Genomic DNA, 56,459 nt, shown 5'->3' with positions numbered 1-56,459 from the left:
GGTGACCGGCTTTGTGATGTTGCCACTGCTGGCAACGGTACTCGGTGGCTTTAAGAGCATTGGCGAGTTGCAAACCAACCCCTTAGGACTGCCCCAGAGCTGGGAGTTTCAGCACTACGCCTCCATCTTGCTGGATAAACAGCTGTGGGTGGCGATGAAGAACAGCCTGATTATGAGCTTGACTACCCTGGCGCTGACCTTGTTGGGCGGCGCGATGGCGGCCTTTACCTTCTCGCATATTCGCTTTGTGGGTAAGCGTTACATCTACTCCTACTTTATGTTGGGCATGATGTTCCCCTTTGCCACCGGCATCTTGCCGCTGTTTATCAAGATCAAAGACATGGGGCTGCTGGATAGCTACATGGGGGTGATTGTGCCGCAGGTGGCCTTTGGTTTGGCGATGGCGATCTTGCTGTTCCGCTCCTTCTTCGAGCAGTTGCCCGCCGAGTTGTTTGATGCCGCGGCGGTGGATGGCTGCGGCTACTCACGCTTCTTCTTCGAGATTGTATTGCCGCTCTCGACCCCGATTCTGGCCACGGTAGGTGTGTTCGTGCTGGTGACCAGCTGGAACAACTACTTGTTGCCGCTGGTGGTGATTAACAACCCCGATCTCTACCCATGGACCTTGGGCATTATGCAATTCCAGGGTGAGCATGCCATCGCTTGGAACAAGGTGCTGGCCTATGTCTCTGTGTCGGTGGTGCCCTCGGTGATGTTCTTTGTAGTCGCCCAGAAATACATTATCGCCGGCCTGACCGGTGGTGCAGTAAAAGGTTAGGAAAACACTATGGCTAAAGTTGAATTTCATCAGGTACATAAAAAGTACGACCAAACCGCCCACATCGTTAAGGGCATCGACCTTACCATCGATGAAGGGGAGTTTGTGGTGTTGCTCGGCCCCTCCGGCTGTGGCAAGTCGACTACATTGCGGATGATTGCCGGGCTGGAATCGATCAGCGATGGGCAAATCACCATCGGCGATCGGGTAGTTAACGACCTTGAGCCCAAAGAGCGCGATATCGCGATGGTGTTTCAGTCCTATGCGCTCTACCCCCACCTCAGCGTGGAGCAGAACATTGGCTTTGGCCTGCGTATCTCCGGCGAAGACAAAGCGACCATCCGTCGCAAGGTGGCCGATGTGGCAGAAATCCTTGAGCTAACCCCATTACTGGGGCGCAAGCCGGCGGCGCTATCCGGTGGTCAACGCCAGCGGGTTGCCATGGGGCGGGCGATGGTCAGAACGCCCAGTGTATTCCTGTTCGATGAGCCGCTCTCCAACCTCGATGCCAAGCTACGCGGCTCGATGCGCAGCGAGATCCGCCAGATGCACGAGCGGATGAAGCGCACCACCGTCTATGTAACCCACGATCAGGTGGAGGCGATGACCTTGGCCGACAAGGTGATCATTATGAATCAGGGGCATATCGCCCAGATTGGCAGCCCGCGCGAGGTCTTCGCCCACCCTAACAGTAAGTTTGTGGCCAGCTTTATTGGCTCGCCCACCATGAACTTTATCGATGTGCAGATCGCCATTGCCGATAGCGGACAGCTAAGTGTGCAGCTGGGCGATACCCAAGTCCCTATCGTTGGTGACTACCGTGGCCAAGCCGGCGCGGTGAGTTTGGGGATCCGCCCCGGCGATGTCTATATCGATGAACAATCTGGCCCCTTCGACGCCGAGCTGCTTAGCTACGAGCTGCTGGGGGCCAGTGCACTTTGCTGCTTCTCCTTACAGGGGCAGCAGATAAACGCCGAGATTGATGCGGCGATCCCAGTGAAGGTTGGCCAGCGCTGTCGCTTGGCCTTCGATCTGGAAAAGATCCACCTCTTTGATACCCACACAGAAAAAGCTGTGTTCACCCCACAAATAACAATATGAAGTGAGACAAGCTATGAACTACAAGAACCTACTGACTACCGCTGGCCTGACGATGGCGTTTGCCCTCTCGGCATCTGCGTCTGCCAAAGAAAGTGTTACCTTTATGAACAACGTCCCTGAGCTGGTGATTAACAAGGCCTGGGACGATCAAATCGTACGCTTTGAGCAAGCCAATCCTGATATTGAGGTAAGAAAGCTGTTCGTGGCCAGCGAGGCCTTCAAGCAGAAGGTGCAAACCATGCTGCTGTCTAATGATATCCCAGAGATCATCACCAGCTGGGGTGGCCAAGACTACCGTGACCGCGCCCAAAAAGGCCTGCTCACCGACTTAGAAGAGTATCTGCCAACGCTCACCAGTGAGATGCCTGAAGCAGCACTAAATGCCTATCGGGTGGATGGTCGCTTGTACGGTATTCCTGCCTACTCCAAGCCCACCATGCTCTATTACAACAAGCAGTTGCTTGAGCAAGCCGGTGTGGACCCTAAACAGTTGGAAACTTGGGATGGCTTCCTGGCTGCCATCGATCAGCTACACGAGGCCGGCATTACCCCAATGGCGCTGGCGGGCGTGGAAGGTTGGCCTGCCCACTTCTACTTTAGCTATCTGGCGATGCGCATCGGCGGGCCAGATGTGTTTAAGAATGCGCTGGATGAAGGCTTTGAAGATCCGGCCTTTTTGGAAGCGGCCAATCAGCTACTCGCACTGGCCGAGAAGAAGCCCTGGCAGCGCGGCTATATGAGCAGCAACATTGACCAAGCCTATGCGCTGTTTGGTAACGGCGAGGCCGCCATGCAGCTACAAGGTGAATGGCAATACAAGCTGCAGCAAGACTCCTCTCGCGATGGCAAAGGCATTGGCGTCGAGAATGTCGGTTTGGCTCGCTTCCCGGCGGTAGAGGGCGGCAGCGGTCAGCTTACCGACATCATCTCGGGCATTGATGGCTATGCCTTTACCCGCTCTGCGACGCCGACAACGGCAAAGTTTGTGGATTTCTGGCTAAATGAGCAGAACCTTACCCAGATGGCCGAGCAGGCGATGATGTTGCCGGTAACCCCGGGTGCGGTCAGCGGTATTCAGGAGCCAGTGATGCGACAAATGGCGCAGATGGTATCTGAGAGCAGCTACGTGCATGGCTTTGTTGACCAAGTGACCGGTGCCCACTTAGGCGGTGCGATTAACGATGTCTCCAGTGAGTTGGTGGCTGGCAGCATTAGTGCTGAGCAAGCAGTGGCAGCACTGCAAGAGGCCTGGGAGTTTAGATAATACCAATCTACATAAGTAACTGACCGTTCTTGCTGGTTAAAATCATTGATTACAGCGTCAACGCTTTTGTAATTAGTCCACTAGTTACGGCAAGCGTCTCCTCGTCCTCAATGATTTTCCCTGCGCAATATCTGGCCATTAACTTATCCAAATTGGTATAAGTCTCTAACCTTTGGGGCGGGATGCCGCCCCAACACTTAGGCAGGAGTAGTGCCATTGCCCCATTTGTACCGACGTGGCTTTATCCACGTTATCGGGAATGCCAAGCGCCAGCTGGCCTCCAAGCAGCTACACGAGATTGGCTACTTTCCCAATAAGCCGTTTACCCTTTCCTATACCTGCAAAACCATCAACTTCTCGTTCTTGCTCTCGGGTGAGGGGAGCTATCAGGTTAATGGTCAGGATGTGGCGGTTACCGGGCCCTGCGTGCTGGTTCAGCTGCCGGGTGAAGACTATGTCTATGGCCCCAACCAGCGTGGCCGCTGGGAGGAGTTTTATCTTATCTATCACCCCGATGCACTGCAGCGCCTGCGGGACAACCAGATTATTGTCGATGGCCAGTTTAGCTGGCCGATCAACAACATCTTCGCCATCGAAGAGGCGATCAACGCCATGGTCAAAGCGGTAGAACTTAACCTGCCCACCGACGTGATTGATCAGCATTGTGAGATGCTATTGGTGCTATCGAAGATGCCTAAGGAGCTGGACCATCAAGACAAGGCGGTTGCGGCCATTAACGCGATTGCCGCTGCGATTAAACACAACTGCCAGAGTAACTACAGCTTTCAGGAGATTGCCAAAGAGCTGGGCATGTCCTACTCCTCGTTTCGTCGCTACTGGGTGGATATCTTTGGCGTTAGCCCGAAGAACTTTCAGATGGATCAGCGGATGGTGCGAGCGGCTAATCTGATCATCAGCACCAATAGCTCGATCGCCCAAGTCGCCGAGAGTGTTGGCTACGACGACCAAGCCTATTTCTCCACCTTGTTTAAAAAGCGCTACAAGATGAGCCCGGCCCAATACCGTAAGCAGCATGTGGTGACCATTCCTGCTGAGTATCTGGGGCCTTCGACCAGTTGTGAGCAGGAGGCGGGGATTGTGCGCAGTGGCATTGTTGGTAGCTTAGGCGTGCCTGAGGCGAGCTAATAAAAAAGGGCGCTGAGAGCGCCCCTACACATCAACAATTTGCTGGATTAGGCTTCGATCACCGATTTAAGGTAAGCGGCCAACTCTTTGTAGTTCTTACCCGGCTTCTCGGCTTTTTTCTCTTTGCTGGCTTGGCGCACTAGCTGACGCATCCACTGGCGGTCCAGTTCTGGGTGGTCTTCAATCAGTTGGTTGATACCGGCGTCACCTTCTTCTAACAAGCGATCGCGCAGCTTTTCCATGCGCTGTTGGGCTTGGGCAGCATACAGATGGCGGTTGCGGATCTTCTCGATGCCGGCGCGGATAGCGTCGGTGTCGGATTCGCGCATCAGCTTGCCGATGTAGTTAAAGTGGCGGCGCAGGCCTTCGCGCTCTCGTTTGGCCTGCAGGCGCTTGGCCAGCATTAGTGCGTCGAGCAGTTCTTCGCTCATGTCGATGGTGTCGAGTTGCTGCTTGGAGAGGTTAGTTAACTCTTTGCCTAAGTCTTTTAGCTCTTCCGCTTCGCGCTTGATCTGTGACTTACTGACCCACTCGTCGTCGTCAAAGACTTCGTTTTCACTCATTTATGTATAAACCTGAAATAAAAAGCGATATTTGGCTCTATCTTAGCAGATCAGGCTTACCGGGGCTTGAGTTGATTTGGTATGCTAAGAAATCGACTTAGTGACAAGCAGATTATGACCTCTCAACAACAAGTGAGCGCGGAGCTCGAGCAGTTAAAGCAAGCAGTGGAGCTTGCTATCACGGAAGCCAAACGTCTCGGCGCTGATCAAAGCGAAGTTTCCATCTCGAAACAGACCGGTATCAGTATCGCCACCCGCGAGTTGGAAGTAGAAACCCTGGAGTTTAACCACGACGGTGCGCTGGGGATTGCGGTATATAACAATGGCCGCAAAGGCAGTGCCTCGACCTCGGATCTGAGCGCCGATGCCATTCGCAGCACGGTGAAGGCGGCGGTAGATATCTCCGCTTATACCTCCCAAGACCCGGCCGCCGGGATTGCCGATAAGGACCTGCTGGCGACCGATATTCCTGACTTGTCGCTGTTCCATCCGCACTCCCTTGAACCCGAGCCGTTGATTGAGATCGCCAAGCAGTGTGAATCCATTGCGCTGGCAGAAAAGGGCATTAAGGCCAGCGATGGTGCCAGCGTGAATAGCCATTTTGGTATCAAGGTCTACGGCAACAGCCATGGCTTTATCCACGGCTATCCGAGTAGCCGCCACAGCATCAGCTGTATGCTTATTGCCGGCGAGGAAGAGATGCAGCGCGACTATGCCTACACCGTGGCGCGCGACTTTGCCGACTTAGAGTCGGTGGAGTGGGTGGCCAAACAAGCCAGTGAGAAGACCCTGTCACGTATTGGCAGCCGTAAGATCCCTACCTGCGAAGTGCCGGTGGTGTATGACCGCGATGTGGCCAGTGGCCTGCTAGGGCATCTAGTTAGCGCCATCAGTGGCGGCAGCTTGTATCGCCGCTCTTCGTTCTTACTAGACGCGCTCGGTCAGCCGATCTTTCCAGACTGGTTCTCCATCTATGAAGATCCTTACCTGCTAAAAGCCCTGTCGAGCACCCCATTCGATAGCGAAGGGGTAGCTCCTAAAGCCCAACACGTGATTGAGAAGGGCTGCCTGCAGACCTATCTGCTCACCAGTTACTCGGCGCGTAAGCTTGGTCTGCGCAGTACCGGTCATGCTGGTGGTATTCACAACTGGCACATCTCGAACTCGGGCATCAGCCGCGCTGACTTGCTTAAGAAAATGGGTACTGGATTATTGGTGACCGAGCTGATGGGTCAAGGCGTGAACGTGGTAACCGGTGATTACTCGCGCGGTGCGGCCGGTTACTGGGTGGAGAATGGCGAGATCGCTTTCCCGGTACACGAAATCACCGTGGCGGGTAACCTAAAAGATATGTTTGCCAACGTTGTGGCAGTGGCCGACGATGCCAAGCCACAAAGCTCGATCCGTTGTGGCTCGCTATTGTTGGAGTCGATGAAGATCGCCGGTAGCTAACCGGCTTTCTCTCTCGGGCTTAGCGCAGCAATAGCGTTGCCATTCCCAGAAAGGTGAACAGCCCCATCACATCGGTGACGGTGGTGAGTGCCATCCCGCCCGCCAAGGCGGGATCAATATTGTAACGCTTCATGGTGATGGGGATCAGCACTCCGGCGAGTCCGGCGATGGCCATATTGGCGAACATTGCGGTGCTGATAATCAGCCCCAGCATCAAGCTGCCCTTCCATAGCGATACCACCAAGCCAATCGCCAACGCCCAGATCACCCCATTGAGCATACCGATGGCGGCCTCTTTGCCAATCAGCCAGCGGGTGTTGCCCTGACCGATATGCCCCACCGCCATACCGCGGATCACCAGCGCCAGGGTTTGGTTACCCGCAATACCTCCCATGCTGGGGACAATGGTCATCAGTACCGCCAAGGTCGCCAATGCCTCCAAGGTGTTTTCAAACATATTGGAGATCGAGGCGGCAATCAGCGCTGTGCACAGATTGACCGCCAGCCATACGGTGCGGCGCTGGGTACTCTTTAATACCGGGGCGAAGGTGTCTTCATCGTCGTCCATCCCGGCCATCCCCATCATGCTGTGCTCGGCATCTTCGCGGATCACATCGACCACATCATCGATGGTGATACGGCCAAGTAGCTTGCCCTCTTCGTCGACTACCGGGGCGGATATCCAGTCGTGGCGCTCGAACAAGGCAGCTACTTCGCCATCGTCCATAGCCACGGGGATTGTTTCGGCGCTGCGGTCCATAATATCGCCCACCTCACGCTGCGGGTCGACGGTGAGCAGCACCGCCAGCGGTACATCGCCGATTAAACGGTCTTGTTTGTCCACCACGTACAGGGCGTCGGTGGCCTCGGGCAGCTCGCCGCGCAGCCGCAGGTAGCGCAGCACCACATCCACGCTGACATCGGGGCGTAGGGTGATGGTATCGGTGTTCATGATGCTGCCGGCGGTGTCTTCCGGGTAGGCGAGGGCAGCCTCAACCCGGTGGCGATCTTGGGCGGTCATCTGCTCTAGCACCGCTTGGTAGTCATCCTCTGGCAAGCCGCGCAGGACGTAGGCCAGGTCATCGGTGTCCATGCCTTCGGTGACTTCGGCGACCTGTTCGGGCTCGAGCAGCTGCAGCACGCCTTCCATCACATCTTCGTTGAGCTCTTCAAGGATTTCACCTTGCTGCTCGGGCTTGGTGAGTTGCCATAGCAGCTTACGCTCGGCGGGGGGGCTGGCTTCCAGCACCAGGGCGATGTCTACCGGAGGGAGCTCGCGAAGGACCACTTTGGCTTCGGTGATTTGGCCATCATCCAACGCGTCATGAAGCTCTTTAATACGTTGATGCTGTTGGCTTTGCAGCTCCATCTCTTCTGGCATAGTGTCGCTTCCCTGTTACCTCAATGCAGTTTAAAGAATAAGCAAGGTTCAGCGATTTAGGGAGCTATCTGGCGGATATTATTGGAGAAAGGGGAGTAGATATGAATGAGAGAACGCGGGTTAATCTTCTTCAAACTTATCTTCGATAAGCTGCTGCACCGCATCCATCGCCTGCTCGGCATCTTTGCCTTCAGCGACTACGGTGAGGGTGCTGCCTTGGGCGCTGGCGAGCACCAGCAAGCCCATCACACTGTCGGCGCTGGCGCGTTTCTCGCCATCAATGATGGTGAGTTCGGCGTCATAGCGGGCATTTAACTCAACCAGCTTGATGGCTGGGCGGGCGTGGATGCCGAGTTTATTCCTAACGGTAAGTTGGCGACTGAGCTTCACTTGCTCTCCAAACTGCGATGACGGCGCTGTACTTTACGTTGCCCCTTAAAGCGAGCACCGAGCTGCTCGGCCACATACACACTGCGGTGCTGGCCGCCGGTACAGCCGATGGCGACGGTGAGGTAGGCGCGGTTATTAGCCTCTAAGTGGGGCAGCCAGGTTTCGATAAAGCGGTGGATATGGTCGATAAACTCTTCCACCACTGGTTGCTGCTGTAGGTAGTCGCGCACTGGCTTGTCGAGCCCGGTTAGCGGCTTGAGCTCTTTCACCCAATGTGGGTTCGGCAAGAAGCGGGCATCGAACATGTAGTCGGCATCGTTGGGCACGCCGTTCTTAAAGCCGAAGCTCTCGAACACGATAATCAGCTGCTGCCGTTCTTCGCCGGTGACTCGGGCGCGCAGCAGGTTGCTCAGGTCGTGGATCGATAAGCTGGAGGTGTCGATGCGCAAATCAGCATTGCGCGAGATCGGGGATAGCAGCTCGGTTTCTGCTTCGATTGCTTCAGAGAGTGAGTAATCACTTAGGCTGAGAGGGTGGAGCCGGCGAGTCTCGCTGTAGCGGCGCACTAACACATCATCCTGCGCATCCAAGAAGATACTGGTGAGCTTAGCGCCTTTGCCTGCTTGTGAGAGCAGCAGGCTGATGGGGGCTGGGTCGTCTGGAAGATTACGCACATCGACGCTGATCCCAACCTTCTTGTAGTTCTTACCAAGGGTTTTAATCAGATCGCCCCACAGCTCTACTGGTACGTTGTCTACGCAGTAGTATCCGAGATCTTCCAGTACTCTTAGCGCCACCGATTTCCCAGAACCGGAGCGGCCGCTAACAATGATAAGCTCCATGCTTAAACGCCTTTGACTATGCCACCATGATATCGTAGAGCTCGCTGTCGCTGTCTGCCGAGCGAAGCTGCTTACAGATCGATTTGTCGTTTAGTTTCTCAGCAATTTGTGACAGGGTGTTGAGATGTTGCTGGCATTGGTCCTCCGGGACCAACAGCGCAAAAATCAGGTCGACCGGCTGGTTATCGATGGCATCGAAGGCGATGGGTGGATCGCAGTGAAGAAAGACGGCGGTGGCTTGATGCTGCTTATCGATACGGCCATGGGGTATGGCAATGCCTTGGCCTATTCCGGTGGTGCCCATGCGTTCACGTGACAGCAAGCTTTCAAAGATTTCCTTCGACGGCATTTCCAATTGCTTGGCGGCCAACTCGCTAATGATTTCCAGGGCGCGTTTCTTTGATGAACATTGGACTGCACCCTGAGTGCAGTCCAAGCTTAAGACTTTATCCAGTTGCATAACTAGTGTCTGGTTAACTTCTCTTTGTGCTTAATGACTTGCCTATCCAGCTTGTCAATTAAGGAGTCGATAGCTGCGTACATGTCTTGATGCTCTGAGGTAGCAAATACCTCACCACCATTTAGGTGTATGGTGGCTTCAGCGATTTGGCTCAGTTTCTCAACATTTAAAATCACATGCACATTGTTGATTTGATCGAACCGCCTTTCCAACTTAGCAAACTTACTGTGGACGTAGTCACGTAGATGTTCGGTAACTTCGATGTGGTGTCCGGTGAGATTAATTTGCATAGTATCGTCCCCTTGCTTAGGCCCCTAGATGAGGCTCTTCCGTTGGTTGGAAGGTGGGATGCCGAGCGATTCACGGTATTTTGCGATAGTTCGGCGTGCCACCTTGATCCCTTGTTCGGCTAGGATGTCGGCTATTTTACTGTCGCTCAATGGCTTGGCGGTGTTTTCGGCCGCTACCAGTTTCTTAATCAGTGCCCGAATTGCGGTAGACGAGCATTCGCCGCCGCCTTCGGTCGCCACGTGGCTGGAGAAGAAGTATTTCAACTCAAAGATGCCGCGTGGGGTATGCATATATTTCTGGGTGGTCACTCGGGAGATGGTTGATTCGTGCATCTCCACTGCCTCTGCTACATCGTTCAGTACCATCGGCTTCATCGCCTCTTCGCCATACTCGAAGAAGGCTTGCTGATGGTGGACGATGCAGTTGGCCACTTTCAGCAGGGTTTCGTTGCGGCTTTCAATGCTCTTGATAAACCACTTGGCTTCCTGCAGATGGCTGCGGATAAACTGGCTGTCACCAGCGTTGGTGGCAGTTTTGCTCATCGCCGCATAATGGCTGTTCACTTTCAGGCGCGGCACTGCGTCCGGATTGAGTTCCACCACCCAACGGCCCTGTTTTTTCACCACCGATACATCGGGAATGATGTACTGCGCTTGATTAGGCTCGATGGCGTTGCCGGGGCGAGGCTCCAGGCTGTGGATCAGGCGCATGATTTCGCGCAGCTGATCTTCTTTGAGCTTGGTCTTGCGCGCCAGTAGGCGGAAGTCGCGGTTGGCCAGCACGTCCATATGGTTGCTGATCACATCTTTGGCTTCAGCTAGCCATGGCGTGCAGGGCTCGAACTGATTCAGTTGGATCAGCAGGCACTCTTGCAAAGAGCGCGATGCCACGCCGAGAGGGTCGAAATGCTGGATACGTTTGAGTACTGCTTCGACTTCTTCCAGCTCAATCTGGTTGTCGTCTTCGAGGCCCCGGTTTAGGCCTTCCAGCAGCTGCTCGCAGCTCTGGGTCAGGTAACCGGAATCGTCGATGCCGTCGATAATCGCCAAGGCAATCGCTTGGTCGACATCGGAAAAAGGCGTCAGGCGCATCTGCCACAGCATGTGGTCTTGCAAAGAGTCGACGGTTTCGCCTTGGTAGAGGGTGTCGTTGTCGTCACTGACCGGGCTGGCTGCAGGGGCTGAACTGGCGGAGTAGATCTCATCCCAGGTGGAGTCCACTGGGAGATCATCGGAAACTGTATCTTGGTTGATCGCTTCACTGGCTTCAATCTGACTGTTGTCCAGATTGTCTTCGCTTCTTCTGCTTCAAGTAGGGGATTACTTTCCAGCGCCTCTTGGATTTCCTGTTGAAGATCCAGAGTCGACAGTTGAAGCAAGCGAATTGCTTGTTGTAGCTGGGGCGTCATGGTCAGTTGCTGACCTAAGCGCAACTGCAAAGAGGCTTTCATTAAGGTGAAACTTTCCTTCTGTTCTTTTAAGTAGTTATTACACTACCCAAACTTAATTATAGTCTGAATTGCTCGCCGAGATAGACGCGCTTCACATGCTCGTCTTGCAGAATGTCCTCGGGCTTGCCAGAGGCGATAAGCTCACCTTGGCTCACAATGTAAGCGTGTTCACAGACATCCAGTGTTTCGCGCACATTGTGGTCAGTAATCAGAACGCCGAGCCCGCGATCCCGCAGGTGCTCGATAATCTTTTTTATATCGATTACTGAAATAGGATCTACGCCGGCAAAGGGTTCGTCAAGCAAAATAAACTTGGGAGCCGCGGCCAAGGCGCGTGCGATCTCAACCCGGCGGCGCTCACCACCAGACAGGCTCATGCCCAGATTTTTGCGGATATGACCGATGTGAAACTCTTCCAACAGGTCGTCCATCGCCTGCTCGCGCTGGTCGCTATCGAGTTCTTTGCGGGTCTGTAGAATCGCCATGATGTTTTGTTCGACGGTCAGGCGGCGGAAGATTGAAGCTTCCTGAGGCAGATAGCCGATACCGCGGCGGGCACGGGTGTGCATCGCGGTGTTGGAGATATCTTCATCGTCGATTTTGATCTGGCCGTGATCGCGTGGGACCAAGCCGACCACCATGTAAAAGGTGGTGGTCTTGCCGGCGCCGTTAGGGCCTAGTAGGCCAACGATCTGGCCGGTTTTGACCTCGAGGCTGACGTCTTTAACAACCTTGCGACCTTTGTAGGATTTACCCAGGTTGGTGGCGCTAAGTTGGGGCATTACTCTTGATTACCTTGTTGCTGATACTGCTCCAACTCTTCCAGTTGCTGGGGCAGGAAGATGGTTGTGACGCGGGAGTTTTCTCCGCCCTGAGCCACCATTTCCTGAAGATCGATGCTATATCGAATCATTTCGCCGCGTACTAGGCTCTCTTCTTGTTTGAGCTCGGCTTGCTTGGTCAGGGTCAAGGTGCGGGTCGCTAGCTCATAGCGGATCTCATGCGCTTCGGCTTCGATGGGCTTGCCGTTTTCCATCATCTGATAGAAGGTCGCAGGCTGACCTTGGGCGATCATTACTTCGCTGCCAGCCTCTTCGCTGCCGATCACGCTTAGCTGGTCGGCATTCATCTTAATGGAGCCTTGGGTGACTTCGACATCATCATAAAAAGTCACCCGATTTTCCTTAAGGCTAACTTCTTGACGTCCGGCGTCGACCACGATTTTTTGCTTAAAGTCGTCGTCCAGGGCGTAGCTTGCAGGGGCTGCTAGCAAGCCGAGGATTGCGATGGAGCTAAGGTAACGTTTCATAAACCGCATTTATGTCTTTGAGTAAGTGCACCGTTTCTTCAGCCAAGTCACCGTCCATGCCTGTACCAATTAGCTGATAGCTTGGACCTAGCACTGTAACTTGTTGATCACTATGCATGGTTTGCTGATTCAAATCGATGCTAACGAATTCTGTTAGTAGGTCCTTTACATATTCGTTTCTGCTCAAGTTGCGGATAACGACATTGTCATGAAAGGCCACATTTTGCTGTCGGAGTACTTTAGCTTGATCCGCTGTTATTTGCCATACGGGCTGCAGCTGATCGGGATAGACCAAGATAAGAGGCTGCTCAAAGCGAGTAATGTTCGAGTCGGTGTAAAAGTCCATGCTGTTGGCATAGATCCGATACTCCGGCATCCCTTCTTCGCTGTAGCTGACGTTGTATAACCGGCTGGCGGTGAAGTCTGGGCGGCCCAAGCCTCTAGCGGTGGGCGCGTCTGGCTCATCGCCATCGAGCCACTGCCAGAGCGCCAGTGAGGCAATCAGTAGCAGCCAATAAAAGGCATGCTTCCTCATACGCTCATACCCTGTGCGTGCTCCAGTTCGCCGCGGGCTTGCAGGATTAGGTCACACACTTCGCGCACTGCGCCATAGCCGCCCGGCGTGAAGGTGACATAGTCTGCAGCTTGCTTGCAAAGTGGGTGGGCATCGCCAGTGGCAACTCCGAGGCCACAGGGCGTCATCACCGGGGTGTCGATGACATCGTCACCGATATAGGCGCATTGCTCAGCGCTTAGCGACAGGCGCTCAAGCAGCTCGGCGAAGGCGAGGGTTTTATCGCTCTGCCCTTGGTAGATATGCTGCACGCCCAAGGCGCCCATGCGCTGCTCAACAATCTTGGAGTTACGTCCGGTAATCACCGCAATCTCGATGCCGACGTTAATCAATGCCTTGATGCCAAAGCCGTCACGGGTATGGAAGGCCTTGAGCTCTTCGCCCTGATTACCCATGTAGATGCGTCCGTCGGAGAACACCCCGTCAACATCGCAGATCAGCAGCTTTATCGCTTGTGCGCGCTTGATGACTTGTTCGCTGGTTTCGCCGTAAGGGGTTGTAATCATTAATAAACTCCCGCTTGCATCAGGGTGTGTACGTTAAAGGCACCAACCGGGGTGTTGTGCTCATCGACCACAAACAGCCCGCTGATGGCGAACTCTTTCATTTTTTTGAGTGCATCAAAGGCCAGCCAGTCGGCAGTCAATGTGCGCGGGTTGTGGGTCATCACCTCGCGGATCGAGACCTTGCGGATATCAAACACATTGTCCAAGGCGCGGCGCAGGTCGCCATCGGTAAACAGACCCACCAGTTTGCCTTCTGAGTTAACCACACCGACCATGCCCAGGCTTTTTGCAGTCATCTCGAACAGGGCCTGACGTAGACTTTGCTGGTCATCGACCAAGGGCAGCTGTTCGCCGGTGAGCATAATATCGCTCACTCCCAGTAGCAGCTTCTTACCGAGCGTGCCGCCGGGGTGGGACAGGGCAAAGTCATCGGCGGTAAAGCCGCGCGCCTCGAGCAGGGCCACTGCCAGCGCATCGCCCATCACCAGGGTGGCGGTGGAGCTGGCGGTTGGCGCCAGGCCGAGTGGACAGGCTTCGCGTTCGACGGCAATGCACAGGTGGATATTGGCAAACTTGGCCATGGATGACTGTGGCTTGGAGGTCATCGCAATGGATTTTACGCTGAGTTTTTGCAGGACTGGATAGAGCGCCAAGATCTCCGGTGATTCGCCCGAGTTGGAGATGCAAATCACCACGTCGTCGCTGGCAATCATGCCCAAGTCGCCATGACTGGCTTCGCCGGGGTGAACAAAAAAGGCCGGCGTGCCGGTTGAGGCGAGGGTTGCCGCAATCTTCTTGCCGATATGGCCGGATTTGCCCATGCCGGTGACGATGACTTTACCTTTGCACTCCAGCAAAAGCTCACAGGCTTGCTGGAACGAGGCATCGATGTACTGTGTTAAGTTTTCAATCGCTTGTTGTTCAATGGACAACACTTGTTTGCCCGCGGCAATGTAGTCGAACGACAAAATAACCTCTTAACTAAAACTGGTGGTAAACAACAGGTACTGGTAACCCACAAAGCAGGCCATCAGCAGTGCGCCTTCCCATCGGTTGATGCGGCGCTGCTTGCCAAAACCCATTGCCATTAAGAATAACACTGCGGTCAGACCTGCCATCACATAATAGTCGCGACCCGCTGCAAAGGGGTCGATCTCGCTGGGCGCTAAAAAGCCGGGGATCGACAGCACGAACAACATATTAAACATGTTGGAGCCAATAATATTGCCCAACACCATGTCGTCTTCGTTCTTCAGTACCCCGGCAATGCTGGCGGCCAGCTCCGGCAGGCTAGTGCCAATTGCGATGATGGTTAGACCGATAAGTAGGTCACTCATTCCAAAGTAACGCGCAATATTTGACGCAGATTCCACTAATACATCAGAACTGTAGGCCAACACGACGCCGCCAATGGCGATCCACAGCAGCGCTTTTGCGGTGCTGACATCGTGGGGGATCTCCGCATCCACCTCCGATTCCATGGGATCGGGCTGCTGTTTGCTCTGTCTAAGTGTGGCAAAGACCAAATAGGCCATGGTGACGATAAACACCCCAAACAGCAGCATCGCCTCAGTGAGCCCCAAGAGCAGGTCATTGAGCAGATAGCCCACTAACGCGGTAGCGGCCAGTAGGATCGGCAGCTCACGCGAGATCAGGTTGGAAGAGACAGCTAGCGGCCGTAGCAGGGCCGCTGCGCCTAGCACCAAGGCCATATTGGTGATGTTGGAGCCGATGGCATTACCCACCGCGGTATCCACTTGGCCCTCTAAGGCGGCGGTGGCTGAAATCATCACTTCGGGCGCCGAAGAGCCCATCGCTACGATGGTAAGTCCGATTACCAAAGGTGGAATGCCATAGTTATTGGCAATCGCCGCAGCACCGAATACGAACCGGTCTGCGCTCCACATCAAGGCGGCCAATCCCAGGCCAAAAAGTAGCAAATCAATTAACATGGCTGATTACTTGGGTGAAAAAGTGCTGGCATTTTCGGTATTTTCCGCTGAAAAGGGAAGCTTTGCCTTGAGCGATTTGACCAGAAAGAATAAATTATGGCTTTGGTTTTGCCCAAGGAACGGCGTTACGTTGATCGAAGTACAGCAGTTAAGCTTCCATCGAGGTGAGAAAGCGATCTTCTCAGACCTCAACCTATCTATCCCCAAAGGGAAAATCACCGCGATTATGGGACCCAGTGGCATCGGCAAGACCACCTTGCTCAAGCTCATTGGCGGCCAACTGCAGCCAAGTGCCGGTCAAATCCTGTTTGATGGGCAAGATGTTCACCAACTCTCACGCGCCAATCTCTACAAGCTTCGTAAACGCTTAGGCATGCTGTTTCAAAGCGGTGCGCTGTTTAGCGACCTTAACGTGTTCGAAAATGTCGCCTTTCCCCTGCGCGAGCACTGCCAGCTACCCGAATCGGTGCTGCGTAACTTGGTGCTGATGAAACTTCATGCGGTGGGGCTGCGCGGCGCCGCCGAGCTGATGCCTAATGATCTCTCCGGCGGTATGGCCCGGCGGGTGGCGTTGGCCCGTGCTATTGCCCTTGAGCCCGAAGTGGTGCTCTATGATGAACCCTTTGTAGGCCAAGACCCCATCAGCATGGGGGTGTTGGTTAAATTGATTGCCACCTTGGGCAAGAGTTTAAATCTGACCTCGGTGATCGTTTCCCACGATGTCGACGAAGTGATGAGTATTGCCGACCACGTTTTCTTGATTGATCAGCATCGGGTGCTGGCGAGCGGCACGGTGCAGCAGATCCGAGACAGTGAAGACCCAAGAGTGCAGCAGTTTTTGCAAGGCTTGGCCGATGGGCCAGTGGCCTTTCATTATCCGGCCGAGGATTACCTTAGCGCCTTGGGAGGTGAGCAGTGATTCAGGCAATCAGCCAGCTGGGTGCCAGCTGTTTGGCCAACATCGCCGCCTTAGGGCGCGCTTCGATGATGCTGGCCCAAGCGTTGTGGTTTATTCCAACCCGCAAGCTGCTGCGCGATATCGTTCGCCAGCTCTATGTGGTCGGGGTGCTATCGCTGCCGATTATCTTGGTGTCGGGTCTGTTTATCGGCATGGTAATCGCGTTTCAAGGCTATAGCATCTTGGTGGACTTTGGCGCAGAGACCAGCTTAGGGCCGATGGTGGCGCTATCGCTGCTACGTGAACTTGGCCCGGTGGTGACCGCGCTGTTATTTGCCGGCCGAGCTGGCTCGGCGCTGACTGCCGAAATCGGTTTAATGAAAACCACCGAGCAGCTCTCCAGTATGGAGATGATGGCGGTGGACCCGTTACGCCGGGTGATTGCCCCGCGCTTTTGGGCCGGCGTTATCGCTATGCCGTTGCTGGCCTCGATGTTTAACCTGGTCGGTATTTGGGGCGGCTTTTTGGTCGGCGTAGAGTGGCTTGGCGTGGACGATGGCAGCTTCTGGTCGATTATGGGCGCGTCCATCGAGTTTGGTCAGGACATCGGCAATGGCTTAATCAAGAGTGTGGTGTTTGCCTTGGCGGTGACCTGGGTGGCGCTGTTTAATGGCTACGATGCTCGGCCGAGCGCTCGAGGAATTAGTCAGGCAACTACCCGTAGTGTGGTGTATGCATCATTATTAGTGTTGGGTCTGGACTTTATTTTGACCGCACTGATGTTTGGAAGTTAGGGAGAACCTGTGAAAGTAAACAAACTGGAATTGACCGTTGGCGGCTTTGTTTTGTTGGGGCTAGCGGCCTTGCTGGTGCTAAGCCTGAAGATCGCAGACAGTCAGTTCTCCGGCGATGGCCCGAGCTACACGTTGTATGCACGCTTCGACAACATTGGCGGCCTTAAACCGCGTTCGCCTGTCAAAGTTGGCGGCGTTGTGGTGGGCCGAGTCGAGAAGATCGAACTGGATAGCGACGACTTTGCGCCGGTGGTGACGTTGAAGATGTTTGAGCGCTATGGCTACTTCCCTGAGACCAGCTCCGCCTCGATTCTGACTGCAGGGCTGCTTGGCGAGCAATACATTGGCCTCAATCCCGGTTTTATTATGGAGGACATCGAGTCGCTCGAAGCCGGTGCCACCATCGAAGATACCAAGTCAGCGTTAGTGCTTGAAGAGCTGATCGGTAAAGTGCTGTTTTCTCTGACGGAGAAGTAATATGGAATCCTTGAAACGAACCTTTTTAGTGCTCGGCGTGTTGCTTTGCACCTGGGCGCTGCCACTGCATGCGGAAGACCCGACACACGACCCTTATAAGCTGATGCAACATGTGGCCACCAATGCCTTCTCCCGTCTGGCCGAGGTACAGGGCATTGAGGAAGATACTGTGCGCCAAGATGAGGTACGTAGTATCGTCCAGCAAGAGCTGATGCCGCATATCGACCACGTCTACGCTTCGTTTGTGGTGTTGGGCAAACATGTACGCAGCACCAGCAAAGAGCAGCGCGCAGCCTTTGTGGCGGAGTTCGAGCACTACTTAGTGAACACCTATGTGTATGCCTTGGCGCAGTACTCTGGCCAAGAGGTGAAGATTGAGCCCGGCCGCGATTTTAGCAACAAAACCAAGCTGGGGGTTAAAGCCCAGTTTATTGAAAAAGGCCGTGAGCCGATCAACCTCGAGTTCAAATTCCGTCTGCACAAAAAATCTGGCAACTGGCTGGCCTACGATTTAGTGGCTGAAGGGGTGAGCATGCTCACCGCTAAGCAATCTGAGTTTGACTCCTTGCTGCGCCGCCAAAGCATCGAAGATGTGATTGAGTTGCTCAAACAGCGCAATGCTGAGGGCAGTCAAGAGCTTGAGGAAAGCTAAGTGCTTACTATTCAACAAGGAGATGGCCAGACGCTGCAACTGGCTGGCCAGCTCACCAGCAGCGAAATCACCGAATACTGGCCGCAGCTCAAGCAGCACCGCTGCCACAGTTTGCAGCTCGGGGAACTCGCGCGGATTGACTCTGCGGGAATTGCCGCTATTATCACCGCATTCGAGCCAAAGCCAGACGCGCCCCTAGTCTTGCAAGGTTGCTCAGAGCAAGCCCGTAGCTTGATCGAGCTTTACCAACTAGACGCGCTGTTTGTCTTTTCATAAACGCCTACCACGCATTCTGGAGTGCGATTGTAATGCAAGCCGATCAAGTTAAAGAAATTCTTAATCAACAGCTGGATCTCGAGCACCTGGCTGTCAGTGGTGAAGGTAATCATTTCGAAGTCGTCGCTGTTTCTGAGCAATTTGCCAGCATGACCCGAGTCAAAAAACAGCAAGTGATCTACGCGCCACTGAAGGATTACATTGCCAGCAATGAAATCCATGCGTTGACCATCAAGGCTCTCAGCCCTGAAGAGTGGAAAGCGCAGCAGAAGTTCGGCCAGTTGTAAGAGGTTCCCTAGTGGATAAGTTCAAGATTCAAGGCGGTTGTCGTCTCGATGGCGAGGTGGTGATCTCCGGCGCGAAAAATGCCGCACTGCCCATTCTATTTGCCACGCTGTTAAACGAAGAGCAAACGGTACTGCACAATGTGCCGCAGCTGCGCGATATTGGCACCACCTGCAAGATGCTGGAGTTTTTGGGCCGTGAAGTGGTTGTCGAGGGTGAAACCATTACCGTGAAAGCCGGTAAAGCAACCGAGACCAAAGCGCCCTACGAGCTGGTTAAAACCATGCGTGCGTCGATTTTGGCCTTGGGCCCATTGGTTGCTCGCTACGCCAAAGCAGACGTATCACTGCCTGGTGGCTGCGCCATCGGTGCTCGCCCGGTAAACCTGCACATCCACGGCTTAGAGCTGATGCAGTCTGACATCGTGGTAGAAGATGGCTACGTGAAAGCCCGCACCGACGGCCGCCTGAAAGGCGCCCATATCTTTATGGACATGGTGAGTGTAACTGGCACCGAAAACCTGATGATGGCGGCAGTACTGGCCGATGGCCAAACCGTTATCGAAAACGCGGCACGCGAGCCAGAAGTAGTCGACTTGGCCAACTTCCTGAATACGCTGGGCGCCGACGTGCAAGGCGCGGGTAGCGATACCATCGTGATCAATGGCGTAGAAAACCTGCATGCCGGTGAGTACTCCGTACTGCCTGATCGCATCGAAACCGGTACTTACTTGGTTGCCGGTGCGGTGACTGGCGGTCGCGTACGTTGTACCCATACCGATCCTAAGCTACTGGAAGCGGTGCTGCATAAGCTGGAAGAAGCCGGTGCCAAGCTGACCATGGGTGAAGACTGGATTGAGCTAGACATGCAAGGTCGTGAGCTAAAAGCGGTAAACGTGAAGACTGCACCGCACCCGGCCTTCCCAACCGATATGCAGGCTCAGTTCACCGTGCTGAATATCGTAGCCTCGGGCACTGGCCATGTGACCGAGACCATCTTCGAGAACCGCTTTATGCACGTGCCTGAGCTGCAGCGTATGGGCGCAGACATCGAGCTGGAAGGCAACACTGCTATCTGTAAAGAAGCTAAGCCACTGAGCGGTGCTCAGGTGATGGCGACCGACTTACGTGCGTCTGCCAGTTTGGTGATTGCTGCGATGGTGGCCAAGGGCGAGACCGTGGTTGATCGCATCTACCACATCGACCGTGGTTACCAGCGTATTGAAGCGAAGTTTGCTGGGCTGGGCGCTAACATCGAGCGTTTTAACGACTAATCAGCCGTTAAAACACCAGCTCAGATACGGTAACGGGTAGCTCAAGTAGCTGCCCGTTTCTATATAGGCGTACCTGAATCTCACTTCCCGGGCGCGTCTCAGCCACAATATCCATCGCATCGCGTACCGATTCCACCTCGTTGCCATTTATGCTCAGCAAGATGTCATTGGCCATCATGCCCGCGATGGCAGCCGGACCGTTAGGGTCGACGCCAGTGACCAGCACACCCTTCACATTGGAGATGTTCAAGCGCGACGCCACCATGGGGGTGATCCGCTGGCCATCTAGCCCTAAGTAGCCTCGCACCACTTTCCCGTCGCTAATCAGGCTGTTCATAATGCGCTTAGCCAGTTTGAACGGGATAGCGAAGTTAATGCCATAGGTGTCGTTCTGCTCGGAGATATGAAAAGCCGAGGTGTTGATACCGAGGATCTCGCCCCGGGTGTTAATCAAGGCGCCGCCGGAGTTGCCGCGGTTAATCGCAGCATCGGTTTGCAAGAAGTCTTGGCGTCCGGTGGACGACATACCATTGCGACCGGTAGCACTGATGATGCCTTGGGTGATGGTCTGGCCGATGTTGTAGGGGTTGCCGATGGCGAGTACTACATCGCCCACTTGCGGGTTGAGTTGGTCGTTCTGCGGGATAACCGGTAGGTCGGGGGAGGCGTCAATCTTAAGTACTGCCAAGTCGGTGATCCTATCGCCGCCAACCAGCTCAGCGTTGAAGATGCGGCCATCTTGCAGTGCAACGATGATTTGATCGGAGTTGGCGATAACGTGCAGGTTGGTCAGGATATAACCCTGAGTCGACATTAATACCCCTGAGCCCAGTCCCTGATTCTCGATCTGCTGCTCGGCGGTCACATAGGATTGCAGGAAGCTACGGGTGTAGATGTTCACCACCGCAGGGGCGGCCTTACGTGCTGCCGACGAGTAGCTGGCGAGTGGGACCTCGGTGTAGTCATCGATCAGCTGTTTGCCACTCTCCCTGAACTCTGGGAAGGCAAACAAGATCCCGATAGCAATCGCTAAACCAAACAGGGCAGGTTTGAGTAAATACTTGATAACCGACAAAAAATAATCTCCCTACTAGCTTTGGTAGGATAGCACGCTGGTACGGTAAGCCAACTGTTGGTGGGTGAAACAAAAGAAAAAGGCAGCCAATGCTGCCTTTTTTCACTTGATGTGCACGTTAGCGGATAATCCGATACAGGGTTTCTTCACCACGCAGAATGTTGATGGCGAGGATGCTTGGCTCGGTCTCCAGTAGCTTACGCAGGTCGGTGATGGAGGTGATCGGTGTCTTGTTGATTGACACAATGATGTCACCTTCTTCAAAGCCATTGCGGAAGGCGGGCGAGTTACGCGCGACGCTGTCGATCAGTACGCCTTGGGCCTTGGCTTCTTTGGTGGTAGAGCTCAGAGACGCGCCTTCCAGCGCAGGGTGCATCACTTTGGCTTGGATGTTGGTTTCTTCAGCAGGCTTAAGTACCACATCGAAGCTGCGGCGTTTACCGTCGCGGATAACCCCCAGCTCAACCTTTTTGCCTGCACCGATGGTGCCGATCTTGGCGCGCAGTTCACCAAAGCTTTTCACATCTTTACCATTCACCGACACGATGATATCGCCAGCTTCCAGGCCTGCTTCTGCAGCCGCAGAGTTGGGCATTACGCGGTCGACAAACGCGCCGTGCTGCGAGTCGGTGCCCAGCGCTTTGGCTAGATCGCTATCCAGCTCACCACCGGCTACGCCGAGCACGCCACGGCGCACTTCACCGAATTGGGTGATCTGTTCGGTCAGGTTGCGCAGCATGTTGGCCGGAATCGCAAAGCCGATACCGACGTTACCGCCGGTGGGCGCGATAATCATGGTGTTCATACCGATAAGCTCGCCGCGCAGGTTAATCAGCGCACCGCCAGAGTTACCGCGGTTGATGGCGGCATCGGTTTGGATGTAGTTCTCCAAGTTCTCCATGTTCAAGCCACTGCGACCTAGCGCAGAGATAATGCCTGAGGTAACGGTCTGCTCCAGACCAAAGGGGCTACCGATAGCGATGGCGAAGTCGCCCACGCGCAGCTTGTCTGAATCGGCCAGTGGCAGCTCTGTCAGGTCGTCGGCCTCGATTTGCAGCAAGGCAACGTCGGTCTGGCGGTCATGGCCCAGTACCTTGGCGTCGTAGCTGCGGCCGTCTTTCAGGGTCACTTGAATCTCATCGGCTTCGTGGATCACGTGATAGTTGGTAATCACATGGCCTTTCTTGGCGTCGATAATCACGCCCGAGCCGAGCCCTTGGAAGGGGCGCTGCTGTGGCCCTTGTGGCACGTCATCGCCGAAGAAGTAACGGAACAGGTCAGGCACTTGCTGATCATTAACAATGGTTCCCGCCACGGCAATGTTGACCACCGCTGGAGTGGCTTCATCAAGGATTGGGGCAAGGGAGGGGATGGGGGTATCACCAACGGCAGCAGGGAGTACCGCAAAGGATGGGTTTGAAGTAATACTCAAACACATAGCGGCTAAAAGCAATCGCAACGATTTCGCTAGGGTTTTCATCAAATGTCTTCCTCTACATATCACTGATTTAACGACAAAAGCAGGATCTTATGACCCTGCTTTTAAGAGCTAGTTCCGATTAACTTGCTTGGCGTTGGCCTTCTTTGAACAGGCCGGAAGGTTGATTGGCGTAGTCTTTAGGTTGAGCATCACCGCTTTCTTCCTCTTCGGTGTCTTCCAACTCAAGTTTCTGCTGGTACTCGACAAAGAGAGGGTGCTGGGCTTCGTCGTCACCAATCAGCGACTTGCTCTGATTGGCCATGTGCTCGTAGATACTCTGGTACTGCTTAGCCATATCTTCGAGAAGTTGAGCGCTGGTGGCGAAGTGCTCTTGAACCTGCTGTTTGTAGCTATCCAGCTCTTTACGGTTTTGATCGAGTTCCTGGGTAATGGAGCGCTCAGACACTGAAGACTTGCCAAACAAGCGACTAACAAAATATCCAATAGCGACACCAATCAGGAGAAATATCACACTGCTTGTAGGGTCCATAGTCATCCTTATGTGCTGGTTGTAACCTCAATATACTTGAGAATCTCAGGACATGGTACTATCAATTTCGAGCATTCAACCGGCCCAAGGAGTGAGCCTGATATGACCCCAGAACAGCGCTATCAACAGGACTTAGAGCAGGGAATTATCCAGCCCGATCCCGCTCAACTGGCCGCCATCCAAGCGTTGTCGCAGGTTTATCAAGCGCTGATAGCCAGGCCGGAAAGCGCTGAGCCAGAGGTCAGCACTGGCTTTCTCTCCAAGCTAAAAGCACACTTCACGACCCCGACGCCAACTGTAATCAAACCGGTACAAGGCCTGTATATGTGGGGCGGTGTGGGGCGCGGAAAGACCTACTTGATGGACTGTTTTTTTTGCGCCTTGCCGTTCGAAGACAAGTTGCGGGTGCACTTTCATCGCTTTATGCAGCAGGTGCATGATGATTTGGCCGACTTGAAAGGGCAGGTGAACCCCTTGCTTAAAGTGGCAGACCGCTTTGCCCATCAAGCGCGGGTGATCTGCTTCGATGAGTTTTTCGTGACCGATATTACCGATGCGATGATCTTGGCAGGCTTGTTCGAGGCTTTATTCGCCCGTGGGGTGAGCTTGGTGGCCACCTCGAATATTCCGCCAGAGCTGTTGTACCGTAACGGCTTGCAGCGGCCGCGGTTTGAACCCACCATTGCGCTTATCCAACAGCACTGCCAAGTGCTGAATGTGGATGGCGGTGTTGATTATCGCCAACGCACCCTAGAGCAGGCAGAGATCTACCACTACCCCTTGGATCATCAAGCCGACACTAACCTTGCTCATTACTTTCGCCAGCTCTCCAGCTCGCCAAGGCGCTTCAAGTGCAGCATCGATATCAACCATCGGCAACTGTCGGTGCAGGCCGAAGCCGACAGCGTGCTGCAGATAAGCTTCAGCGAGCTGTGTGAGGGGCCGCGCAGCCAGCTCGATTACATCGAGCTTTCTCGCATCTATCACACGGTGCTGCTATCTGGGGTAAAGGTGATGGACAGCAGTAAAGAGGATGCGGCGCGCCGTTTTATCGCGCTTATTGATGAGTTTTATGAGCGTAATGTAACGCTGATCATAGCCGCAGAAGTGGCGATGGAGCAGCTCTACCAAGGCAAGCAGTTGCAGTTTGAGTTCGAACGGTGTTTGTCGCGGCTGCAAGAGATGCAGAGCAAGGAGTACCTATCTCGGGAGCATTTGGCTTAGCAAGCCAGCAAAAGCCAGAAAAGACGGTAAAAACTCCCATCAAGGGGTGTTTTTTTTTTGTACTTCCCCTATAATCTCGCCACCCACGTTACAGGTCGTCGATTTGACGATGCTAACAAGCCCAGCTAACTCGGTATTCGAAGGGATACATTGAGTAGCTTTTTATACGTTTGTGCTCAGTGCACAGACACGGTGTAACAGAATATTTGGGTTCTATACAAATGAAAACTTTTGTAGCCAAGCCAGAAAGCGTAAAACGCGACTGGTACGTTGTTGATGCAGAGGGCAAAACTCTGGGTCGTATCGCAACTGAAATTGCAAGCCGCCTGCGTGGTAAGCACAAAGCAGAATACACTCCTCACGTAGACACTGGTGATTACATCATCGTTGTTAACGCTGAGAAAGTAGCTGTAACTGGTAAGAAAGCCAGCGACAAGATCTACCACTCGCACACTGGCTACCCAGGTGGTCTGAAATCAATCAGCTTCGAAAAGCTGATCGAGAAAGCCCCTGAGCGTGTTATCCAGTCTGCGGTTAAAGGTATGTTGCCTAAAGGTCCTCTAGGCCGTGCAATGTTCCGTAAACTGAAAGTATACGCCGGTCCTGAGCACAACCACGCTGCTCAGCAACCACAAGTTTTAGATATTTAAGTTACGGAATTTGAACAATGGCTGAGAATCAATACTACGGCACTGGCCGTCGCAAAAGCTCTACCGCTCGTGTATTCCTGAAAGCAGGAAGCGGCAACATTCAAGTTAACAAGCGTTCACTAGACGTATACTTCGGTCGTGAAACTGCTCGTATGGTTGTTCGTCAACCTTTAGAGCTAGTTGAACTGGCTGAGAAAGTTGACCTGTACATCACCGTTAAAGGTGGTGGTACTACTGGTCAAGCTGGTGCTATCCGTCACGGTATCACCCGCGCGCTGATGGAGTACGATGAGAGCCTACGCCCTGAACTGCGTAAAGCTGGCTTCGTTACTCGTGATGCACGTCGCGTTGAACGTAAGAAAGTTGGTCTGCGTAAAGCACGTCGTCGTCCGCAATTCTCTAAGCGTTAATTGCAGAGACCAAACTTTATACTGTCAAAAAGCTCGGTTTATCCGGGCTTTTTTTATGCCTGCCGCCCCGCAGAAATGCCCTGAATCCCTTGTTAAATCAGGGGAACTTTATTACCATTCAGCTACCTTATCGTTAACATATTTATAGCTCTTGAGCTACATGTAGCGATAACCTCAGCTTGTGCAGCAAGCCGCAAGGATAAATTAACAATAATTTGTGCGGATCCTTAACGGAGATTCAGTGGATGAGTAACGCTCCTGTCGATGCTGGACGTCGCCGCTTTTTAACTTGGACTACGAGTGTCGTAGGAGGAGTTGGCGCCGCGTTCGCAGCAGTCCCTTTTATTAGTTCTTGGACGCCCAGTGCTAAAGCACGTGCGGCCGGAGCTCCTGTCGAAGTCGATATCAGTAAAGTTGAACCGGGTCAGTTGATCCGGGTTGAATGGCGCGGAAAGCCGGTGTGGGTGGTCAATCGCCCGCAGGCGGTATTGGATAATCTTGAGCAGATTGGCGACAAGCTCGCTGACCCTGATTCATCGGAACCGCAACAACCGCCGTATACCGTGAACACACATCGTTCCATCAAGCCGCAGCTGTTTGTCGGTGTTGGCCTGTGTACTCACTTGGGCTGCTCGCCCACCTACTTGCCGGGCAGCTTTGCTGAGCAGGTACAAGGTGTTGAGTACGGGTTCTTCTGCCCCTGCCATGGCTCGAAATTCGATATGGCCGGACGGGTGTTCTCCGGTGTGCCTGCTCAGTTGAACCTGGCAGTGCCTCCTCATCAATACTTGGACGACAGCACCATTTTGGTCGGTGTGGATCAGGAGGCATAAGCGATGAAAGCATTGATTTCGTGGATCGATGATCGGATCCCAATGACCAAAACCTGGGAAAAGCACATCAGCAAGTACCCAGCTCCCAAGAACTTTAACTTCTGGTACTTCTTCGGCTCACTGGCCATGTTGGTGCTGGTCAATCAGTTGCTAACCGGCATCTGGCTGACCATGCATTACAACCCTACCGCAGAAGGCGCATTCGCCTCGGTGGAATACATCATGCGCGATGTGCCGTGGGGCTGGCTGCTGCGCTACATGCACTCTACCGGCGCCTCGGCCTTCTTTGTGGTGGTATACCTGCACATGTACCGCGGGCTTATCTACGGCTCCTACCAAAAGCCCCGCGAGTTGCTGTGGCTGTTCGGCATGCTGATCTTCCTGGTGCTGATGGCGGAAGCCTTTATGGGCTACATCCTGCCTTGGGGGCAGATGTCTTACTGGGGCGCTCAGGTAATTATCTCGCTGTTCGGTGCAATTCCGGTGATTGGCGATGACCTAACCCTGTGGATCCGCGGCGACTATGTGGTATCGGGGGCAACCCTCAACCGCTTCTTCGCCTTGCATGTGGTGGCCTTGCCGCTAGTGCTAGTGATGCTGGTATTCCTGCACATTATCGCACTGCACGAAGTGGGTTCGAACAACCCTGACGGTATCGAGATTAAGAAAAACAAAGACGCCAATGGCTGGCCGAAAGATGGCATCCCCTTCCATCCTTATTACAGTGTTAAGGACATTGTCGGGGTAGTGGGCTTCCTGTTCTTCTTCTGCTTTGTCATCTTCTTTATGCCAGATGGCGGCGGTTACTTCTTGGAGAAGCCGAATTTCGAAATCGCCAACCCGCTGAAGACCCCTGAGCATATTGCGCCGGTATGGTACTTCACTCCGTTTTACGCCATCTTGCGGGCCATTCCCGACAAACTCGGTGGCGTGATCATGATGGGGCTTTCGATTCTGGTGCTGTTTATCTTGCCTTGGTTAGACCGCTGTAAGGTAAAGTCTTGGCGTTACCGCAGTATGTTGCACCGTATCAACATTGCTCAGTTCATCGTTTGCTTCATTATTTTGGGTGTCTTGGGTGTGTTGCCGCCAACCGAGGGCAGAACCTTGCTGGCGCAGATCACCACCTTCGGGTATTTCGCCTTCTTTGTTCTGCTTTGGTTCTACAGCAAAAACGAAGCGACCAAGCCCTTGCCTGAGAGATTGACCAAATGATGAAGAAACTACTTTTAGCATTAGTGTTCGTTGTTCCCGGTTTGGCTCTGGCAGCGGGTGGCTCCAATGTTCATTTGGACAAGGCGGAGTATGACCTAAGCGACAAGGCCTCACTGCAAAATGGTGCCAAGCTGTTTATGAACTACTGCTTTGGCTGTCACAGCACCCAGTACCAACGCTACAACCGGGTAGCTGAAGACCTCGATATTCCCATCGAGCTGATGGAGCAGCATCTGGTGTTTACCGGTGTGAAATCCGGTGAGCTGATGAAGAACGCTGCCAGCGAAGAGCAAATCGCCAAGTGGTTCGGTGCGCCCGCGCCGGACCTCACTAATGTGGCGCGAGTTCGTGGTGCAGACTGGCTATATACCTATCTGCGCACCTTCTACGAAGATCCAAGTCGCCCTTACGGCGTGAACAACTTGGTGTTCCCAAGTGTCGGTATGCCGCATGTGCTTCAAGAATTGCAGGGCATCCCCCGCGCAGTTTACGAAGAGCCTCTGATCGACGGAGAGCCGCAACAGGTGTTTGTTGGCATCGAATCTGACGGTAGCGGCGAAATGAGTGAAGATGAATATGACCAAGCGGTGTTAGATCTGGTAAACTATCTGGTCTATTCAGCCGAACCCGTTAAGCAAGAGCGTAAGCGCCTCGGCTATTGGGTGCTCGGTTTCTTGGTGATCTTCTTTATCTTCAGTTACTTGCTTAAGAAAGAGTACTGGCGAGACGTTCACTAATATCGCGCTGCACTGGCAGTGTACGGCAACAGTGCTACGCTGTTGCCGTTTAATCGTTGTAGATAAACAGTTTTGTGGAGGGTTCAATGGCTGTAGCTGCCAACAAACGTTCGGTAATGACGTTATTCTCTGGTGCCAATGACTTGTACAGTCATCAAGTGCGCATCGTACTGGCTGAGAAGGGAGTAAGTGTCGAAATCAATCTGGTTGATCCAAACAACCTGCCAGAAGATCTGGTTGACCTGAACCCTTATAGCTCTGTACCTACCTTGGTTGATCGTGAGTTGGTGTTGTACCAATCGCAGATCATCATGGAATACCTCGATGAGCGTTTCCCTCATCCGCCGCTGATGCCTGTTTACCCAGTATCACGTGGTTCAAGCCGCCTGATGATGCACCGTGTACAGAACGACTGGTACAGCTTGGTGCACAAGATTGAGCGCGGTGAAGACGCTGAAGCTTCGCGCAAGCAGCTTAAAGAGAGCCTGCTAGCCATCGCTCCAGTGTTTGCCGAAATGCCGTACTTTATGAGCGAAGAGTTCAGCTTGGTTGATTGCTACCTGGCTCCGCTGTTGTGGCGTTTGCCTGTGCTGGGCATCGAGCTCGAAGGCGCTGGCGCGAAAGAGATTAAGTCGTACATGGTTCGCGTATTCGACCGTGAGTCGTTCCAAGCATCTCTGACTGATTCTGAGCGCGAAATCCGCGACGGTTTTATTGCCTAAGATGAGCACTTCAATGACGCCGAATCGCCCGTACTTGCTACGGGCTTTTTATGACTGGCTACTGGATAACGAGCTGACCCCTCATTTGGTGGTGGATGCGACTCGCCCCTATGTGAATGTGCCGCAACAGTTCGTGGAGAACGGCCAGATCGTGCTGAACATCGCCCCGTCGGCAATCGTGAGCTTCAATATGGATCTGGAGCAGCTTAGTTTCAATGCCCGCTTTGGCGGCCAGCCTTTTGAAGTGTACGTACCGATGGCTGCGGTGATTGCCATCTACGCCCGTGAAAACGGAGCAGGCACCGTGTTCGATTCTGAACCGGCCTATGATCAAGCAGAAGAGCTTATCGAGGAAGTGGAGATGGCCGAGGAGGTTAGCCCCGAACCCGAGACTAAGCCGAGGCGACCCAGCCTACGGGTAGTGAAGTAAAAAAGCGCTCCGAGGAGCGCTTTTTTGTTGCCTTAGGCAGAGCAAAATCAGAGCTAGCTTTCGTCAATTTCCGCCCGTTCAAATACCTTAATCACCTTGCTTACGCCCTTTTCGTGGCGGGCAATATCCACGGCAATATCCTCTTCCTCTTTGGTGACAATGCCGATAAGAAACACTTCCGAGTCTTCGGTGGTCACACGAATCTTATTCAAAGGAATTTCCGGGTTGGTCAGTAGCTTGCTACGGATTTTGGTGGTGATCCAAGTGTCGTTGCTGCGGGTGCTTAGCGAGACTGGCTCTTTGAGGCGCATCTCATTGAGCACTTCCACCACCCCTTCTACGTTGCGGGTGAGCTCGGTTGCGCGATTGGCATAGCGCTGCTCCGGTGTTTGGCCGATCAACAATACCCGGGCGTTGAGTACTTCTACACTGATCTTACTGGCGGTCCACAGCTCTTCGTCTTCAGATAGAACGTGAACAATCTTGAGGTAGAGGCCCTTGTCATCAACCTGGGCGCCCAGGGTGCGTCGGTCCGTGCCGGCAGAGACTGCCACGCCGGTACCAACCACCACTGCAGCTGCACAGGCTTGTAGCAGCAGACAAGCGGTGAGTACTAAAGCTAAGCGTTTCATCCTTACATCTCTTGTTGGGGAAATAGCGTTTGGTCAATTAAATCGCAAAGTATTTCCAGAGCCAAGAGGTGAACTTCAACAATACGGTTGTTTTGTTCTGCGGGCACGCGGATTTCTACGTCTTGCTCACTCAGCAGCCCCGCCATTTCGCCGCCATCTTTCCCGGTAAGCGCAACAATGTGCATATCGCGATTTACCGCGGCTTCCATGGCCTTGATGATATTGCGGGTGTTGCCGTTGTCAGAGATAGCAATCAACACATCGCCCTCTTGGCCAAGCGCGCGTACTTGTTTGGCAAACACCTCATCAAACAGGTAGTCGTCGGCGATGGCGGTTAGCACAGAGCTGTCAGTGGTTAATGCTAGCGCCGGTAGGCTGGGGCGCTCGGTATCGTAGCGATTAACCAAGAAGCTGCAGAAGATCTGCGCTAAGGCGGCGCTGGTGCCATTGCCTGCAATCAACACCTTGTTACCACTTAGCAATGCTTGGGCAATCAGCATGGATGCCTTTTCGATGCCATCGGGCAGCGCTTCAGCGGCGGCGATCTTGGTTTGAATACTCTCTCTAAACAGTTCTTTTATTCGTTCTTGCATGTTATTCCCCAAATGCGTTCGTCAGCCACAGCGGTTGCGCTTGGTCAGGCATTATCGCTATTACGTCGAAACGTATCATGGTGTGGTGTAGGTTTAAGCCTTGCTGCTGAAGGTAGTGCTCGGCGCTGAGGCGTATGCGCTGCTGCTTACGGTGGTCGACCGCGGCGACAGCACCGCCATAATCTGCGCGAGAGCGGTATTTGACCTCGATAAAGAGGATCACATCATCGTGTTGGGCGATCAGATCGATCTCGCCGCGGCGGCAACGATAGTTCTTAGCTACTATCTTGGCGCCTTGTTTCTTTAAAAAGGCAGCGGCCAATTGCTCGGCTTGCTGCCCCTTATCTTGCTTATTGAACGGGAACCAGCCGGCCATTGCGATACTCGTTCCAAGTCAGCTGGCGCAGTACGGTGCCGTCGTCGTCAAGACTCAGGTTGCCGCTCAGTCCAGGCTGTTGGAAGTCGCTGTAGTGGCGCATCTGCACCAGTTTACCGATGAGCTGATAGGCGTCGTAGCCAAGGGCATAGAGGCGGCGCTGCTGCGAATCGGCATTCGGCCATAGCTGCTTGAAGCGCACTGCGTTGGCCGACTGAGAATCCAGTAGCCATGGCATCTCACTCACCAGTAGGCCGTTGAGTTCGTTGTCGCCCACTGCCGTGGTGTAGCCGCGCGAGCTGGTTAGCAGCACCGGTGCACTAGCAAAGGGGCTAACCGTGACATCGATAAAGGGCTTGGCTAACTTGGTCTGGTTGCTATCACCAATCAGATAGACCGCTTGGGTATCGCGACGTGAGCGCACCTCCGACTCGACATTATTAGCCAACACCTGCTTAAGCTGGTTGATGCGTGCTTGAGACTCGGAGGTGAGCATCAAGCGCTGAATTGCCCCTTGTAGCTCCGAAGGAGCGTGGTAAAACACGCTGGTCGCCGGCTCATCGCTGAGCTCTAGCCATTGCTCATCAAAGGCTTCGACCATACGCTTGCCTAAGCTGTTGCCGGGGGCGACCAGCAGCGGGTAGTCAAGCTGTTGCTCATGGATATACAGTGCGGCCTGACGGGCTTCTTCCTCAGGCGACAGCGGGAAGTAGTAGTAATCGCCCGCCACCTCCGAGTCGATATCGTTGAGCGCTAATACCGGCAAGTTAGGGCTGAGCGCTTGTAGCTCACGCAGGTGACTTTTCAGCAGTGGCCCAATCACAAAGTCATAGCCTTGCGAGATAAGCTGCTCATAAATGTCGGCCATACCGGCTTGCTCGGTGTCGAAGAAGCTAAGCTGAACATCGCTCTTATTGTCGAGATAGGCGGCGCTTAAGCCTTGGCGGATGGCATCGGCATTTTGCTGATAGCGACCACTTAGCGGCAGCAGTACGGCGATCTTCTCAGGACGATAAGGGCTTAGGCTCATCGCGGTTTGCATATCTTCACTAATCAGGCTGAGCGCTGGATGTTCTGGGTACTCTTGACGCCACGCCTGTAGCTCGGCGATTAGCGATTCATGGTCGATGTTTTGCTCGTTGTTGATCGCGACGATTTCCAACCAGCCGTTCTTAATGTCGTTGCCCGGCTCTTGGAAGCTGCGCAGCGTAAACGAGGTCATTGGGCGCAACAGCTGCCAAATCAGTTGGCGGTTCACCTGCTGTGGCTCACCTGCTAGATAGCTTTCCAGACTCATACGCGCTTCGGCGCTGGCGATACCGCGGTTTTGCAGCTGGAACAGCTCGGCGCGCTGCTGATAGTAGCTTTGCCAGTAGCTGTCAGGCAGTGACCAGCGTGGGTCGAAGTTCAACTGTTCAATCGCAGCAGCATACTGTCCTTGCAGTTGCAGGCTTTGCGCTTGCACCAACGCCACCCCGGCTTGTTGGCGCTGAGTGAGCGTTTCTTGGCGTAGATCTTTAAGCAGGCCTTCACCGGCTTGGATGCTGCCTTTGCTGATGTAGGCCTTGGCGGCTAACAGCTGCCAGTCGAAGCGTTCAAGCTCTTCTGCACTGCGAGCCTGTTGTAGGTAGAACTCGGGGGATTGGTCAAGAGGAGCACTGAACTCGGGTAAAGGCAGTATCTGCTCCGAAGTGGTTTCGCTGGGCTGTGAGGCACAGGCTGCCAAAAACAGCACGGTGGCCAGACTCGCGGCGCGCCAAGTAAAAGTTAGCAATGCGTTCAAGGTGTTCTTCTTGAGTTTGAGGTTTGCTGCTTATATTAAGAGTCTGGGTGTAAATAATCCAGCGGCGTAACTGACAGATAAGATTGAGATAGCCTTGGGTTTTGATTAAAGTTGCCGACAATTTCTCAGAGGATAGCGATATGAGCAGCGGTCGATTATTTATAGTAGCCACCCCGATTGGTAATTTGTCGGATATCACCTACCGAGCGGTCGAGGTGTTGGGTGAGGTCGACGTGATTGCGGCAGAAGACACCCGCAACACCAAGCGCTTGCTACAGCATTACAATATATCGACGCATTGTGTCGCGGTGCACGACCATAACGAACAGCAAAAGCGTCAGTGGTTGGAGCAAACCTTGCGTGATGGCAAAGACGTCGCGTTGGTTTCTGATGCGGGCACGCCGCTTATCAATGATCCCGGCTATCATCTGGTGGCACATTGCCAAGCTGAAGGCTTGCAGGTGGTGCCTATCCCCGGCGCTTGTGCGGCAATCGCAGCCTTGTGTGCAGCAGGTCTGCCGACGGACCGCTTTAGCTATCAAGGCTTCTTGCCTGCTAAAACCAAAGGTCGTCAGGATAAACTCAATGCGTTGAAGCAAGAGCCGGCCACGGTAGTGTTCTACGAATCGCCCCATCGTATTCTCGACAGCCTTAAAGATATTGTTGCCTGCTTGGGTGAAGCGCGCCGGGTGGTGCTAGCCCGCGAACTCACCAAAACCTTCGAGACGATCCGCTCCTTGCCCGCCGGTGAACTGCTTGAATGGGTTCAGTCCGATGCCAACCAACAGCGCGGCGAGATGGTGCTGATTATCGAAGGCCATAAAAGCGATGCCAGCGAGCTTCCTCAACAAGCGCTGGACACCTTAAAGGTGCTTAAAGCCGAGTTACCATTGAAGAAAGCCGCCGCGCTTACTGCCCAGATCTACGGCGTCAAGAAGAATGCCCTCTATGATTACGGGCTAAATCACCTTTAACGGTTCATTTGCGTTAGCGGCTCTGCTATAGTCCGCCCCCGGAGTTGGCCAGACAATCGCTGCTTCGTCGTTGTGTTCTTCGGACAGACGGGCGAAGGGGAGGAAAGTCCGGGCTCCATAGGGTAGGGTGCCAGGTAACGCCTGGGGGGCGAAAGCCCACGACAAGTGCAGCAGAGAGAAGACCGCCGATGGCCCGGCTCTTAGGAGTGGGTGCACAGGTAAGGCTGAAAGGGTGCGGTAAGAGCGCACCGCGCGACTGGTAACAGCTCGCGGCGAGGTAAACTCCACCCGGAGCAAGGCCAAATAGGCCCCCGTACGGCGCGACCCGCGTTGGGGGCGGGTAGGCTGCTTGAGCCAGTGAGCGATCGCTGGCCTAGACGAATGGTTGTCCACGACAGAACCCGGCTTATCGGCCAACTCCCATCATTTTAAAGCTCGCATCACCCATCGGTGGTGCGAGCTTTTTACTTTTCTTGGAAGGTAGATTCGCAACGGTTGCGGCCAGATGATCCAAGCTGAGAGTTTTTCGCAAGCATTCGCGAGTTCGCGGCGGCTGATCTCCAAGTCGCGCTGGTTGGATCGCTAAAGGCTATTCATCGAAGTTATCGCTCACTCTCTGAGCGATTAGCCGCAGTTGAGCTTTTTTATTTAAAGCTGAAATAAAGCTCGCTTTGTTATCAAGGGATTAGTGATGATCCCGCGCCACCTCTGGCTTTTTTGTGCTGTTTGTTTGGTGAGCTGGCTTGCAAAGGTAACAACTCGTCCTTAAACTTAGTCCAAAGTGGGATAAAGTGGATCATTGTGGATCTCTATCCAATTTCAGTGGGACTAAATGCCTAATTAGGGACAACACCAGCCATGTTGCGCGGAGCCAGTTCAATCAACCTAGACGCGAAGGGGCGGCTAACCATGCCGACCCGGTATCGCCAATGGTTGCTGGACGAGTGCCAAGGGCAGATGGTGTGCACCATCGATATCAATCACCGCTGCTTGTTGCTGTACCCACTGAACGAATGGGAAGACATAGAAAGGAAACTAAGAAAGCTTTCCAGCATGAACCCGGCCGAACGCCGTCTGCAACGTTTGTTGCTGGGCTATGCCGATGATTGCGATATGGACAAAAACGGACGTTTATTGATTCCCCCGCCGCTCAGGCAGCACGCTGAGTTGGATAAAAAAATTATGTTGGTGGGGCAGCTGAACAAGTTTGAATTGTGGTCTGAATTGCAGTGGCAGCAACAGATTGCGGACGACCTGACGCTGGATGAAGAAGTAGACATGTTAAGCGCTAATTTAAAAGACTTTTCACTATAGATGACTAACCAATTCTCACATACCTCGGTGCTGTTGCAAGAGTGCATCGATGGACTAGCAATCAAGCCTGACGGGATCTACGTCGATGGCACTTTTGGCCGTGGCGGTCACTCGCGCGCGGTGTTGGCCGAGCTTGGCGAGCAAGGGCGCTTGATCGCCATCGATCGCGATCCGCAAGCCATCCAAGCGGCAGAGGCCTTGGCTGATGACTCGCGTTTCCAGATCGTGCATGGCGGCTTCTCGGGCATTGCTGAGTATATGGAAGTGTTGGGGCTAAGTGGGAAGATCGACGGCGTATTGCTCGACTTAGGCGTGTCGTCGCCACAGCTCGATGATGCCGAGCGCGGCTTTAGCTTCTTGCGCGATGGTCCTCTGGACATGCGCATGGACACCAGCAAAGGCCAAACCGCAGCGCAGTGGCTGGCGACAGCCGATGAAGACGATATTTGTTGGGTCATTAAAACCTTTGGTGAGGAGCGCTTTGGCAAACGTATCGCCCACGCCATCGTTAATCACCGTGTTGAAGAGCCGATTGAGCGCACCCTGCAGCTGGCGGCGATTATCGACAAGGCGGTGCCGGTCAAAGACAAGTTCAAGCACCCGGCAACCCGTAGCTTCCAGGCCATTCGTATGTACATCAACTCCGAGCTGGAAGAGATTGAAACCGCATTAGCAGGCGCGGTGAAGGTGCTGGCACCAGAGGGGCGCTTGGCAGTGATTAGCTTCCACTCGCTGGAAGATCGCATGGTAAAACGCTTCATTCGCAAGCAAGAACAGGGGCAGAGCTTTCCGCGCGGGCTGCCACTGACTGCCGAGCAACTGTCACAAGGCAAGACCATGAAGAAAGTGGGCAAGGCAATTAAGCCATCAGCAGCCGAGCTAGAGGTTAACCCGCGTGCTCGTAGCTCTGTGTTGAGGGTCGCGCAGCGCCTGGCATGAGTGAGCAAGCTGGTCGGCAGCCCAATTTACTGCGGCTGATTGCCAAAGATGTCTGGCGTTCGCGCGGACATCTTTTGTTGTTATTAGCGGCATTGGTGAGCGCGCTGGCGGTGGTGTGGACCACCCACCAAACGCGCTTACTGGTAGAACAACGTGAGCGCTTGATGTTGGAGCGCGACGAATTAAATGTGGAGTGGCGACATCTGCTGATTGAGCAGAATGCTCTGGCAGAACATAGCCGGATTGAGAGCATGGCGCGCAAGCGTTTGGATATGCATCGACCCAAATTGGAAGAACAGGTGGTGGTCTCAAGACCATGAATAAACGAAATAGCAAACCGGAATTGCTGATCAAATGGCGCTACTACCTGGTAGTCGCTGTGATCTGTCTGGTGTTTGCCTCGTTAGCAGGACGGGCCGCCTATATCCAAGTGATCGCGCCAGAGCGCTTGGTGTATGAGGGCGACCTGCGTTCCATCCGCACTAAAACCAGCCGCGCTGAGCGTGGCATCATTACCGATCGTTTTGGCCGAGAGCTGGCGGTGAGCGTACCGGTCAGCGCCATCTGGGCCGACCCCAAGATCATCCACGACCAAAACAGCCTCTTGAAGCGCCAGTCCTGGCAAGCTCTGGCCAAAGTGCTGGAAACCGATATCGACAACCTGCAGGCGCGTGTCAAAGACCCGCAACGCCGATTTGTCTACTTGCAGCGTCAAGTTAGTCCGGCCGTTGCTGACTACGTAAAAAAACTTCGCATCAAAGGCATCAATGTTAAGCCTGAGTCACGTCGCTTCTACCCAACTGGTGAAGTGAGCGCTCACCTTGTTGGCTTTACCAATATCGATGACCTTGGTCAGGAAGGGGTAGAGCGCAGCTACAACGACTGGCTAACCGGTCAGCCCGGTCAGCGCCGGGTGCGTAAAGACCGCACCGGACGGGTGATTGAAGATCTAGCGATTATCAAAGAGCGTGAAGATGCCCAGCACATTCAGCTGAGCATCGATCAGCGAGTGCAAGCGCTGGCCTACCGTGAGTTGAAAAAGGCCGTGGCAGAAACCAAAGCCACCTCTGGCAGCGTGGTGGTGCTGGATATCGCTACCGGCGAGGTGCTGGCGATGGCCAATAGCCCGTCTTTCAATCCTAATGACCGAGGTCAGCTGCAAAGCTATCGCTACCGCAACCGAGCGCTGACCGATGCCTACGAGCCGGGCTCTACCGCCAAGCCCTTTACTATGTTGGCGGCGCTCGAGAATCACTTGGTTAGCGAAGATACGATCATCGATACCTCACCGGGCTGGCGTCAGATTGGCGGCCAGCGGGTGCGCGATGCACGCAACTATGGCGAGATTGATATGGCCACTGCGATGCAAAAATCCAGCAACGTAGTGACCAGTCAACTGGCCGATGAGGTTGGCGTTGAAGGCATGCTCGATACCCTCTACAAGCTAGGTTTTGGCAACGACAGCGGCCTGGGCTTGGTGGGCGAGTCGGCTGGCTATATGCCGCAGCGCCGTCGTTGGTCTGATTTTGAACTGGCTACCTTGTCGTTCGGCTACGGGGTGATGGTGACGCCGCTTCAGTTGGCGCAGGCCTATGCAACCTTGGGCTCTGGTGGCGTGTATCGTCCTATCTCGATTATTAAGTTGGAGCAGGGCAATCCGGGGCAGCAAGTGTTTAGCGAAGGCTCGGCGCGCAGTGTGTTGAATATGCTGGAGCATGTGGTGCATCCAGAAGGCACCGGCAGCCGCGCGGCGGTAGATGGTTATCGCGTGGCGGGTAAAACCGGTACTTCGCGTAAAGCGGTACGCGGCGGCTATGGCGATGACTATGTGGCGGTGTTTGCAGGCGTCGCGCCGGTGAGCAACCCTCGCCTGGCCATCGCGGTGTTTATCAACGAGCCACAAACCGACAGTTACTCCGGTGGCGCTGTGGCGGCGCCGGTATTTTCGAAAGTTATGCAGGGAGGCCTGCAGTACCTCAACGTCGCGCCTGACGCGCTAGACAGCCGGGTAGTGCAGTTAAACGGGGGAGGCAGTAATGACTCGTGAATTATCCTCGCTGCTAGCGCAGTTCGCGATTGAACAGGCGCCGAAGCAAGCCTTCAATCACCTCAACCTGGATAGCCGTGCCATCCAAACTGGCGATATCTTTGTCGCCATTAACGGCCATCAGGTCGATGGTCGTAAGTACATCGCATCGGCTATCAATCAAGGCGCTGTGGCGATTATCGAAGAGGCCGAGAGTGAGCAGGCCCATGGTCAAGTGCGCTGGATTGATGCAGTACCTGTGATTGCCTTCTGGCGTTTACCTTCGCGCTTGTCCCAGCTGGCCCAGTGTTGCTACTTCCCTGATGGCAATCCGTTGACTGTGATTGGTGTGACAGGTACCAATGGCAAGAGCACCATTACCCACTTGATTGCCGCGTTGGCAGCGCAGCTGGGGGTACCGGCTGCTGTAATGGGCACCTTGGGCAATGGTAAGCCGGGCAGTTTGGTTGAGAGTGCCAATACCACCGGCGATGCGATCTCGGTACAGCGCCAGCTGGCGGAGTTTGCCGAGCAAGGTATCGAGTGGGTGGCGATGGAAGTCTCCTCCCATGGCTTGGTGCAAGGGCGAGTGGCCAGCGTGCCATTCAAGCTGGCGCTGTTTAGCAACCTCAGCCAAGACCACCTTGATTACCACGGCGACATGGCCGAATATGGCAAAGCTAAACAGATGTTGTTTGATTGGCCGAGTCTGGAGCATCGCTTGATCAATGCCGATGATGGCTTTGGTAAGCAGCTGTTACAGCACTATTCCACTGCGAAGTCTTTGTCTCTTGAAGACAGTAGCGCCGACTTCCAATTAACCGAGCTGCGCTTTAGCGCCAGTGGTGCTCAAGGCGAGCTGCTCAGCCCCTATAACCTGCAGCGCGCGCTGAATTGGCAAACCCCGCTACTTGGACGTTTTAACGCCGAGAACATGCTGGCAGCTATTGCGGCCTGTGCCTGTTTGGGGTTACCGCTGGAAGCGCTGCTGCAAGCCAGCGCGAACGCCCCGGCGGTGCCCGGTCGGATGGAGATGTTCCAAGCCGATATCAGCGTGGTGGTTGATTACTCGCACACCCCCGATGCGTTGGACAAAGCCCTGCAAGCGCTACGCCTGCACTGCCTCGGCCAGTTATGGTGTGTATTCGGCTGTGGTGGTGACCGCGATGCCGGTAAACGCCCGTTGATGGCCCAAGCGGCAGAGCGCGGTGCCGACAAGGTAATCATTACCGACGATAACCCCCGTTTTGAAGATCCAGCAGCCATCGTGCGCGATACCCTGGCCGGTCTTAGCCAGCCCGAGTTGGCACAAGTTGAACATAACCGAGAGAAAGCCATTGCCCTGGCCATCACCCAAGCGCAAGCGGGAGACATGATTTTGGTGGCGGGTAAAGGCCATGAGGACTACCAGATTTACGCCAGTGAGAAGATTTGTCTTGATGACCGAGAGGTGGTCAAGTCACTACTGGAGGCGCACCGATGATCCGCTTACACCTTAGCGAACTATTGGATGCGGTCGGCGGCACCCTGATGGGCAACGACTGCGAGGTGGCTGCAGTCTCCACCGATACCCGCCAAGCGATGCCTGAAGCGCTGTTTATTGCGCTTAATGGTGCCAACTTTGATGCCCATAACTTTGTCGATGATGCCGAGGAACAAGGCGCAGCGGCCTTGCTGGTTGAACGTAAAGTAGACTCAACCTTGCCGCAGGTGTTAGTCGACGATACCCGGATCGCGATGGGGCAACTGGCGGCCTACCTGCGCAAGCGTCTGAACGTGCCTTGCTGCGGGATTACCGGCAGCAACGGTAAAACCTCGGTGAAAGAGATGGTTACCGCCATCTTGTCGCAACAGGCTAATGTGCTTTCTACTAACGGCAATTTTAACAACGATATCGGCGTACCGCTGACCTTGTTGCGCTTTGAAGAGCAGCATCAGCTCGGGGTTATCGAGATGGGCGCCAACCACCGTGGTGAGATTGCCTATACCGCGAGCTTGGTCGAGCCAAAAGTTGCGCTGATCAACAACGTGTCTGCTGCGCATATCGAAGGCTTTGGTTCGCAACAAGGCGTGGTGATCGCAAAATCAGAGCTATTCCAACAGCTCGATGCCTCGGGCCTGGCGATCTGTGAGCTACACAGCAGCTACCGCTGCGACCTTGAAGCTGCCGCAGGCGAAGCCTCGCTGCAGTACTTCGATTTCAGCGATACCGCCGCCGATTACTACGCCAGCGACTTTGAAGATTTGGGCGTTGCGGGTAGTCGTTTTGTCATTCACTCCCCTTATGGTCAGGTTGCGGTGAGCTTGGCGCTTGCGGGTGAGCACAACGTCAAAAATGCCCTCGCCGCCAGTGCAATGGCTCTAGCCATGGGAGCCAGCTTGGAGGATGTGCCCGCTGGGCTTGCTAGCCTGCAAGCGGTGCCCGGTCGTTTAGCAAAATCCCAGCTGAGTGAGCAAGTGACCTTGGTGGATGATAGCTACAACGCTAACCCGGCGTCATTTAACGCAGCGATGCAATTACTTGCCGGTTTCGACGGTGATAAGTTCTTGATTGCTGGGCAAATGGGAGAGATGGGCGAGCAGTCGGAACAAGCCCACGAAGATTTGGTCACGCAAGCTCTTGACAGCGGGCTTCGCTTGTATTGTTATGGCCGGTCTTTTTGCGCCCCTCTACGGAAACATGACCGGGAGAATGCGCTTTATTCGACTCATCAAGACTTGTTCGATCAGCTATTCGCTGATCTCAAAAATAGCAGCGCACCCTGTATGGTGCTGGTTAAAGGATCAAGAAGTAGTCAAATGGAGCAAATTGTGGCGCGACTCCAGCAGCAGTATAAAGAGGGGTTCCCATGTTAGTCTGGCTGGCTGAGTATCTTCAGCAGTATTTCAGTGCATTTTCGCTGTTTGGCTTCTTAACCTTTAGAGCCATCGTCAGTGTGCTGACCGCCTTGGTGTTTGGCCTATTGATGGGGCCAAAGCTGATCCGCCGCCTACAGTTATTGCAGATTGGCCAAACGGTGCGTACCGATGGCCCGCAATCACACTTGAGTAAATCTGGTACGCCCACCATGGGCGGCGTGCTGATCTTAGCATCGGTGTTCCTGTCGACCCTGCTATGGGCGCGCCTGGACAACCCTTATGTGTGGGTGATGCTGTTCGTATTTGGTAGCTACGGCGCTATCGGCTTTGTTGATGACTATCGCAAAGTGGTGCGCAAAGACCCGGCTGGTTTGATTGCCCGCTGGAAGTACTTCTGGCAATCGGTTGTGGCACTGGTGGTAGCGGTATACCTGTTCTGGTCAGCTGACACAGCGGCCCAGACCCAGCTGGTATTGCCGTTTGTTAAAGAGATTATGCCGCAGCTGGGCTGGCTGTTTATCCCGCTGACCTATTTCGTGATTGTTGGCAGCTCGAATGCGGTCAATCTCACCGATGGCCTCGATGGCTTGGCAATCATGCCGAGCGTGATGGTAGCGGCAGCGTTTGCCTTTATCGCCTACCTCACCGGCAACATTAACTTCGCCAACTACCTGTTTATCCCCTATGTGCCAGAAACCAGCGAGCTGGTAATCGTGTGTATGGCCATGGTGGGCGCGGGTCTGGCATTCCTATGGTTTAACACCTACCCAGCCCAAGTCTTTATGGGCGATGTGGGCTCACTGGCACTGGGTGCGGCACTTGGCGTGGTAGCAGTGCTGGTGCGTCAGGAATTCTTGTTAGTGGTGATGGGCGGCGTATTTGTGATGGAGACCGTGTCGGTCATCCTGCAGGTGGGCTCGTACAAGCTTCGTGGTGAGCGGATCTTCCGCATGGCACCTATTCACCATCACTACGAACTGAAAGGTTGGCCAGAGCCGCGCGTGATAGTGCGTTTCTGGATTATCTCATTGATTTTGGTACTTGTTGGCTTGGCCACTCTCAAGGTGCGCTAAGCAAAGAGGAATGGATGCAGCAACTTAACCCACAACTAAGTTATGTGGTAATCGGTCTGGGACAGACCGGGCTTAGCTGTGTCCGTTTTCTGCTGAGCAAAGGGGTTACGCCTTTTGTATGCGATACCCGCGCGAGCGCGCCGGGGGCCGACCAGTTGCCTGCCGATGTTGCGCTCCACTGTGGCCCATTGGATGAACAGGTATTGGCCAAGGCCGATGTACTGATCGTCAGCCCGGGGATTGCCTTGAGCCACCCGGTACTGCAGGCAATGGCTGAGCAGGGTAAATCGCTGATTGGCGACGTTGAGGTATTCTGCTGGTACGCCAAGGCACCAGTGATTGCGATTACCGGTTCAAACGGCAAGAGCACCGTGACCAGCTTAGTGGGCGAGATGGCCAAGCAAGCCGGTCGCAAGGTCGAGGTGGCGGGCAACATCGGCATTCCTGTATTGGATGTGGTCGATGACAGCGTTGAGCTGTACGTACTCGAGCTGTCCAGCTTCCAGCTTGAAACCACCCATAGTCTGCGCGCTGCAGCAGCAACCCTGCTGAACCTCAGTGAAGACCATATGGATCGCTACGAGGGGCTGGCGGATTACGCGGCGGCCAAGCAAGTGATCTACCAAGGCGCTCAGCTGGCAGTGGTGAACCTAGACGACGACCAGAGCGCGCCGAGCACCAACGTCAGCACTCAGCGTTGCTTCAGTATCGAGCGCAGCGCTGCCGATTATGCCCTGATTGATGGCCAACTGGTGGTTGATGGTGAGGCGGTGGTCAGCGTGGATGCCTTGCAGTTGGTGGGCGAGCATAACTACGCTAATGCCCTGGCGGCTCTGGCGCTCGCCGATGCAGTAGCGCTTCCGCACGCCGCCGCAATTGAGGCTCTTAAGCGCTATCAAGGTTTGGCGCATCGCTCGCAGCTGGTATCGCGCAAGCTTGGCAAACAATGGATTAATGACTCTAAGGCGACCAACGTTGGCGCTACCCTGGCGGCATTGCAGGGCATGCGAAAACAGGCGGCGCAGCTGTGGTTGATCGTCGGTGGAGACAGCAAGCAAGGCGAGCTCGATGCGCTGCAAGCGCCGTTTGCGCAGCTCGCTGGTGTGGTGGCCTTCGGTCGAGATAAAGCGCGCTTTAAAGCGCTGCATCCGGCCACAGAGCTTGTCGATGACCTGTCGCAAGCGTTGAGCTGGTGTCATAACCACAGCCAGACTGGCGATACCATCATGCTGTCACCAGCCTGTGCCAGCTTGGATATGTACCCGAATTTTGAAAAGCGTGGCGAGCACTTTGCTGCGTTGGTGGAGGCGCTATGAGTGTACTTGCGCGCCTAACTCTGCCAAAACCGCGTCTGCCGCAAATTAGCTTGCCGCAGCTAAGTCTGCCTGGCTGGCTGAAATCAGATGACTCGCGCGCCAGTGAGGTGCTCTACGATCGCGGCCTGTTATGGCTATCGCTGTGTTTGATGGTGATGGGGCTGATTATGGTGGCCTCGGCATCTATCCCAGAAGGGCTCAACTTAAGCGACGATCCGTTCCGTTTTGCTAAACGCCATGTGGTCTATCTGATTTTGTGTTTGTGCGCCATGGCGGTGGTGGTACAGCTACCGATCCGCTGGTGGCAGGCGAGCAGTACTTGGCTGCTACTTGCGTCCTTGGCATTGCTAGTGCTGGTATTGCTGATTGGCCGCAACGTTAACGGCAGTGTCCGTTGGATTGGCCTTGGCCCCGTTAACCTACAGCCGGCAGAGTTCGCCAAGCTAGCCTTGTTGGCCTATCTGGCGGCTTACTTGGTGCGTCGCCAAGAACAAGTGCGTGAGAACCTGAAGGGCTTTTTGAAGCCCTTGGTGGTGTTCTTCCTGCTGGCCTTCTTGATTCTGGCGCAGCCCGATTTGGGCAGTGTGGTGGTGATGTTTGTGGCGACGGTGGGAATGCTGTTCCTGGCCGGTGCCAAGTTGATCCAGTTCTTTAGTTTGATTTTCGTTGGCGGCGTTGCAGTGGTGGCTTTGATTGTGACCGCGCCCTACCGAATGCGCCGTATGACCAGCTTTGTAAACCCGTGGGAAGACCCATTCGGTAGTGGTTATCAGCTTACTCAGTCGCTGATGGCCTTTGGCCGTGGCAACTGGTTTGGCGAAGGGCTGGGGAACTCGATTCAAAAGCTCGAGTATCTGCCAGAGGCCCACACCGACTTTGTGGTGGCAGTGCTGGCCGAAGAGCTGGGCTTTAGTGGCGTGTTGATCGTGCTAGCGCTGCTGATTGCCTTAGTAATGAAGGCGATGAATATTGGCCGTCGTGCACTCGCCCAGCAGCAGGCATATGCCGGCTATCTGGCCTGCGGGATCGCTATCTGGTTTAGTTTCCAGACCATGGTAAATATCGGTGCGGCATCAGGGTTGTTGCCGACCAAGGGCTTGACCCTACCGTTGATTAGCTACGGTGGTTCGAGCTTGTTAGTGATGTCGGTAGCAGTCGGGATTTTGCTGCGGATTGACCACGAACTACGGCTTGAGCAGTGCCAAGCCTACACGAGGGATGGTCATGACTAAACCCGGACGTATCTTAGTGATGGCCGGCGGCACCGGCGGCCATGTGTTCCCCGGACTGGCGGTAGCGAAGAAGCTGCAGTCACAAGGCTGGGAAGTGTTATGGCTCGGCACCGCCGAGCGGATGGAAGCGCAGTTGGTGCCCAAGCACGGCTTCGAGATCGCCTTTATCGATATCAAAGGCGTGCGTGGCAATGGTATCGCTCGCAAGCTGGCTGCACCGTTCAAGCTGCTTAACGCGGTGCGCCAAGCGCGCAGTATCATCCAGCGTTTTAAGCCGGATGTGGTGCTGGGAATGGGCGGCTATGCCAGCGGCCCTGGCGGTATTGCGGCGTGGCTCAGCGGCATTCCTTTGGTGCTGCATGAACAGAACGCGGCGGCGGGTATGACCAACCGCTATTTGGCCAAGGTGGCCGCCAAGGTCATGCTGGCCTTTCCCGGGGCGCTGCCAGACAAGGGCAAAACCCAAGTGGTGGGTAATCCGGTGCGCAAGGAGCTGTTAGAGCTGATCAGTGCGCCGCGCGAAGCGCAGCCCTACCGCCTGCTGGTGATTGGCGGCAGCTTAGGCGCGCAGGTGTTTAATCAGGTGTTGCCCGAGGCTTTGGCCAAGACCGAGCAACGCCCAGAGGTGCGCCACCAAGTGGGGCGCCACAAACTGGAGGATTGCCTAGCCGCTTACACCCACGCTGGGTTTAATGTAGATGCTGACGATAAGCTCCAGGTTACTGAATTTATTGATGATATGTCTGAAGCCTATGAGTGGGCGGATGTGATACTCTGCCGGGCTGGCGCGTTAACCGTGTCGGAAGTGGCGGTGGTTGGTCTACCCGCCATCTTCGTGCCGCTGCCCTACGCAGTTGACGATCATCAAACTAAAAATGCCCGCTATCTGGTGGATGCGGGGGCAGCCAGCTTGCTGCCACAAAACGAATTTGAGCCGCAGCGGATCGCGGACTTGTTGGATGAATTTGCTGATCCCGCGGTGCGCAAGCAGCGTGCGGAACAAGCGAAACAATGTGCAGTGCGCGATGCTACGGAGCGAGTAGCCGCGGCCTGCCAAGCGTTAAGAAAGAGTGCCTAATGACTAAAGTTGAGTTGGCTGAATTGCGAACCATGATCCCGGAAATGCGCCGGGTTAAGCGGATCCACTTCGTGGGGATCGGCGGCGCGGGTATGGGCGGTATTGCAGAAGTATTGGCCAATGAAGGCTATCAGATCACCGGATCTGACCAGGCCGAAAGCCCGATGACCAAGCGTCTGGAACAAGCCGGCGCCACAGTTTTCTTCGGCCATGATGCCGAGAACGTGCTAGATGCCAACGTGGTCGTGGTCTCTACCGCGATCCGTGAAGACAACCCGGAAGTACAAGCGGCGCGTGCAGCGCGTATTCCGGTGGTGCGCCGTGCTGAGATGCTGGCCGAGTTGATGCGCTATCGCCATGGCGTAGCGGTGGCGGGTACCCACGGTAAAACCACCACCACCAGTTTGATTGCCAGCATCTATGGTGAAGCAGAGCGCGATCCAACCTTCGTGATCGGTGGCCTGCTGAATAGTGCGGGCACCAATGCGCGGCTTGGCTCTAGCCGTTACTTGATCGCCGAAGCCGACGAGAGCGATGCATCGTTCCTGCACCTGCAGCCGATGGTTGCGGTGGTCACCAATATCGAAGCTGACCATATGGAAACCTATGGCGGCGATGAAGCCAAGCTACATGCCACTTTTATTGATTTCCTACATAACCTGCCGTTCTACGGCATCGCCGTAATGTGTATCGATGATGAAGGCGTACAGGCGGTACTGTCACAAGTGGGTCGTCAGGTAATTACCTATGGCTTTAGCGAGCAGGCCGATGTGCGCATCTGCGACTTCAGCCAAATCGGCCAGCGTTGCCGTTTTGTGGTTGAGCGCCAAGACGGCGACGCCTTGCAGATCGAACTAAACATGCCGGGCAAGCACAACGCCTTGAACGCCGCAGCGGCGATTGCCGTTGCCAGCGAAGACGGTATCGAAGATGAGGCAATTCTGGCTGCCCTGAATAGCTTTGAAGGGATCGGCCGCCGCTTCCAGCAATACGGTGAGTTTGCCACCGAGCGCGGTGATGTATTGCTGGTGGATGATTACGGCCATCACCCAACCGAAGTGTTGGCCACCTTGAAAGCTGCTCGTGCCGCATGGCCAGAGCGCCGCTTGGTTATGGCCTTCCAGCCGCACCGCTACACCCGTACCCGCGACCTCTACGAAGACTTCGTGGATGTGCTGGCGCAACTCGATTGCCTGTTGCTGTTGGAAGTCTACTCTGCCGGCGAAGATGTGATCCCCGGTGCCGATAGCCGAGCACTGTGCCGCAGCCTGCGCCAGCGTGGCTTAGAGCCCATTTATGTGAAGCAGCCAAGCGATCTGCCTGCAGCGCTTGCTGAGGTACTGCAAGACCAAGACGTGGTGATTACCCAAGGTGCCGGCAACATCGGTGCGCTAGCTAAACAGCTAGGTGCATTGAAGTTGGATATTAAAGCAATGCTGGAGGTGGGCGCATGAGTCAGTTCGGTAAGGTTGCCGTGCTGTTCGGCGGCGACTCAGCAGAGCGAGAGGTGTCGCTGAACTCCGGTAAAGCGGTACTCTCCGGTCTGCAGCGCGCCGGTATCGACGCCCATGGAGTGGATACTCAAGGCTTCGAGTTGGGCGAGCTAAAACAACAAGGCTTTGAGCGCGCCTTTATCGCCCTGCATGGCCGCGGCGGTGAAGACGGCACCTTGCAAGGCGCACTGGAGTATCTGGGCATTCCTTATACCGGTAGCGGCGTGCTGGGCAGTGCCTTGGCGATGGACAAGATCCGCTGTAAGCAGCTTTGGCAAACTCTGGAGCTACCTACTGCGCACTATGCGATTGTTGAGCAAAGTAGCTACCGCCGCGAGCAAGCCGCTGGCCTGATGGCTGAGTTCAGCGGTGATGTGATTGTAAAACCGGCGCTGGAAGGCTCCAGCATTGGTATGGCCAAGGCCAGCAATGCCAAAGAGTTGGCTGAAGCGCTGGATGAAGCCTTTAAGTTTGATTCGCGGGTGCTGGTTGAAGCCTGGATTACTGGTCCTGAGTACACCGTGGCGGTATTGGGTGGCAAAGCGCTGCCTTCGATTCGCATGCAGACGCCACACACCTTTTATGATTATCAGGCCAAGTATAAGAGCACCAGTACTGAGTACTTCTGCCCAAGTGGCCTGAGTGAGCAGGACGAAGCCGAGCTCGGCGAGTTGGCTGTAGCAGCGTTTCAGGCCGTGGGCTGCGAAGCGTGGGGCCGAGTGGACTTTATGCGCGATGAGCTGGGCAATTGGTACTTGCTTGAGGTGAATACTGCGCCGGGCATGACCGAGACCAGCTTGGTGCCGAAAGCGGCCGCGGCTGCCGGGATGAGCTTTGAGAAGCTGGTGGAGAATGTGCTGGAGATGACCCTCTAGCATGGACGCTCAAGCTCAACAGTTTGACTGGAAGTATTGGGCGGGTTTGGGCTTTTTTATCGCTGTATTGCTCAGCGTGTTGGGCGGCTGTATTGCGACCTATCGGCACCTGAGCGATAAACAGCTACAGCCGATGAGCAAGCTGTATATCAGTGGTCAGCGTGGCTATGTGCTTGACCAAGAGTTGCAACAAGCTCTGGCTGAGCTGCCAGAGGCGGGCAACTTCTTTACCCTCGATGTGAATGAGGTGAAGGACAAGCTGGAGCAGCTGCCGTGGGTTAAACAGGTCACGGTGCGCAAGTCTTGGCCCGACAAACTGCGGGTCGGCTTACAGCAACAGCAAGTCGCGGCGCGCTGGAACAAGGCGGCGCTGCTTAACCGCCAAGGGGAGATCTTCGATGCGCCCCATGAACGGATTCAGCAGCCTTTAGCGCTGCTAAGTGGCCCTGATGATCAGGCGCCACAAGTGTTGCAGGTCTACCAAGAGTTGCAGCAGCTGTTAGACACCCGTCAGCTAAGCCTGGCGGCGGTGAGCCTCAGTGACCGACATGCCTGGTCACTCAAGCTTACCGATGGAGTGACCCTGGAACTGGGACAAGACGATCGGGTTAATCGTCTTAAGCGGTTTTTGGCGCTCTATCCGCAGTTGGATAGCGCAGCCATTGCCTACATCGACTTACGTTATGACACCGGCTTTGCGGTCGGTTGGAAGCAAGAAGAAGGTTTATTGGTAGATGACCAAGGTAACGGATAGAAAGCTGATTGTTGGTCTGGATATTGGCAGCGCCAAGATCACCACATTGATTGGCGAGGTACTACCCGGCGATGAGATGAACATTATCGGCGTAGGCAGTCATGACGCCCAGGGAATGGACAAGGGTGGGGTGAACGACCTCGACTCGGTGGTGAAGACGGTGCAAAAGGCCTTATACGAAGCCGAGCATATGGCGGACTGCAAGATCAGCTCGGTCTATCTGGGGGTGAGTGGCCACCATATCCGCTGCCTGAATGAAAAAGGCATGGTGCCGATTGGCGACGAAGAAGTGACGCAGGATGACGTGGACAACGCCATCCATACCGCCAAGTCGATCAAGCTGCCTGACGAGCATCGCATCCTGCATGTGTTGCCGCAGGAGTTCTCCATCGACTACCAGGAAGGCATCAAGAACCCGATTGGCCTGTCTGGCGTGCGAATGGAAGCCAAGGTGCACTTGATTACCTGTCATAACGACATGGTGAAGAACATCGTAAAGTGCGTAGAGCGCTGCGATCTCAAAGTTGACCAGCTGATCTTCTCGGCGTTGGCATCGAGCTACTCGGTGCTGACCGAAGATGAAAAAGAGTTGGGCGTGTGCCTGGTGGATATCGGCTCAGGCACCATGGATATTGCGATTTATACCGATGGCGCACTACGCCACACCTCGGTGGTGCCGTTTGCCGGCAACTCGGTAACCCGGGATATCGCCACGGTGTTTGGCACGCCGTTGGGTGATGCCGAGGCAATCAAAGTACGCTATGGCTGCGCGTTAGGCCAGATGGTAAGTCGTGAAGACACCATTGAAGTACCCAGCGTCGGCGGTCGACCAGCGCGCTGCTTGCAGCGTCAAACGTTAGCGGAGGTGATTGAGCCTCGCTACAGCGAATTATTCAGCATGATTAAGTCCAAGCTGGACGAAGTCTCTGACGATCTGATCGCTCAGGGTGACAAGTTACAGCTCGGGGCTGGTGTGGTGCTGACCGGTGGTGCGGCACAAATCGAGGGCATCGTGGAATGCGCCGAAAGTGTGTTGCAGTGTCAGGTACGAGTGGGAACTCCATTGCGGGTTAGCGGTCTCACCGAATACGTACAGGCGCCCACCTATTCCACCGCCGTAGGTTTGTTGCATTACGGTATGGAAAATCAACAAGTTAGACCTATTGAACAGAAGCAAATCTCTGTGGTGAGCAATATGATGAAACAGCTCCACAGTTGGTTTAAAGGTGAGTTTTAAGTTTTTGCCAGTGCGGCGGAACAAGCGGAGAGAGAACCATGTTAGAAATTATTGATGCGGAAAATCATACCGATGAGGCGGTAATCAAAGTTGTTGGCGTAGGCGGCGGCGGCGGTAACGCGGTTGAGCATATGGTGGCCCAGTCCATCGAAGGTGTCGACTTCATTACCATCAACACCGATGCCCAGGCACTGCGTAACTCCAGTGCTGACAACACCATCCAAATCGGTAGCACCATTACCAAGGGCTTGGGAGCTGGTGCAAACCCAGAGGTGGGTCGTGAGGCTGCCTTGGAAGATCGCGAAGCGATCATGAGCCAGCTGCAAGGTGCCGATATGGTATTTATTGCGGCAGGTATGGGCGGTGGTACCGGCACCGGTGCGGCACCTGTGGTGGCAGAAGTTGCCAAGGAGCTGGACATTCTTACCGTTGCGGTAGTGACCAAGCCATTTAGCTTTGAAGGTAAAAAGCGTACCAGCTATGCCAGCCAAGGCATCGAGATGCTGGCCAAGCATGTGGACTCACTGATTACCATTCCTAACGACAAGCTGCTTAAGGTGTTGGGCCGTGGCGTGTCACTGCTGGATGCCTTCAAAGAAGCCAACAATGTATTGCTGGGCGCAGTACAGGGTATTGCAGAGCTGATTACTCGCTCTGGTCTGATCAACGTTGACTTTGCAGACGTTCGCACCGTGATGCGTGAGATGGGCACTGCGATGATGGGCACAGGTATTGCAAGCGGTGAAGACCGTGCAGAGCAAGCTGCCGACATGGCGATTTCTAGCCCGCTGCTAGAAGATGTCGATTTGGCAGGTGCACGCGGCATCTTGGTAAACATCACCGCTGGCTTCGATATGGGTATCGAAGAATTCGAAACTGTGGGTAATGCCGTTAAAGCTTTTGCCTCTGAGAACGCTACAGTAGTTGTGGGTGCAGTACTTGACCCAGAAATGAGCGATGAGCTGCGTGTGACTGTTGTTGCTACCGGTATTGGCACCGAGCGTCGTCCTGAGATGACTATTGTTAAGCCTCAGCAACAAGCGGTTAACGCACCGACCGTTCAGCCAGAAACTGCCAGCGATGAAGCGCCAGTGATTGAGCAGAAAGTCGCAGTGGGTAACGGTGAGACGCGTAACACTGGAAATGAGGGCGCGTACCTGGATATCCCGGCATTTTTGCGCCGCCAAGCAGATTAAAATATCAGCTTGCGATTAAAATGTAGTCAAAATGTGTGACCAACACATATTTTGTGTTAAGATGTCCGACCATTTAGAGATTCTTTGGTCGTAACGCAGGAGTTAAATCTATGATCAAACAGCGAACACTAGCGAAGTCGGTTGAAGCGACAGGCGTAGGTTTGCATTCAGGAAACAAGGTCACTATTACCTTGCGTCCTGCACCAGCGAATACTGGTGTGCTGTTTAATCGAGTTGATCTCGAGCCTGCCGTGACCATTCCGGCAAGCGCAGAGTTGGTGCGTGAAACCACCCTGTGTACTTGCTTGATTGATGACAATGGTGAAAAAGTTTCTACCGTAGAGCACTTTATGGCGGCGATCGCTGCCTTTGGTATCGACAACCTGATCGTGGATGTGGATGCCCCTGAGCTGCCGATTATGGATGGAAGCGCCAGTCCCTTCGTGTATCTGCTGCAAACAGCGGGTGTCGAAGAGCAAAATGCGGCTAAGAAGTTCATCCGCATTAAACAGCCTATCCGAGTTGAAGCTGATGATAAGTGGGCTGAGTTGCTACCAAGCAACGAAGGCTTCACCGCTGACTTCGCGATTGATTTCGACCACCCGGCCATGAAAGGTCGGAACCAACAGCTGAGCATGCAGATTAATGCTGGTCAGTTTGTGAAGGAACTCTCGCGGGCGCGTACCTTTGGCTTTATGCGTGACATTGAGTTTTTGCAGTCGCGTAATCTGTGCTTGGGTGGCGGTTTGGACAACGCCATTGTTCTGGATGAGTACCGGATCCTTAACGAAGACGGTTTGCGTTACGACGACGAGTTCGTTAAACACAAGCTGCTAGACGCCGTGGGTGATTTGTATCTGGCGGGCTATCCGATTCTAGGCCATCTCCGCGCCTTTAAATCGGGCCACGCCCTAAACAACGCTCTGGTTAGAGAGATGATGGCTAACCAAGAAGCGTGGGAACTGGTCACCTTCGAAGAGCAGGCAGATGCGCCTGTTGCGGTTCAACAAACTGCCTACTCGTTCTAACGCATCAACCTTAGTTTGCGGTGCTGGCTACTTCTCTCCCGCCAGCGCCGCCAATTTCTTAAGCTTTTCAGCTAACTCCCCGCCTACACGCTCTGATACTTCTGTGATGTGCTTCGCCGCCGTCGGGCTTAATTGCTGTTTCGCCGTGCTTTTTGGCGCTGCTTCTGGTTTAATGCTGTTCAGCTTTGGATTAATTTTAATGTCTAGGCTAACCACGCCGGGCAAGGCTTGACGAAAGCGGCTCAAGAGGTCAAAACGCAGCTGTTTCAGGCGGTTTTGCCATGCAGCGCTTGGTGCTTCAATTAATATCACCCCCTGACGGGCATAACTGGCTCTGCAGTTATCTAAGTGAAATTCAGTCAGTACCGCGCCAGCGGCCTGTTGAAACTGCTGTTTGTTATTAATTTGAGCTTCTAAGTGAGAAAACTGCTTCTGATGCAGTAATTTCGAAAGCTCGAGTGGTTGGTGCTGACGTTTAGACATAGTAACGCATATTGGCGATGAAACTCCGTTTAGTATACGCCCATAAGGGCCAGACCAAAACGCTACGCTTGCATCCCTTCAGCATTGTTTGGCTGACGGCACTGTTGTGCCTGCTTGCCGGTGCCGCCATCTACTGGGGTAGTGCGCAGTACCGCCAGCTATCCTCGCAAAATCACGCCTACCAGCTGGAGCTGCAGACTCTTCGACAACAGGTATTGCAGCAAGCAGAGATTCAGCCCGAGCAAGTCAAACTACTGTCATCTCAAGTCGGTATATTGCGCGCCGAAGTCAGCAAGCTAAAACAGGCCGGGGCGCGTTTAGCCGATGATGAAGAGCTAGCAGAGGCGTTGAATCAGCGCCTTGAGTCTTACTCAGACCTCAGCTTCGAGCCTGAACTACCCGACTCCTCGATGGCACAAGGTGGCCCGATGCTGGACTATCGCCAACAGTTTCCTGAGTTAAATAGTATCTACCAAGGCTTGGCGGGGATTGAACTAGATCTCAATCAAAGCAAAAAACAACTGGGGGTGCTTGAATCTTGGCAACAGCGCCACCATCTGCAAAGTGATAGTTATTTGTCTGGATGGCCCTCCTACGGTGAAGGCGTGTGGCTGTCTTCGCGCTTTGGCTCGCGTATCGACCCCTTCACTGGGAGGCAGTCGTTTCACCGCGGGGTGGACATTGCAGGGGCCGAAGGTACCCCCATCTACGCAGTTGGCGCTGGTGTGGTAGTGCGGGCCGGCGATCATTTCGGCTACGGCAAGTTGGTAGAGATTGAACACGGCGATGGGATGGTGACGCGCTATGCCCACGCCAGCGATGTACTGGTTGCTGCTGGCGACACGGTTGCCAAAGGGCAGGAAGTTGCATTAATGGGAAGCACTGGGCGCTCCACAGGCCCACACGTGCATTTTGAAGTATTGCGTCATGGACGTCCGCTGAATCCGAGCAAATATATTTATCGTAAGGCTCGCGGATAGCGACTTGGAATTCGAGAACTAGAAAGTAACAACATGATTAGTAAATTAGTAACCAAAGTAATCGGTACACGCAACGATCGTACGATCAAGAAGTTGCGCAAAGTGGTCAAGCTGATCAACCAGCTTGAGCCGGACTTTGAAAAGCTATCTGCCGAAGAGCTAAAAGCCAAGACTCAAGAGTTCCGTGACCGCCTGGAGAAAGGCGAAAATCTGGATGCCTTGATTCCAGAAGCGTTTGCCACGGTACGTGAAGCTTCTAAACGCGTGTTCGGCATGCGTCACTTCGACGTGCAGCTGGTGGGCGGTATGGTGCTTAACGAGCACCAAATCGCTGAGATGCGCACCGGTGAGGGTAAAACCCTGACCGCAACCCTGCCAGCCTATCTGAATGCACTAAGTGGCGAAGGCGTTCACGTGATTACCGTGAACGACTACCTGGCCCGTCGTGACGCCGAGTGGAATCGCCCATTGTTCGAATACCTGGGCATGACCGTTTCGGTGAACGTGGCCGGTATGGACCACGAGGCTAAGAAAGAAGCCTACGCTGCCGACATCACCTACGGTACCAACAACGAATTTGGCTTCGATTACCTGCGCGACAACATGGCCTTTGTGCCAGAGCAGCGTGTGCAGCGTCCGCTTAACTATGCGGTAGTCGATGAAGTGGACTCGATCCTGATCGACGAAGCACGTACCCCGCTGATTATCTCTGGCCCTGCGGAAGACAGCTCGGAGCTGTACCGCAAGATCAACGACGTTATCCCACTGTTGGTCCGCCAAGAAGAGGAAGATAGCGAAGAAAAGATCGGTGATGGTCACTACACAGTCGATGAGAAGAACAAGCAGGTTCACCTGACTGAAAATGGCCAGGTGTTTGTAGAAGATACCCTCAAGCAGCGCGGTATGCTGGAGCAGGACGATTCGCTGTACAACGCGGCGAACATTAGCCTGTTGCACCATGTGAATGCGGCGCTACGTGCCCACACCCTATTCGAGAAAGACGTTGATTACATTGTAAGCCCTGAGGGCGAGATCGTGATCGTTGACGAGCACACCGGCCGTACTATGCCGGGGCGTCGTTGGTCGGAAGGCCTGCACCAGGCCGTTGAAGCCAAAGAAGGCGTGAAGATCCAGAACGAGAACCAAACGCTGGCATCGATCACCTTCCAGAACTACTTCCGTTTGTACCAGAAGCTAGCCGGTATGACCGGTACTGCTGATACCGAAGCCTTCGAATTCCAAAGCATCTACGGTTTGAACACCGTGGTGGTACCAACCAACAAACCGATGGTGCGTGATGACCGTGGTGACTTGGTCTACCTGACCGCCGAAGAGAAATACGAAGCGATTATCGCGGACATCAACGAGTGTGTTGCGGCGGGTCGCCCGGTATTGGTGGGTACGGTATCGATTGAAAACTCAGAGCTTATCTCAAGCATTCTGAAGAAACAGAAGATCAAGCACCAAGTACTTAACGCCAAGTTCCACGAGAAAGAAGCAACCATCGTTGCTGAAGCGGGTCTGCCGGGTGCGGTAACCATCGCTACCAACATGGCGGGGCGTGGTACCGATATTGTACTGGGCGGTAGCCTGCAGGCTGAGCTGGATGCGCTAGACAACCCAAGCGAGCATCAGATTGCGGACATCAAGCAGAAGTGGCAAGTGCGCCACGACGCGGTGCTTGCCAACGGCGGTCTGCACATCATCGGTACTGAGCGTCACGAGTCACGCCGTATCGATAACCAGCTACGTGGTCGTGCTGGTCGTCAGGGTGATGCGGGCTCTTCACGCTTCTACCTGTCGATGGAAGACAGCCTGATGCGCATCTTTGCCTCTGACCGCGTAAGCGGCATGATGAAGAAGCTGGGCATGGAGCGTGGCGATGCCATCGAACACGTATGGGTAACGCGCGCCATTGAGAACGCTCAGCGTAAGGTTGAAGGCCGTAACTTCGATATTCGTAAGTCGCTGCTTGAGTTTGATGATGTGGCTAACGACCAGCGTAAGGTGGTCTATGAGCAACGTAACGAGCTAATGGACAGTGACGATATCTCTGAGACCATCGATCGTATTCGTGGCGATGTGTACAACGATGTTATCGACGGCTACATTCCGCCTCAGTCTCTGGAAGAGATGTGGGATGTGCCTGGACTGGAAACTCGCCTGAAGAGCGATTTCGGCTTGGAGCTACCGATCCAGAAATGGTTGGAAGAAGACGACAAGCTCTACGAAGAGAAGCTGCGCGATAAGATCCTTGAGTCTGCTGTTGCCGAGTACCAGCGTAAATCAGAAATCGTGGGCGAGAAGGCGATCCGCCAGTTCGAGAAGTCAGCGATGTTGCAGACCCTTGACCAGCTGTGGAAAGAGCACTTGGCGGCGATGGATCATCTACGTCAGGGCATTCACCTGCGTGGTTACGCTCAGAAAAATCCGAAGCAAGAGTACAAGCGCGAGTCGTTTGAGCTGTTCACCGAAATGCTGGAAGCGCTTAAGAGCGATGTCATCAGCATCCTGAGCCGGGTTCAGGTGCAGTCACAAGAAGAAGTGGCCGCTATGGAAGCCAAGCGCCAGGAAGCGGAACGTCGCGTAGCAGCGATGCGCCAGCAGCAACACCAGCAGGCGCAAGCCATGGCTGGAGAAGGTGACGAGCAAGCGCCAGCAGCGGCACAGCCGTTCCAGCGCGAAGGTGCAAAAGTGGGCCGTAACGACCCATGCCCATGTGGCTCTGGCAAGAAATACAAAAATTGTCATGGCAAGCTGAGTTAAGCTGCCGCTTGATGATTTGAAGGGGGAGCGTTTGCTCCCCTTTTTTGATCGTTGTCGCAGGTCGTGTTTGGC

Annotated in this window: 59 protein-coding genes, 1 other RNA gene and 1 pseudogene (1 of these 61 only partly in view); 40 read left to right on the top strand and 21 right to left on the bottom strand. The window is 54.4% G+C overall.

The features are described 5' to 3' along the window. The 4 genes from G462_RS0104765 to G462_RS23785 form a co-directional block, all read left to right on the top strand. Positions 1-778 carry the 3' portion of a carbohydrate ABC transporter permease gene (locus G462_RS0104765; protein ID WP_026957977.1) on the top strand. Its footprint begins 50 nt before the window's first position, so the window shows 778 of its 828 coding nt (coding positions 51-828); the start codon falls outside the window, past its left edge; the stop codon is at positions 776-778. A 9-nt stretch (positions 779-787) separates the two neighbouring features. Beyond that, the gene (locus G462_RS0104760; RefSeq protein WP_026957976.1) at positions 788-1,879 is read left to right on the top strand and encodes an ABC transporter ATP-binding protein; all 1,092 of its coding nucleotides are present in this window, start codon (positions 788-790) and stop codon (positions 1,877-1,879) included. A 13-nt stretch (positions 1,880-1,892) separates the two neighbouring features. Continuing rightward, complete coding sequence (locus G462_RS0104755) at positions 1,893-3,143, top strand: ABC transporter substrate-binding protein (protein ID WP_026957975.1); 1,251 nt, start codon at positions 1,893-1,895, stop codon at positions 3,141-3,143. Positions 3,144-3,359: 216 nt separating this feature from the next. Beyond that, entirely contained in the window at positions 3,360-4,289 is a 930-nt protein-coding gene (locus G462_RS23785; RefSeq protein WP_026957974.1) for a helix-turn-helix domain-containing protein, read from the top strand. 47 nt (positions 4,290-4,336) lie between these two features. Here G462_RS23785 and yjgA read toward each other — a convergent pair whose 3' ends face one another. Then, the gene (gene yjgA, locus G462_RS0104740) at positions 4,337-4,852 is read right to left on the bottom strand and encodes a ribosome biogenesis factor YjgA (RefSeq protein ID WP_026957973.1); all 516 of its coding nucleotides are present in this window, start codon (positions 4,850-4,852) and stop codon (positions 4,337-4,339) included. Between the two features lie 81 nt (positions 4,853-4,933). Here yjgA and pmbA point away from each other — a divergent pair, with 81 nt between their 5' ends. Then, a complete protein-coding gene (gene pmbA / locus G462_RS0104735) occupies positions 4,934-6,304 on the top strand; it encodes a metalloprotease PmbA (protein WP_245579531.1) in 1,371 nt (456 codons plus the stop codon). Between the two features lie 19 nt (positions 6,305-6,323). Here the strand turns inward: pmbA and mgtE are convergent, their stop codons facing one another. The 12 genes and pseudogenes from mgtE to G462_RS0104675 form a co-directional block, all read right to left on the bottom strand. Further along, a complete protein-coding gene (mgtE, locus tag G462_RS0104730) occupies positions 6,324-7,685 on the bottom strand; it encodes a magnesium transporter (protein ID WP_026957971.1) in 1,362 nt (453 codons plus the stop codon). Positions 7,686-7,805: 120 nt separating this feature from the next. Then, a complete protein-coding gene (locus G462_RS0104725) occupies positions 7,806-8,075 on the bottom strand; it encodes an HPr family phosphocarrier protein (protein WP_026957970.1) in 270 nt (89 codons plus the stop codon). Then, positions 8,072-8,917 (bottom strand): RNase adapter RapZ, encoded by an 846-nt coding sequence (gene rapZ, locus G462_RS0104720; protein ID WP_026957969.1) that lies wholly within the window; start codon positions 8,915-8,917, stop codon positions 8,072-8,074. Before rapZ ends, G462_RS0104725 begins: the two co-directional genes overlap by 4 nt. Positions 8,918-8,933: 16 nt before the next feature. Then, positions 8,934-9,377 carry a PTS IIA-like nitrogen regulatory protein PtsN gene (gene ptsN, locus G462_RS0104715; RefSeq protein ID WP_026957968.1) on the bottom strand — a complete coding sequence of 148 codons (444 nt, stop codon included), beginning with the start codon at positions 9,375-9,377 and terminating at the stop codon, positions 8,934-8,936. 2 nt (positions 9,378-9,379) lie between these two features. Next, positions 9,380-9,667 carry a ribosome hibernation promoting factor gene (gene hpf, locus G462_RS0104710; RefSeq protein WP_026957967.1) on the bottom strand — a complete coding sequence of 96 codons (288 nt, stop codon included), beginning with the start codon at positions 9,665-9,667 and terminating at the stop codon, positions 9,380-9,382. 24 nt (positions 9,668-9,691) lie between these two features. Beyond that, positions 9,692-11,118: pseudogene (locus G462_RS21740) on the bottom strand (RNA polymerase factor sigma-54). Between the two features lie 56 nt (positions 11,119-11,174). Continuing rightward, positions 11,175-11,900 (bottom strand): LPS export ABC transporter ATP-binding protein, encoded by a 726-nt coding sequence (lptB, locus tag G462_RS0104700; RefSeq protein ID WP_026957966.1) that lies wholly within the window; start codon positions 11,898-11,900, stop codon positions 11,175-11,177. After that, on the bottom strand, positions 11,900-12,427 hold the full coding sequence (gene lptA, locus G462_RS0104695; RefSeq protein WP_026957965.1) for a lipopolysaccharide transport periplasmic protein LptA: 528 nt from the start codon (positions 12,425-12,427) through the stop codon (positions 11,900-11,902). Before lptA ends, lptB begins: the two co-directional genes overlap by 1 nt. Further along, a complete protein-coding gene (gene lptC / locus G462_RS0104690) occupies positions 12,411-12,962 on the bottom strand; it encodes an LPS export ABC transporter periplasmic protein LptC (RefSeq protein ID WP_026957964.1) in 552 nt (183 codons plus the stop codon). The genes lptA and lptC overlap by 17 nt, the downstream gene beginning before the upstream one ends. Continuing rightward, complete coding sequence (gene kdsC / locus G462_RS0104685; RefSeq protein WP_026957963.1) at positions 12,959-13,507, bottom strand: 3-deoxy-manno-octulosonate-8-phosphatase KdsC; 549 nt, start codon at positions 13,505-13,507, stop codon at positions 12,959-12,961. Before kdsC ends, lptC begins: the two co-directional genes overlap by 4 nt. Next, positions 13,507-14,478 carry a KpsF/GutQ family sugar-phosphate isomerase gene (locus G462_RS0104680; RefSeq protein ID WP_026957962.1) on the bottom strand — a complete coding sequence of 324 codons (972 nt, stop codon included), beginning with the start codon at positions 14,476-14,478 and terminating at the stop codon, positions 13,507-13,509. The genes kdsC and G462_RS0104680 overlap by 1 nt, the downstream gene beginning before the upstream one ends. 6 nt (positions 14,479-14,484) lie before the next feature. Continuing rightward, on the bottom strand, positions 14,485-15,459 hold the full coding sequence (locus tag G462_RS0104675; RefSeq protein ID WP_026957961.1) for a calcium/sodium antiporter: 975 nt from the start codon (positions 15,457-15,459) through the stop codon (positions 14,485-14,487). 130 nt (positions 15,460-15,589) lie between these two features. Between G462_RS0104675 and G462_RS0104670 the strand changes: the two genes are divergently transcribed. The 7 genes from G462_RS0104670 to murA are packed head-to-tail and all read left to right on the top strand — an operon-like array spanning position 15,590 to position 20,114. Then, positions 15,590-16,378: an ATP-binding cassette domain-containing protein gene (locus G462_RS0104670; protein ID WP_026957960.1), complete on the top strand. Its 789-nt coding sequence runs from the start codon at positions 15,590-15,592 to the stop codon at positions 16,376-16,378. Then, on the top strand, positions 16,378-17,151 hold the full coding sequence (gene mlaE / locus G462_RS0104665; RefSeq protein ID WP_425393723.1) for a lipid asymmetry maintenance ABC transporter permease subunit MlaE: 774 nt from the start codon (positions 16,378-16,380) through the stop codon (positions 17,149-17,151). The genes G462_RS0104670 and mlaE overlap by 1 nt, the downstream gene beginning before the upstream one ends. A gap of 9 nt (positions 17,152-17,160) precedes the next feature. After that, on the top strand, positions 17,161-17,628 hold the full coding sequence (gene mlaD / locus G462_RS0104660) for an outer membrane lipid asymmetry maintenance protein MlaD (RefSeq protein WP_026957958.1): 468 nt from the start codon (positions 17,161-17,163) through the stop codon (positions 17,626-17,628). A gap of 1 nt (position 17,629) precedes the next feature. Beyond that, on the top strand, positions 17,630-18,280 hold the full coding sequence (locus G462_RS0104655; protein WP_026957957.1) for an MlaC/ttg2D family ABC transporter substrate-binding protein: 651 nt from the start codon (positions 17,630-17,632) through the stop codon (positions 18,278-18,280). Then, positions 18,281-18,556 carry an STAS domain-containing protein gene (locus tag G462_RS21735; RefSeq protein WP_035476762.1) on the top strand — a complete coding sequence of 92 codons (276 nt, stop codon included), beginning with the start codon at positions 18,281-18,283 and terminating at the stop codon, positions 18,554-18,556. Positions 18,557-18,588: 32 nt separating this feature from the next. After that, a complete protein-coding gene (locus G462_RS0104645; RefSeq protein WP_026957956.1) occupies positions 18,589-18,843 on the top strand; it encodes a BolA family protein in 255 nt (84 codons plus the stop codon). 11 nt (positions 18,844-18,854) lie between these two features. Continuing rightward, entirely contained in the window at positions 18,855-20,114 is a 1,260-nt protein-coding gene (gene murA / locus G462_RS0104640; protein WP_026957955.1) for a UDP-N-acetylglucosamine 1-carboxyvinyltransferase, read from the top strand. A gap of 7 nt (positions 20,115-20,121) precedes the next feature. On the opposite strand, the gene degS is transcribed toward murA, so the two are convergent. The 3 genes from degS to G462_RS0104625 all read right to left on the bottom strand — a co-directional run bounded on the left by degS (position 20,122) and on the right by G462_RS0104625 (position 23,159). Beyond that, a complete protein-coding gene (degS, locus tag G462_RS0104635; RefSeq protein WP_035476760.1) occupies positions 20,122-21,189 on the bottom strand; it encodes an outer membrane-stress sensor serine endopeptidase DegS in 1,068 nt (355 codons plus the stop codon). A 118-nt stretch (positions 21,190-21,307) separates the two neighbouring features. After that, the gene (locus G462_RS0104630; protein ID WP_026957953.1) at positions 21,308-22,669 is read right to left on the bottom strand and encodes a Do family serine endopeptidase; all 1,362 of its coding nucleotides are present in this window, start codon (positions 22,667-22,669) and stop codon (positions 21,308-21,310) included. A gap of 79 nt (positions 22,670-22,748) precedes the next feature. Next, positions 22,749-23,159, bottom strand: coding sequence for a Z-ring associated ZapG family protein (locus tag G462_RS0104625; protein ID WP_026957952.1), 411 nt, complete (start codon positions 23,157-23,159; stop codon positions 22,749-22,751). Positions 23,160-23,261: 102 nt separating this feature from the next. Here G462_RS0104625 and zapE point away from each other — a divergent pair, with 102 nt between their 5' ends. The 8 genes from zapE to G462_RS0104585 all read left to right on the top strand — a co-directional run bounded on the left by zapE (position 23,262) and on the right by G462_RS0104585 (position 29,380). Continuing rightward, complete coding sequence (gene zapE / locus G462_RS0104620; RefSeq protein WP_026957951.1) at positions 23,262-24,383, top strand: cell division protein ZapE; 1,122 nt, start codon at positions 23,262-23,264, stop codon at positions 24,381-24,383. 221 nt (positions 24,384-24,604) lie between these two features. Then, complete coding sequence (gene rplM / locus G462_RS0104615) at positions 24,605-25,033, top strand: 50S ribosomal protein L13 (RefSeq protein ID WP_026957950.1); 429 nt, start codon at positions 24,605-24,607, stop codon at positions 25,031-25,033. Positions 25,034-25,050: 17 nt separating this feature from the next. Beyond that, positions 25,051-25,443, top strand: a complete 393-nt coding sequence (gene rpsI, locus G462_RS0104610; RefSeq protein ID WP_026957949.1) for a 30S ribosomal protein S9 — start codon at positions 25,051-25,053, stop codon at positions 25,441-25,443. Between the two features lie 245 nt (positions 25,444-25,688). Continuing rightward, positions 25,689-26,276, top strand: coding sequence for a ubiquinol-cytochrome c reductase iron-sulfur subunit (petA, locus tag G462_RS0104605; protein WP_026957948.1), 588 nt, complete (start codon positions 25,689-25,691; stop codon positions 26,274-26,276). 3 nt (positions 26,277-26,279) lie between these two features. Then, the gene (locus G462_RS0104600) at positions 26,280-27,491 is read left to right on the top strand and encodes a cytochrome b (protein WP_026957947.1); all 1,212 of its coding nucleotides are present in this window, start codon (positions 26,280-26,282) and stop codon (positions 27,489-27,491) included. After that, positions 27,491-28,228 carry a cytochrome c1 gene (locus G462_RS0104595; RefSeq protein ID WP_026957946.1) on the top strand — a complete coding sequence of 246 codons (738 nt, stop codon included), beginning with the start codon at positions 27,491-27,493 and terminating at the stop codon, positions 28,226-28,228. The genes G462_RS0104600 and G462_RS0104595 overlap by 1 nt, the downstream gene beginning before the upstream one ends. An 86-nt stretch (positions 28,229-28,314) precedes the next feature. After that, positions 28,315-28,950: a stringent starvation protein SspA gene (gene sspA / locus G462_RS0104590; RefSeq protein WP_026957945.1), complete on the top strand. Its 636-nt coding sequence runs from the start codon at positions 28,315-28,317 to the stop codon at positions 28,948-28,950. A 13-nt stretch (positions 28,951-28,963) separates the two neighbouring features. Continuing rightward, entirely contained in the window at positions 28,964-29,380 is a 417-nt protein-coding gene (locus tag G462_RS0104585; protein WP_026957944.1) for a ClpXP protease specificity-enhancing factor, read from the top strand. Positions 29,381-29,433: 53 nt separating this feature from the next. Here G462_RS0104585 and dolP read toward each other — a convergent pair whose 3' ends face one another. Genes dolP through G462_RS0104565 form a run of 4 tightly spaced genes read right to left on the bottom strand, consistent with a single transcriptional unit; the run spans position 29,434 to position 32,764 of the window. Further along, positions 29,434-30,012 (bottom strand): division/outer membrane stress-associated lipid-binding lipoprotein, encoded by a 579-nt coding sequence (gene dolP, locus G462_RS0104580; RefSeq protein WP_026957943.1) that lies wholly within the window; start codon positions 30,010-30,012, stop codon positions 29,434-29,436. Between the two features lie 2 nt (positions 30,013-30,014). Next, positions 30,015-30,605, bottom strand: coding sequence for a D-sedoheptulose-7-phosphate isomerase (locus tag G462_RS0104575; protein ID WP_026957942.1), 591 nt, complete (start codon positions 30,603-30,605; stop codon positions 30,015-30,017). A 1-nt stretch (position 30,606) separates the two neighbouring features. Further along, positions 30,607-30,981, bottom strand: a complete 375-nt coding sequence (locus tag G462_RS0104570) for a YraN family protein (protein WP_026957941.1) — start codon at positions 30,979-30,981, stop codon at positions 30,607-30,609. Beyond that, positions 30,956-32,764 (bottom strand): penicillin-binding protein activator, encoded by a 1,809-nt coding sequence (locus G462_RS0104565; RefSeq protein WP_026957940.1) that lies wholly within the window; start codon positions 32,762-32,764, stop codon positions 30,956-30,958. The genes G462_RS0104570 and G462_RS0104565 overlap by 26 nt, the downstream gene beginning before the upstream one ends. A 140-nt stretch (positions 32,765-32,904) precedes the next feature. Between G462_RS0104565 and rsmI the strand changes: the two genes are divergently transcribed. The 18 genes from rsmI (at position 32,905) to lpxC (ending at position 52,158) form a co-directional block, all read left to right on the top strand. Further along, entirely contained in the window at positions 32,905-33,738 is an 834-nt protein-coding gene (rsmI, locus tag G462_RS0104560) for a 16S rRNA (cytidine(1402)-2'-O)-methyltransferase (RefSeq protein ID WP_026957939.1), read from the top strand. Positions 33,739-33,778: 40 nt separating this feature from the next. Then, an RNA gene (gene rnpB / locus G462_RS23790) (RNase P RNA component class A) lies at positions 33,779-34,163 on the top strand. Positions 34,164-34,596: 433 nt separating this feature from the next. Continuing rightward, positions 34,597-35,052: a division/cell wall cluster transcriptional repressor MraZ gene (mraZ, locus tag G462_RS0104555; RefSeq protein ID WP_026957938.1), complete on the top strand. Its 456-nt coding sequence runs from the start codon at positions 34,597-34,599 to the stop codon at positions 35,050-35,052. Then, positions 35,053-35,991, top strand: a complete 939-nt coding sequence (gene rsmH / locus G462_RS0104550) for a 16S rRNA (cytosine(1402)-N(4))-methyltransferase RsmH (RefSeq protein WP_026957937.1) — start codon at positions 35,053-35,055, stop codon at positions 35,989-35,991. Beyond that, positions 35,988-36,311 carry a cell division protein FtsL gene (ftsL, locus tag G462_RS0104545; RefSeq protein WP_026957936.1) on the top strand — a complete coding sequence of 108 codons (324 nt, stop codon included), beginning with the start codon at positions 35,988-35,990 and terminating at the stop codon, positions 36,309-36,311. Before rsmH ends, ftsL begins: the two co-directional genes overlap by 4 nt. Beyond that, entirely contained in the window at positions 36,308-38,038 is a 1,731-nt protein-coding gene (locus G462_RS0104540) for a penicillin-binding transpeptidase domain-containing protein (RefSeq protein WP_026957935.1), read from the top strand. The genes ftsL and G462_RS0104540 overlap by 4 nt, the downstream gene beginning before the upstream one ends. Continuing rightward, positions 38,028-39,500 carry a UDP-N-acetylmuramoyl-L-alanyl-D-glutamate--2,6-diaminopimelate ligase gene (gene murE, locus G462_RS0104535; RefSeq protein WP_026957934.1) on the top strand — a complete coding sequence of 491 codons (1,473 nt, stop codon included), beginning with the start codon at positions 38,028-38,030 and terminating at the stop codon, positions 39,498-39,500. Before G462_RS0104540 ends, murE begins: the two co-directional genes overlap by 11 nt. Then, positions 39,497-40,873: a UDP-N-acetylmuramoyl-tripeptide--D-alanyl-D-alanine ligase gene (locus G462_RS0104530; protein ID WP_026957933.1), complete on the top strand. Its 1,377-nt coding sequence runs from the start codon at positions 39,497-39,499 to the stop codon at positions 40,871-40,873. Before murE ends, G462_RS0104530 begins: the two co-directional genes overlap by 4 nt. Beyond that, the gene (gene mraY / locus G462_RS0104525) at positions 40,867-41,949 is read left to right on the top strand and encodes a phospho-N-acetylmuramoyl-pentapeptide-transferase (RefSeq protein ID WP_026957932.1); all 1,083 of its coding nucleotides are present in this window, start codon (positions 40,867-40,869) and stop codon (positions 41,947-41,949) included. Before G462_RS0104530 ends, mraY begins: the two co-directional genes overlap by 7 nt. Before the next feature lie 14 nt (positions 41,950-41,963). After that, positions 41,964-43,265, top strand: a complete 1,302-nt coding sequence (gene murD, locus G462_RS0104520) for a UDP-N-acetylmuramoyl-L-alanine--D-glutamate ligase (protein WP_026957931.1) — start codon at positions 41,964-41,966, stop codon at positions 43,263-43,265. Further along, a complete protein-coding gene (ftsW, locus tag G462_RS0104515) occupies positions 43,262-44,497 on the top strand; it encodes a cell division protein FtsW (RefSeq protein WP_035476756.1) in 1,236 nt (411 codons plus the stop codon). Before murD ends, ftsW begins: the two co-directional genes overlap by 4 nt. After that, on the top strand, positions 44,490-45,575 hold the full coding sequence (murG, locus tag G462_RS0104510) for an undecaprenyldiphospho-muramoylpentapeptide beta-N-acetylglucosaminyltransferase (RefSeq protein ID WP_026957929.1): 1,086 nt from the start codon (positions 44,490-44,492) through the stop codon (positions 45,573-45,575). The genes ftsW and murG overlap by 8 nt, the downstream gene beginning before the upstream one ends. Next, on the top strand, positions 45,575-47,029 hold the full coding sequence (gene murC / locus G462_RS0104505) for a UDP-N-acetylmuramate--L-alanine ligase (RefSeq protein ID WP_026957928.1): 1,455 nt from the start codon (positions 45,575-45,577) through the stop codon (positions 47,027-47,029). Before murG ends, murC begins: the two co-directional genes overlap by 1 nt. Beyond that, positions 47,026-47,943, top strand: coding sequence for a D-alanine--D-alanine ligase (locus G462_RS0104500; RefSeq protein WP_026957927.1), 918 nt, complete (start codon positions 47,026-47,028; stop codon positions 47,941-47,943). The genes murC and G462_RS0104500 overlap by 4 nt, the downstream gene beginning before the upstream one ends. A 1-nt stretch (position 47,944) precedes the next feature. Continuing rightward, positions 47,945-48,697: a cell division protein FtsQ/DivIB gene (locus tag G462_RS0104495; protein ID WP_026957926.1), complete on the top strand. Its 753-nt coding sequence runs from the start codon at positions 47,945-47,947 to the stop codon at positions 48,695-48,697. Next, a complete protein-coding gene (gene ftsA / locus G462_RS0104490; RefSeq protein WP_026957925.1) occupies positions 48,678-49,934 on the top strand; it encodes a cell division protein FtsA in 1,257 nt (418 codons plus the stop codon). Before G462_RS0104495 ends, ftsA begins: the two co-directional genes overlap by 20 nt. Positions 49,935-49,972: 38 nt before the next feature. After that, a complete protein-coding gene (gene ftsZ, locus G462_RS0104485) occupies positions 49,973-51,130 on the top strand; it encodes a cell division protein FtsZ (RefSeq protein ID WP_026957924.1) in 1,158 nt (385 codons plus the stop codon). A 110-nt stretch (positions 51,131-51,240) separates the two neighbouring features. Next, the gene (gene lpxC, locus G462_RS0104480; RefSeq protein WP_026957923.1) at positions 51,241-52,158 is read left to right on the top strand and encodes a UDP-3-O-acyl-N-acetylglucosamine deacetylase; all 918 of its coding nucleotides are present in this window, start codon (positions 51,241-51,243) and stop codon (positions 52,156-52,158) included. Positions 52,159-52,185: 27 nt separating this feature from the next. Here the strand turns inward: lpxC and G462_RS21730 are convergent, their stop codons facing one another. Next, positions 52,186-52,641, bottom strand: a complete 456-nt coding sequence (locus G462_RS21730; protein ID WP_051326529.1) for a DUF721 domain-containing protein — start codon at positions 52,639-52,641, stop codon at positions 52,186-52,188. A 17-nt stretch (positions 52,642-52,658) separates the two neighbouring features. On the opposite strand from G462_RS21730, the gene G462_RS21725 reads away from it, so the two are divergent. Together G462_RS21725 and secA are read left to right on the top strand one after the other, a co-directional pair. Continuing rightward, positions 52,659-53,621 carry a M23 family metallopeptidase gene (locus G462_RS21725; protein ID WP_051326528.1) on the top strand — a complete coding sequence of 321 codons (963 nt, stop codon included), beginning with the start codon at positions 52,659-52,661 and terminating at the stop codon, positions 53,619-53,621. Between the two features lie 33 nt (positions 53,622-53,654). Next, the gene (secA, locus tag G462_RS0104465; RefSeq protein WP_026957922.1) at positions 53,655-56,387 is read left to right on the top strand and encodes a preprotein translocase subunit SecA; all 2,733 of its coding nucleotides are present in this window, start codon (positions 53,655-53,657) and stop codon (positions 56,385-56,387) included. The last annotated feature ends 72 nt before the right edge of the window (positions 56,388-56,459 follow it).

Source organism: Aliagarivorans taiwanensis DSM 22990 (genome assembly GCF_000429505.1).
GTDB classification, from domain to species: domain Bacteria; phylum Pseudomonadota; class Gammaproteobacteria; order Enterobacterales; family Celerinatantimonadaceae; genus Aliagarivorans; species Aliagarivorans taiwanensis.
The sequence above is the reverse complement of the archived record's forward strand: the minus strand, read 5'-3'. Positions and strand labels throughout refer to the sequence as shown.

Coding starts and splice junctions, on each gene's coding strand:
- G462_RS0104760 (WP_026957976.1), top strand. CDS start 788: ATGGCTAAAGTTGAATTTCATCAGGTACATAAAAAGTACGACCAAACC.
- G462_RS0104755 (WP_026957975.1), top strand. CDS start 1,893: ATGAACTACAAGAACCTACTGACTACCGCTGGCCTGACGATGGCGTTT.
- yjgA (WP_026957973.1), bottom strand. CDS start 4,852: ATGAGTGAAAACGAAGTCTTTGACGACGACGAGTGGGTCAGTAAGTCA.
- pmbA (WP_245579531.1), top strand. CDS start 4,934: ATGCTAAGAAATCGACTTAGTGACAAGCAGATTATGACCTCTCAACAA.
- mgtE (WP_026957971.1), bottom strand. CDS start 7,685: ATGCCAGAAGAGATGGAGCTGCAAAGCCAACAGCATCAACGTATTAAA.
- rapZ (WP_026957969.1), bottom strand. CDS start 8,917: ATGGAGCTTATCATTGTTAGCGGCCGCTCCGGTTCTGGGAAATCGGTG.
- ptsN (WP_026957968.1), bottom strand. CDS start 9,377: ATGCAACTGGATAAAGTCTTAAGCTTGGACTGCACTCAGGGTGCAGTC.
- hpf (WP_026957967.1), bottom strand. CDS start 9,667: ATGCAAATTAATCTCACCGGACACCACATCGAAGTTACCGAACATCTA.
- lptB (WP_026957966.1), bottom strand. CDS start 11,900: ATGCCCCAACTTAGCGCCACCAACCTGGGTAAATCCTACAAAGGTCGC.
- lptA (WP_026957965.1), bottom strand. CDS start 12,427: ATGAAACGTTACCTTAGCTCCATCGCAATCCTCGGCTTGCTAGCAGCC.
- lptC (WP_026957964.1), bottom strand. CDS start 12,962: ATGAGGAAGCATGCCTTTTATTGGCTGCTACTGATTGCCTCACTGGCG.
- kdsC (WP_026957963.1), bottom strand. CDS start 13,507: ATGATTACAACCCCTTACGGCGAAACCAGCGAACAAGTCATCAAGCGC.
- G462_RS0104675 (WP_026957961.1), bottom strand. CDS start 15,459: ATGTTAATTGATTTGCTACTTTTTGGCCTGGGATTGGCCGCCTTGATG.
- G462_RS0104655 (WP_026957957.1), top strand. CDS start 17,630: ATGGAATCCTTGAAACGAACCTTTTTAGTGCTCGGCGTGTTGCTTTGC.
- G462_RS0104645 (WP_026957956.1), top strand. CDS start 18,589: ATGCAAGCCGATCAAGTTAAAGAAATTCTTAATCAACAGCTGGATCTC.
- G462_RS0104630 (WP_026957953.1), bottom strand. CDS start 22,669: ATGAAAACCCTAGCGAAATCGTTGCGATTGCTTTTAGCCGCTATGTGT.
- G462_RS0104625 (WP_026957952.1), bottom strand. CDS start 23,159: ATGGACCCTACAAGCAGTGTGATATTTCTCCTGATTGGTGTCGCTATT.
- zapE (WP_026957951.1), top strand. CDS start 23,262: ATGACCCCAGAACAGCGCTATCAACAGGACTTAGAGCAGGGAATTATC.
- rplM (WP_026957950.1), top strand. CDS start 24,605: ATGAAAACTTTTGTAGCCAAGCCAGAAAGCGTAAAACGCGACTGGTAC.
- rpsI (WP_026957949.1), top strand. CDS start 25,051: ATGGCTGAGAATCAATACTACGGCACTGGCCGTCGCAAAAGCTCTACC.
- petA (WP_026957948.1), top strand. CDS start 25,689: ATGAGTAACGCTCCTGTCGATGCTGGACGTCGCCGCTTTTTAACTTGG.
- G462_RS0104600 (WP_026957947.1), top strand. CDS start 26,280: ATGAAAGCATTGATTTCGTGGATCGATGATCGGATCCCAATGACCAAA.
- G462_RS0104595 (WP_026957946.1), top strand. CDS start 27,491: ATGAAGAAACTACTTTTAGCATTAGTGTTCGTTGTTCCCGGTTTGGCT.
- sspA (WP_026957945.1), top strand. CDS start 28,315: ATGGCTGTAGCTGCCAACAAACGTTCGGTAATGACGTTATTCTCTGGT.
- G462_RS0104585 (WP_026957944.1), top strand. CDS start 28,964: ATGACGCCGAATCGCCCGTACTTGCTACGGGCTTTTTATGACTGGCTA.
- dolP (WP_026957943.1), bottom strand. CDS start 30,012: ATGAAACGCTTAGCTTTAGTACTCACCGCTTGTCTGCTGCTACAAGCC.
- G462_RS0104575 (WP_026957942.1), bottom strand. CDS start 30,605: ATGCAAGAACGAATAAAAGAACTGTTTAGAGAGAGTATTCAAACCAAG.
- G462_RS0104570 (WP_026957941.1), bottom strand. CDS start 30,981: ATGGCCGGCTGGTTCCCGTTCAATAAGCAAGATAAGGGGCAGCAAGCC.
- rsmI (WP_026957939.1), top strand. CDS start 32,905: ATGAGCAGCGGTCGATTATTTATAGTAGCCACCCCGATTGGTAATTTG.
- mraZ (WP_026957938.1), top strand. CDS start 34,597: ATGTTGCGCGGAGCCAGTTCAATCAACCTAGACGCGAAGGGGCGGCTA.
- rsmH (WP_026957937.1), top strand. CDS start 35,053: ATGACTAACCAATTCTCACATACCTCGGTGCTGTTGCAAGAGTGCATC.
- ftsL (WP_026957936.1), top strand. CDS start 35,988: ATGAGTGAGCAAGCTGGTCGGCAGCCCAATTTACTGCGGCTGATTGCC.
- G462_RS0104540 (WP_026957935.1), top strand. CDS start 36,308: ATGAATAAACGAAATAGCAAACCGGAATTGCTGATCAAATGGCGCTAC.
- murE (WP_026957934.1), top strand. CDS start 38,028: ATGACTCGTGAATTATCCTCGCTGCTAGCGCAGTTCGCGATTGAACAG.
- G462_RS0104530 (WP_026957933.1), top strand. CDS start 39,497: ATGATCCGCTTACACCTTAGCGAACTATTGGATGCGGTCGGCGGCACC.
- mraY (WP_026957932.1), top strand. CDS start 40,867: ATGTTAGTCTGGCTGGCTGAGTATCTTCAGCAGTATTTCAGTGCATTT.
- murD (WP_026957931.1), top strand. CDS start 41,964: ATGCAGCAACTTAACCCACAACTAAGTTATGTGGTAATCGGTCTGGGA.
- ftsW (WP_035476756.1), top strand. CDS start 43,262: ATGAGTGTACTTGCGCGCCTAACTCTGCCAAAACCGCGTCTGCCGCAA.
- murG (WP_026957929.1), top strand. CDS start 44,490: ATGACTAAACCCGGACGTATCTTAGTGATGGCCGGCGGCACCGGCGGC.
- murC (WP_026957928.1), top strand. CDS start 45,575: ATGACTAAAGTTGAGTTGGCTGAATTGCGAACCATGATCCCGGAAATG.
- G462_RS0104500 (WP_026957927.1), top strand. CDS start 47,026: ATGAGTCAGTTCGGTAAGGTTGCCGTGCTGTTCGGCGGCGACTCAGCA.
- G462_RS0104495 (WP_026957926.1), top strand. CDS start 47,945: ATGGACGCTCAAGCTCAACAGTTTGACTGGAAGTATTGGGCGGGTTTG.
- ftsA (WP_026957925.1), top strand. CDS start 48,678: ATGACCAAGGTAACGGATAGAAAGCTGATTGTTGGTCTGGATATTGGC.
- ftsZ (WP_026957924.1), top strand. CDS start 49,973: ATGTTAGAAATTATTGATGCGGAAAATCATACCGATGAGGCGGTAATC.
- lpxC (WP_026957923.1), top strand. CDS start 51,241: ATGATCAAACAGCGAACACTAGCGAAGTCGGTTGAAGCGACAGGCGTA.
- G462_RS21730 (WP_051326529.1), bottom strand. CDS start 52,641: ATGTCTAAACGTCAGCACCAACCACTCGAGCTTTCGAAATTACTGCAT.
- G462_RS21725 (WP_051326528.1), top strand. CDS start 52,659: ATGAAACTCCGTTTAGTATACGCCCATAAGGGCCAGACCAAAACGCTA.
- secA (WP_026957922.1), top strand. CDS start 53,655: ATGATTAGTAAATTAGTAACCAAAGTAATCGGTACACGCAACGATCGT.